Origin of the sequence: Vibrio tapetis subsp. quintayensis, from assembly GCF_030409945.1 — a bacterium.
Lineage (GTDB): Bacteria > Pseudomonadota > Gammaproteobacteria > Enterobacterales > Vibrionaceae > Vibrio > Vibrio quintayensis.
This window is the reverse complement of record NZ_JAUFQV010000028.1, coordinates 57,672-115,342: the sequence shown is the minus strand read 5'-3', so window position 1 is coordinate 115,342 and position 57,671 is coordinate 57,672. Positions and strand designations below refer to the sequence as shown.

Genomic DNA, 57,671 nt, shown 5'->3' with positions numbered 1-57,671 from the left:
GTCTGTGGTTATTGTTGGTAGCGAAGATGCTATCTCTACCATCCGAAACCTTAAAAAGCTCGGTTTTTACTATTTGTTTTGGCCTGTAAACAAAGAAGAGATGATTGATTTTGTAAAAAGCGTTTGGGATAACCGACGCAGGGCCAACGGGATAGGCAAAAGACGTAAGGCGAAAAGAATCAGCATTATTGGCAGTAAGGGGGGAATTGGTACAACTATGATTACAGCTGAAGTTAGTTTGCTGCTTACTGCGGAAAAGCACGCTTCATGTATTGTTGTGGACAATCATTACCAAGGTGGAAATCTCGATATTATGCTAGGTATCGAGAAATTTGAAAAAATGGAAGTACGCCCCGGTTCTTTAGCGAGTAGCTTAGATAACACGTCTGCACAAAGTTTATTGAAAAAGCGCAATAGCATGTTGTCGGTGCTCGCGTTAACGTCGAATGATTTGTCTGCTCAAGATCTAAAAGAGTACACAAAATCAGTGATGGACAATGTGTCTGAAGATGCCAACTTTGTCATCGAAGATTTTTCGGCCAACGCAGCGCTGAACTTCAGTTACAGTGAAATAGTGGATGTATCTGATTGTTTGGTTATTGCCTTTACTCCGACGGTTGCTTCATTAAGAGAAGCAGCGCGGATGAAAAAGCGCTTTACCGAAATTAACGAAAAAGACTCACTAAGAATGATCTTGTTGCTTAATCACGTTCAACCAGAAGCAATGGCGACGGTCACCGTCGCGGAAGCAGAGCAGTACTTAGAATCGCCTATTGACATCAAATTACCTTACATTAAAAAACTCGACTCTCGCCTATTAGAAAATAAACGCGTCGTCACTCTCAGGGGGGCGCCAGGTCGAGAAATAAGAAAGCTAGCGTCGTTGATTTTGGGCGAAGATGGCAATGTTAAAAAGAAAGGCCTTAGTTTTTCTTTTGGTAAGGGGTAGTCCTTATGTATGGTGTAAAGGAAATATACAAAAGCTTACGGCGGCAAATCTTTGATGCATTAGAGCCTGAAGCTTTAGATAACTTATCTGACGAACAGCTAGCAGCTCAGATTAGTAAAGCTGTCAATATGCTGGTTGATAGGGAGAACCTCCCCGTTCCTGCGGTTTTAAGAAGTGATTTTGTCCGAAACTTAGTTGATGAATTGAATGGATTAGGGCCACTGCAAATCCTGATGGACGATGACTCCATCACAGATATTATGATTAATGGCCATGAACAGGTGTTCATTGAGCGAAACGGCTTAGTTGAAAAAGCTGAAATTAACTTTATCGACGAGCATCAATTGATTGAAATCGCCAAACGTATTGCCTCTCGAGTAGGGCGACGTGTCGACGAATCACAACCTATGTGTGATGCTCGTTTGGCTGATGGCAGCCGTGTCAATATTGTTATCCCTCCTATTGCTCTAGACGGCACGACCGTTTCTATTCGTAAGTTCAAAAAACACGCTATCGATTTCTCAAAGTTGGTGGACTTTGGCGCAATGAGCCCTGAAATGGCACAGCTATTAATGATTGCCGCACGTTGCCGGCTTAATATTCTAATTTCAGGCGGTACGGGTTCTGGTAAAACAACCATGCTCAATGCCTTGTCTCAGTTTATATCTGAAAAAGAACGGATTATTACCATAGAAGATGCGGCGGAACTCAAGCTTCAGCAGCCTCATGTTGTCCGGTTAGAAACCAGAACATCTGGCATTGAAAATACCGGAGCTGTTCATCAGCGGGATCTTGTTATTAACGCCTTACGTATGCGTCCCGATCGAATTATTGTTGGGGAGTGTCGTGGTAGTGAAGCCTTTGAAATGCTTCAGGCAATGAACACTGGCCACGATGGCTCTATGTCTACCTTGCATGCAAATACACCAAGGGATGCACTTGCAAGGGTTGAGGCTATGGTGATGATGGCCACCAGTAATTTACCACTAGAGGCTATTAGAAGAACGATTGTTAGCGCTGTTGACATTGTCATTCAAATTAGCCGCCTGCATGATGGCAGCCGTAAAGTAATGAGTATTACTGAGGTTGTCGGCTTGGAGGGGCAAAATGTTGTACTCGAAGAGTTATATCGTTTTAAACCAGAATACAGTAACCCCAACGCGGATAAAGTTGATGGTAACTTTGTTACCGCAGGGCTAATGAAGCGCTCTATTTTGGTTGAAAAAGCGCGCTTCTTTGGCTTAGAAGCGCAGCTAGAATCAGCTTTTCAAGTTGGATCAGCACAATGATTATTTGGATGATGCTGTTATTCGGTGCACTTGTATTTCTGATAGTGGCGCTATTCAGAAAGCCTAAACACACTTATTTGCAGGAGTTTAACAAGACAGTACGAGTGGATTCGATGACCAATGACCAAGCCATCGATTTTCAATCGTTGCTGGAAAAATCACTAATGCAAAGGCTCCTTGAACATTGGCATAATTTGTTAAATCAACTCGGTAGCATGGCGCTGTTAAAAGTGATTGGTTTTGTATTGTTGTTGTTTTTTATTGGTTCTGAGCTCAATTCAAGATTCATTCGTGGTAATGATTTGTTGATTATAGGCATTGTAGAGATCGTGGGTGTTGTTTATGGACTGTCATGGTTGAGTAATCGAGCTCAAAAACAGTTTGAAGAAGCATTTCCTGATGCATTAAATATGCTCGCCAGTGCAGTTTCCGCTGGTGAAAGTATTATGCATGCCATTATGTATGTTGGAAAGTCTCTTGATAGTGATGTGGGGGCCGAATTTAAAAAAATGGGCGAGCGACTGCAGATGGGAGAAACCCCCGATGATGTATTTCGTAAAGCTTGTGAAAGATTCCCATATCCATCCTTTCAGTTTTTTGTGATCACGTTAAGAGCGAACATGCACCGAGGTGGTCAATTAAAAGATGTTATGACTCGATTAAACAGATTGATGTTTGATGCTAGAGCTATTGAAAAGAAAAAGTATGCCTTGACCGCTGAGGCCAGAACGTCCGCAAAAATTGTCGCCGCGATCCCATTTACCTTTTTATTTATGCTTCAGTACTTAAGTCCAGAAAACTATGAATTTGTCATGTTTCACGAAGAAGGCCGACCTATTCTCTATTACATGTTGATAAGTGAGTTTATTGGCATAAGTATCATCTGGATGTTGATGAAAGGGGTTAAATAGATGAACTCAATAATCGATATGCTAGCCCGACCTGATGTTCAAGTTACGTTACTACTGTGGTTATTCGTTATCTTGATCGCTACAACTGTTTATTTTGTCGTAGAGTATTTGAGGAGAAAACGTAAATTAAGGCGATTTGGTTTAGTGACCAAGGAAACTCAAAAGCACATTCAACTTATTGATCAAACGACAGAACAATTTAATGAAATGTTCACATCATCCTCTGCTGATATGTCTGAAAAATTTGTGGCCGCTGGATTTTATGATACGCGTTATGCCGCGTTGGTGACGCCATTTAAGTATATTTTTGTTGTTATAGGTGGTCTATCGATTGGGTATTTTGGCTATATTTCAGGATGGGAATTTAAAAATTATGTCATAGCCGAATTGGTTTGGTTGGTATTACTGATTGTTTTACCTGATATTTATTTAGCTGCAAAGAAAAAAGCGTTACAAAACAAGATCTCCAGTCAACTGCCTTATCTACTAGACTTAATGGGAGTATGCGTTCAAACAGGGATGACAATCGAAGCGGCTATGGCCTACTTAGGTAAGGAAATGCAAGGTTTTGATAAGGATCTAGCTCATGTTTTGAAACGCACAAATGACAGGGCTAGGTTGGTAAGTTTAGAAGTTGCTTTGCAGGAGCTTTATCAACGAGTACCAACGTCAGAAGTAAGAAGCTTTGTGATGACCTTGAATCAGAGCCTGCAATATGGTTCTTCAATATATGACGTATTGGTTACCTTAGCGGTTGATATTAGAGAAGTGCAAATGCTTGGTTTAGAAGAAAAGATAGGCAAGCTAGCGGCAAAAATGTCGTTGCCTCTGATTATATTTATCATGTTTCCTATCGTGATTCTAATTGCGGTACCTGGAGTAATGAGGTTGATGTCTGGTGGCTAGATTAATTAAATTTTTAAGTATCATGTTGTTAGTAGGTTGCACTTCGGCACCGGCTAACCAAAGTGCTGTGGAGGAAGCTAACTTTTCATCAACTGAGCATATGTTGCTTCAAACAGATAATCACAGCAAGTTAATAGCACTTTACAAAGAGGAATTGGCGAAATCTGGTAAAACAGAGATCAGAATGAAGCTCATTAATCAGTATTTACTGGCGATGGACTATGAATCCGCTTCATTTCAACTGGCGAATCTTAGCGAGTACGAGTCTGAGGGGAGTGAAGCTTTATTCTATCAGGCAAAAGTTGATTTTTATGAACGGAAATATCGACAAGCAGAAATGAATTGTCTTGCTTCAATTCTGGTAGAGCCAGAACAATCTAGTGTTCATAACTTGCTCGGTCTTGTGTATGCGCAGACGAGTAAGACCGATGAAGCTCGTAAGCAGTTTAATTTAGCGCGACTGTATTATCACGATGATATTGTCATTAAGAACAATCTTGCCATGATCGATATTCTTGAGGGGGACTATGAGGCTGCCGTTGAAAGGCTAACGCCATTATATATCAATGAACAAGCAGACCAGCAGGTCGTTGCTAATTTGGCAATGGCACATGCTAATCTAGGGCAATTTGAACATGTAAAAATGCTACTGGAAAGTCATTACAGTACAGAGCAGATTACGATGATATATCACGGTTTACGTACGATGACTCCTGTTAACAATGTTATTTCGTTTAATGAGGAGCCCGGATGAAACGAAATAATGGCGTTGTAACCATTGAATTTGCATTAGGCTTTGGTTTTTTTTGGCTGATGGTCGTCGCTTGGGTTGAAATTAGCATGATGTCCTATGTTTCTGCTATCAGTGATTTGGCAATCTCAGAAGCTTCTAGGCAAGCCAAAAAGGAAACCAGTTCGTATATTAGTGCGTTTTACCAAGTATTAAACGAAAGTAACAGTATTTGGAAGAATTTGGTTGACGAAGAAAATTTTTCAGCCTCAGTTCGTTACGTTAATACTCTCGAAGACTTGGTCGCCGTTGCAAACACTTGCGCTGTTGCTGAAGGAAATCAGACAAATACTTGTGGTACTGAGTCAAATTCAGCCATTGCCATTTATTCGATTAGCTATAACTATCACACTGTGTTTGCTTTTTTCTTAGATACTGAGTCTGTCTTTTCTCGTGAAGTTATTGTGGTACAAGAATATGAACGCGATCAATTCCAGATATAAACAGCGCGGTACATTTATGATTGAATTTGCGATTGTCGGATTGTTCTTTAGCCTATTCTTGGTATTTTGCGGCGACATTGTGATTAAGCTTTCTACTCAAGGAAAGCTCGACCGCTTGTCATTTTCTGCAGTCAGTGTCTTAAAAGAAAGAACGCAGCTGTTTGATGCTGATTTTACGCTGACGGAAGCTGAAGCCGACTCGCTGTTTACCATCATCCAGAACTCTCTGACCAGAACCATAGGCAGTTTTGAAGCATCTCAACTGGGCGTTCGCATTGAAGAGCAGACATACGATAATGCTGATTTAGCCAATGCTTTGGCGGTTTATAACAGAGGAGCGCAACAATGCTCTGTTACTGAAACGCTCAGCGACATCGAAAGTAATTTGGCAGTGATAACAACTTGGGGACGAATGTCGAGCCTGTACCGAGTCACTATCTGCTATGAAACGGATAATTGGATCGGAGACTTGATGGATGTCGACTTTACTACCGTGTCTTCTACCTCTGTCATGGTAGGGAGGTGAGTATGGGCATTGTTAAGCGTAATAAAGGTCATGCAGCCATATTATTTGTTTTGATTATTCCTGCCTTGTTCGGCTTATTTGCTTTGGGCAGTGATGGTGCAAGAGCATTACAAGCCAGTGCACGCCTTGACGACGGCTTAGAAGCCGCAAGTTTAGCGGTCGCAGCATTTAATGATGATAATGACGATGATGGTTCTGGCGCTGGGAGTGAGATCAATCAAACGATAGCGAATGCCTATATTAGCCAATATATGGATTCAATGAACTCGGTATCCAACGTTAAGATTGAAAAGAAAAGTTGTGAAGACATTCCAGATTGCGTATCAGGCTTAGAGGATGGCGATTCTCGTTTTTTTGAATATTCCGTTACAGCCACCACAAATCATGATTTTTGGTTTCCCAACGCATTTACTGACAATGTTGAAACGTTTGATGTAAGTGGAACATCAAGTTCTCGTAAGTATCAAAATCATGCCGTAGATGTGGTTTTTGTTTCTGATTTTTCAGGTTCAATGGGGAACGGTTGGGATGGTGGAAGTAACGACAAATACGAAGATCTTATTGATGTAATTGAGCTGGTTACCACCGAGTTACAGAAGTTTAATGACTTAGAAAATATTGATGATAACTCGGTGTCGTTCGTGGCATTTAATCATATGGTTCGGCTCAATGATGGAGATGGCAGCGGTACAAATTGTTATGTCCAGCAACTTAAATACAGTGGTTCTTCAGTAAGTACTACACAGACCATAAACGCAATTTTTACAGAAAAGTCGGGATGTGCGTATAACTCTCATTCGGGTGGTAGTTTTTATGATCTTGTTCCAACCACCAATTTTACTAGTTTTAATACCGCAATTTCCAGCTTTTATCCAGGAGGTTGGACGGCTTCATATCAAGGGATTATCCGTGGGGCTCAGCTGTTAGATAAAGGAACCAACCCTCGTCGCCTGATGATTGTTTTGTCTGATGGCCAAGAATACAGCACTAGTAATAATACGATTTCTAATAACTTGGTGAACGCGGGCATGTGCAACACCATCCGAGCTCATTTTGATAGCCAAGTTATTGGCGAAGAACCGGTCAGCTCCAAAATTGCGGTCATTGGTTTTGATTACGACTTAGAAAATAATGTCGCATTAAAAAATTGTGCAGGCAGTGATAACGTTTATAAAGCCGAAGATAAGAATGAAATATTAAACCGAATACTCGAGCTCATTAGTGAAGAGATTGGGCATTTAAAATAACAGTAGAAGGAATGTAATGTGAATAGGAAAGCGTGGCTGTTTACAATGATTGCCCTATTTGGTTCTCACTCTGTTTTAGCACAAGATGTGAACCAAGAATTAAATTTTTACTGCAATGCAGCGAATACTGAGTTTGAACAGAGCGTTAAAGTGGGTAAAGCGAAAACCGTATTGGTGAATGCAGGGAGTTTCCATCAAATCGAGGTCGACAGCGAGTACAATGCCTCTGTCGAGAATTTAGTTGGCGAAATGAAGCGAGTCGGATTAACTAGTCAATGTGCTGAGTTTTTAGTCTCTCAAGGCAGCGTGAAGTCGATGAAAGAAGAATCGGATGTGTACGCCCGTGTTTATTTTGACTTTAATAAGCACCAATTGACCAGCCAATCTCGTTACGTACTGCGAACGGTCGCTGCTCAATTGAAATCGGCTCCGTCTGATTTGATCGTTGAAGGTCATGCTGATAGCGTTGGTGATCATAGTTATAACTTTACTCTAGGATTGAAACGCTCAGAAACGGTTACTCAATACTTAGTGGAAAGAGGGGTCGAAAAAGAAAGCTTAGTGACCATTTCCAAAGGGGAAACCACCCCGATCGCCAGTAATAGCAATGCACAGGGGCGCCAGAAAAATCGACGAGTGGACCTACTTACTGAGCCAGCCTCTGAAAACTAGTTCGTTTGAATATCAATTAAGGGTGCTTCAGGTAAATAGACAAATAGGCCATGAATAATTCATGGCCTATTTGTCTATTTACCTGTCTACTTTTGGGTTCTAGGAGGCATCGATTCGATAGCTGGGACTTAATGCCTAAATAAACTTTCACGTGGATCCTGCTCTGGGTACTGAGAAAGTATTTGGTTAATGTACTCTTGATGATCTCTTAACACGTTAACGCAGTGTCCATCGAGTTTGCCCATTGCCACCATTTTCTCTAACTCTAGTAATGCGGACGTGACACACCATGCTTGTTGGTAAGGCCTGTGACTGGTTAAAGCATCAAATACATTCGCGACGGCAACGATACGAGCACTGATGGGAATGTCATCACCAGATAACCCATTAGGGTAGCCAGAGCCATCCAAAAATTCATGATGATGGGTGATGATATCGATTAGTGTTTCAACACAGGCATGTTGGGGGGAGCCAAGATCAGCCAAGATCTTTTCTATTATGATTAAGCCTTTATCAATATGGCTTTGCATAATTTTACGCTCATCTGGAGTGAGACTGGTCGGCTTAAGTAAAATAGCGTCAGGTATTGTGAGTTTGCCGATGTCGTGTAAGCGAGAAAACAAATGAATGTATTCAACCATTTCGTCACCAAAGCATTGTGTGTACGCTAAATTTTTGGCGATCAGGTGAGTAAATAAGCTGACTCGAGATATGTGCTTGTCGGAATCCTGTTTGGAACCCGGATATACTTCTCTGGCGAGTTCTGCTGAGCTTAAAATGGCATTAATGATCGAGTATTCGGTGTTGATTGTACGGCTAATGTCTTCGCAAAAAGGCAGCAGTAGCTGCTGGGTTTCTGCGTTAAAGACATGAGGTTTAAAAGAGTTGAAGCTAATAAAGCCAATGAATTGTTGGTGATGATAACTTGGAACAAAGTAGGTTGACTGGTAGCCTTGATCCAGCAACCATTTAGTATGCTGAGGCTGTGGGGCTAATGTTAATTCAGCCATGCTTTCGATGACATGGCTTGTATTTAGCTCTGCAGCCTCTTTTAATTGTGCGCATTCAGAAAAATAGTATTGCTGGTGATCATCGGTACTGACTTCAGTAATCTCACTGGCGGCATAGGTTCTCAACATGTCTAAATGTGTATCGTACAAGATGAATGAAATACGATCGATCTGGGGAATGGCCTCTCGAATCTGAGTATGAAGATCTCTTATTTGGTGGTTCAGTGAGTGGAGTTTTGTATTGAGATCGGGTGATACTTGCTGCGATTGAGTGAACATGATCGGATCCTCGGCCATAACCTACTAATTTGTTTTGCCTCGCTCCCTGTACAAGGAACGATATTCAGAGCGAATTTATACTTAGTAAGTGTAGGCAATAAAATGCATTTCTGCTTAAAAAGTATGCACAAATATGTAAGGAATTATGGCCGAAGATAAACTGTTATATATGGCTCATGGTGTACCCTGTCGTTAACCCAATTGTGATGAATACTGCCACCAATCCAACAATAGGCATCTTTTTATTTTTCAGCAGATAGAACCCGAATAGAACCGCTGCCATATCCACCCCTGATAGTACAGCGCTGACAAAAACTGGTTGGTAAAGTGCCGAAACCAAAAGCCCTACAACTGCAGCGTTAACACCGCTTATTGCTCCTGACAATCTATGGTGTTTAGCTAGATTTTGCCAATTCTGAAGTACCCCCATGAGCAAGAGAAATCCCGGAATAAAGACGGCGATAGTGGCTATGCCTGCACCTAACAATGGAGCCGACGGCATAAGGTGGTAGCCAATATACGTGGCAAAGGTAAACATTGGTCCAGGAACCGCTTGAGCAGCTGCATACCCAGTTAAAAAAGCATCTTGGCTGAGTTGATCGCCGACGATGTTTTGCAGGAGGGGAAGCACCACGTGACCCCCACCAAAAACCAAACTACCGGCTTGAAAGAACTCACTAAACAATGACACGACAGGTGACAGGTCAGCAATGAGTGGCAAGCCAAACACTAGTAATGCAAATATCAATAATGGGGCAGGGTTAAACTTCCCGATAGCTACTGTTGTTTGTAGCTCACCGGCCAGGTATTTTTGGCCAATAAGGGCGGCAATAATAAGCATTGCTATTTGCGTAAATAAGCTTGGAAGTATCAGCAACGCAACGGCGGTGCTTAAACACAAAAACCCCCCGGTTTTCTGAGTACAAAAATTACGATACATCGAGAGTGTTGCGTCAGCAACCACCACAACAGCAAGCAACTTTAACCCGTGAATGCTATGAACAAACCAACTCGAGTCAGTAATTTGGCTACTCAATAACGCCAATGCCAACATGATTAAAACAGAGGGTAAGGTGAAGCCGAGAAAAGCGGCAATGGCGCCTAGAGTGCCTGCCTTTTTGTGACCAATAGCGAAACCGACTTGGCTAGACCCCGGGCCAGGAAGAAATTGGCTCAATGCGACAATTTGAGCGTATTCGGCTTCTGTTAGCCAGTTTAGTTTTTCTACAAACGTATGACGAAAGTAACCAATGTGTGCGGCTGGGCCTCCAAAGCTAACCCAACCGAGTAGAAAGAAAGTCTTAAAAATGGAAAACATAACGAGCCTACAAAAATTATGAATAGTGGTTAGGTTAAGGTGAGGTGGTGAATGATTCAAATTGATAGTTTTGATATAGACTATGAATGAGATAGGATTGAAAGGCGGAAGGCGGAAGGCGGAAGGCGGAAGGCGGAAGGCGGAAGGCGGAAGGCGGAAGGCGGAAGGCGGAAAGCATAGAGGTTAAAGGTGGGGAGTGATATGAGTCAGGATATTAATTGGAAGAGTGTCGATCTCAATTTGCTGGTCACGTTCTCGGCGTTATATGATACTCAAAGCGTGAGTGAGGCGGCTAAAAAACTGCATGTCAGCCAGTCGGCGATGAGTCACAGTTTAGCAAGGCTTCGGGTATTGCTAGGTGACCCGTTGTTCGAGCGGCAAGGGCATAAAATGAAACCCAGCGAGCGCGCGGTTCATATCGCTCCTATCGTTGCGAGGTTACTCAATCAAATTACAAGTGAGGTGTTAGCACCTCAAGTGTTTATTGCAGCAGAGTTCAGTGGGGTATGTCGTATCGGCTTAACGGATTATGCTGAATACATTTTTTCGTCGGTGCTGTTTGATGCGATTCATGGACAATCAGCTCAATGCCAAATCAGCTTCATTAACGTGAACCGCAGTAACTACATCAAAGTAGTTGAAGAGCAAAATATTGATTTGATCATCGGAAGCTTTAACGATCTCGATAGCCGTTTTTCCAGCCAACAACTGTATACGGAACGGCACGTCTGTTTGTTTGATCCCAGCCGAGTAACTCTGTCTGACCCCATTCAATTATCAGAATATGCCAACGTACCTCACGCTCTGGTTAGCCCTGACGGAGTCCTTGATTCTGGTGTCGATAAAACGCTAGCACAACATGGGTTGAGTCGTCATGTCGCTGTCGCGTCGAGTAATTTCCTTACCGTGCGCCAACTGCTTTCCCAACGAGAATTGCTTGCTATCGTACCGGAAAAAATGGCTCAAATAACTGGATTTTCAGATGCTCTAAAAGTGGGGGAACCCCCGTTGAATGTGGGCAACTTCGATATCGTCATGGCGTGGCCAACCAGAAAAAATGGCCAAGAGAAAAGTCGTTGGTTAAGGGAAGTGATAAGCCAGATTTTAACAAGCAATGAATAGTCATTGTGGGGTGCTAGACGATCTCATCGGGGCAAGGTAAGGTAGGTGTATTAATAAACAGTCACTTAGTCATGTATTGTGGTAAATTGGCCGTTGTTCTATCGCATTAACGAGTCAAAGGAGCGCTTGTGAAAAAGCCTGTATTACAGATCGAATTGGTTTCTGACGTGTCTTGCCCATGGTGCTTTTTAGGCTACAAACGCTTAGAGCAAGCGATGTTACAAGTGGCTGATCAGATTGACTTTGAAGTGAGCTGGCATCCATTTGAGCTTAATTTAGATTTGCATCATGGTGGTGTAGAATTAAGAGAATACTTCGCTAAGCGATATGGCGCCACACCTGCGCAATATCAGGCACAGATAGACAATATGCGCAACCTTGGACAAGAAGTCGGTGTCGAATTTCATTTTGATGACAACACTAAGATTTATAATACCCGCAATGCACACAAACTCTTATGTTGGGCGGCTGAAACAGGCAAACAAACGAAGCTGAAAATGGCACTGTTTAATGCTTATTTCTGCCAAGGAAAAGCGGTTGATCAAACTGAAATTTTGCTCGAATGTGTACGTGAAGTTGGCCTTGATGAAGCAAGTGCGAAACAGGTAATTGAAAGTGAAGAGTGGAATAAGACCGTGCACGACAATGAAGTCCAGTGGCTGTCACTTGGGGTTCATGCGGTGCCTGCCTTAGTGATTAATCAGCAGCATTTAATCAATGGTGCTCAACCGGTAGAAGTGCTAGCTGAAGCATTCAGCGACATTGCATTTAACCCAGCACCGTAATTCGCTTAATTTTCTGTGTGATAAGAGCTGATGAGGCATTGGATTGATTCCCAACGCCTCAATATTTTAAATTCATTCGGATGGTATGCTAACCAGAGCTTTCTTCTCACACTCAGTCTAATCGGCTACTCAATTCTCAATCTTAACAATCTTTGATCAGCGATCTTCAAAAGCGTCTTTGATTTTTTGATCCGTTTTGTATTGGCTTAACGCGTAAACAGACCAAATCGCCGCAGGAATCCAACCAATCAATGAAATTTGCAACAATAGACATACAATGCCGCTAATGGGGCGACCGATAGTGAAAAACTGTAGCCACGGTAGCAATAAAGCAAGAAGTAAACGCATAGTAGAATTCCTTTCAATTTAGTTACTGTTAATACTATCAACTTTTCTGTCACTTCGCAGTTCCAAACTCCAATCACTGCAATTGTGCACAACTTCTATTTTTATTGTGTTGCCGAGTGCTACTATTGTAAACGTTTCCACTAGGTTGATTTATTCGTTAAGTAACGAATTCAAGACAATAAAAATGCCAGAAATATGGCCAATAATGTAGCAAAGGGAAGGCTCTATGAGATCGTTTAATCAGGTAATGTTAGCCCGAGAATGGGAAAATCAGCACATTGTGCACCATCATACGCTCGCTGCGCATTCTCCTCTTAACTCTTATCCTGATATTGAACATGCTCGCTTAGGCTATTGCTCTCCTAATCAGTTATCGCTGAATGGAGAGTGGAAATTTCAGTTATTCGAACAGCCTGAATTGGTCGAAGAAGCCATGGTATCGAGCCAATTCGATGACAGTATGTGGTCTTCGATTTGCGTGCCGAGCAACTGGCAGTGTCAGGGGTTTGATCATCCCATTTATACCAACGTAAAATACCCTTTCGTTGATAATGCGCCGAAAGTACCGGAACAAAACCCGACGGGTGTCTATCGGCTAAGCTTTGAAGCACCGAGTCACTTTTCCGGTTTAACTCAGCGCATTATTTTTGATGGTGTGAATTCTGCATTTCACTTGTGGTGCAACGGGGAATGGGTTGGTTATTCTCAAGACAGCCGTTTACCTGCTGAATTCGACTTATCTGCCTTTCTATGTTCCGGTCAAAATCAGCTAACGGTGATGGTTTTACGTTGGTCTGATGGTTCTTATTTAGAAGATCAGGACATGTGGTGGTTAAGCGGTATATTTCGTGACGTTACCTTGTTAGCCAAACCGAAAGTGGCCATTGAAGATGTGACCATAGTGACCAATTTAGATGCCTGTTACCGCGATGCTACTTTGAACGTTAAAACGAGAATCTCTAGTTTAGAGTCAGAAGGCTACCATGTTGACGTTGAGCTTTTTGAGCGTGGAGGTGATAGCGCTTTGCTAGCGGGTAAATCTGGTTTTGGAGACAAGTTTGTTGATGAGAAAGGAGCATGGCATGACATTTCTCAGATTAGCTTACCGCTGACTGACCCAAAAAAGTGGAGTGCGGAATCCCCATATTTATATCGCTGTGTGATCAGCCTACTTGATGCCAATGGCAACTGTGTGGACTGTGAAGCGTATGAGGTTGGTTTTCGTCAGGTTGAAATAAAAAATGGTCAACTGATGGTCAATGGCCAAGCTATTTTGATCCGTGGTGTTAACCGGCACGAGCATCACCCAGAGCTTGGGCATACCATGACCGAGCAAAGCATGTTGCAAGACATCAAGCTACTGAAACAGAATAATTTTAACGCGGTACGTACGGCACATTATCCTAATCACCCTCGTTGGTATGAATTGTGCGATCAGTATGGGCTTTACGTAGTGGATGAAGCAAATGTGGAAACTCACGGTCAGTTTCCAATGTGTCGCCTATCAAACGATACGAGCTGGCTTAATGCTTATATGCGACGTATGACTCGTTTAGTTGAAAGAGATAAGAATCACCCATCGATCATTATTTGGTCTTTGGGCAATGAGTCTGGCATTGGTAATAACCACGATGCGATGTATCAATGGACCAAGCAAAACGATCCGACTCGTCCGGTTCAATATGAGGGCGGGGGATCGGACACCAAAGCAACGGACATCATTTGTCCTATGTACGCTCGTATCGAAGATGATCAAGTGTATGGCCCAGACCCTAGCGTAACGCCCAAGATTGCCATTAAAAAATGGATTGGCTTGCCGAATGAAACTCGGCCTTTAATTCTTTGTGAATACGCTCATGCTATGGGTAACAGTATTGGTAACTTCCATAAATACTGGCAAGCGTTTAGACAGTACCCAAGATTGCAAGGTGGCTTTATTTGGGACTGGGTGGATCAAGGGTTGACCAAAATCGATGAAAATGGCCAAAAATACTGGGCTTATGGGGGCGATTTTGGCGATGTAATTAATGACCGACAATTTTGTATTAACGGCTTAATTTATCCGGATAGAAGCGTGCACCCTACCTTGCATGAAGTGAAAAAGGCTCAACAGTTTTATCAATTTTCGCTGGCATCACTAGAGCCACTGACGATTGAGGTTGTGAATGAAAACCTATTTGGAACAAATGATAACGAGCATCTTCAATGGTCAATCATTAAAGATGGTCATCTATTGGTCGAGGGAGACATCGCACTTGATGTTTTACCGCAAAACAAGCAAGCGATATTGCTGACCAATGAGCTACCAAACATGGCCGCAGACCACGAGTATTTTCTAAACGTTAATGTGGTGTTGGATAACGCAACACAATGGGCTGATGCCGGGCATATTACCGCAACGGAACAGCTTGCGTTGCCTATGGTAGCCTCTTTGCAGCTTCCGTCTCCCCCTCAAATTCAAGCTCCAATTCTTAATGTACAAAAAGACGAAATAACCGTGAAGGGGGACGCGTTTCAGTTGCAGTTTGATCCTAATACGGGCTACCTCTCTCAGTGGCTGGTTGGCGGCATAAACCAAATCGCTCAAGGGCCGATGGATAACTTCTATCGAGCACCGCTAGATAATGATATTGGTACCAGTGAAATAGATCGGGTTGATCCAAATTCTTGGGTGGCTCGATGGGCGGAAATAGGGCTGGATAAATTAGACGTAGAATGCATACAGTTTGACGCGCAGCAGTTAAGTAATCGCGTGCTTATAACCAGTCAGTTTGTATATCGATTCGAGCAAAGAGTGCTATTTAACACCACCTGGCGATACAGTATTGATTTAACCGGAGAAGTATCAATTGAGGTTGATACTGTGGTGGCTCAACACTTACCGTCTTTACCAAGAATCGGCATGGAATGGGCGTTACCTGCTACCTCACAGCAAAGTGTGAAAGAAGAATCAATGGCCGTGGCTTGGTATGGCCGTGGCCCGCATGAAAACTATCCGGATAGAAAAACATCAGCGCACTATGGGCGTTACGAATCGAGCATTGAACAGATGCATACGAACTATATTTTCCCAAGTGATAACGGCTTACGTTGCGATGTGAGAAATGCAAAAATAGGTGCGATGCAACTAAGTGGTGATTTTCATTTCTCGGTCAGTCGTTTTACACAACGTAATTTGGCCAATGCAAAACATACTAATGAATTGGTTGATAGCGGCTTGGTATACGTGCGCGTTGATGGCTTCCATATGGGGGTTGGTGGCGATGACTCATGGACACCAAGTGTGCATCAGGAATATCGATTAGAAAAGACGCACTATCGATATCAATTAAAAGTCAGCATGGGCGGTTAGCTTGATGGCCTAAAATTATGCAGCCTAATAAAAAATGCGCAGTGAAAGCTAGCGCATTTTTTATACGGCGTTAATCGGAGGTCAATTCAAACTTAGTCCAAGTCTTTGCTCGCCATCGACGAGCCATAATTAGCCCTCTAAACCACTCGTCCAGCGCAATGGCCATCCATGCTCCTAATACGCCATAGCCTAAGTGGATACCGAATACGTAGCTAAATCCTACACCGAGCCCCCACATGCTGAGTATGCCCATTTGTACCGGGAACTTGATGTCACCTGCGCCCTTTAATGAAGAAATAAACACCAAATTGAATACTCTCCCCGCTTCAAGAATGATAGATCCGCCAATGAGCCCAGCGGTGAGTAAGGTGATTTCGGGGTGGTCAGTAAATAGGGAGATAATGTCAAAGCGCATCAAATAAACCGAACTGGCAATCACTGTGGATACAAGAAAAGCAACGGCAAAGTACTTTTGCACGCGAATCAAGATACTGTCTATCCAGCCTTTGCCAATAAAATAGCTGGTTTGAATTTGGCTGGCTTGTCCTATGGCAAGAGAAAAAGCAAAGGACAACCGCGCAATATTTTGAGCATAAGTATAGGCGGCCAAAGAAGAGGTGCCCATTTGAACGACAAAATAGACAATCGTCATTTGAGCCATGTTATAAGACAGCATCTCACCTGCGTTCATTGAACCGATATTGATTATCTTCTTAAACATTGAAGAAGGGATGTCTTTCCGGCGGTGAAACGGCAGTTCAATGCCTTTTCGTTTAATCTCCCAACAGAGTAATAGGGTTCCTATGATCTGTCCTGTAACAGTAGCAATAGCAACGCCTTGAACGCCGTACACCGGTAGGCCAAAAGGTTGATAAAGAGCAATGTAATTACCCAATAAATTAATAATGCCTGCGACAAGGTTAATCACCATCGGAGAGCGAGAATAGCCATGGCTTCGCAGTATCGTGGCTAACACAATCCCAACAGTAACGAACAAGGTAAGGGAACCGGTGATGATCAAATACTGATAGCCAAATGCAGCCACTTGTTGGTCAAGGTTATAAAGATCGATGAAATTGCTTGCCCCGAAAAAAGCAATCAGGCTTAAAGCAGAGCCAACGGCAATAGATAAAAGAACACTAGCGACACCAACTTCAGCAGATTTGATTGGTTTGTTCGCACCATTGTATTGGGCGATTAGAATTCCGGTGCCACTGCTGACCATCATCGAAATAATAATGAGAAAGAAACTGATCTGAGAAATTACCCCGACAGCAGAAACGGCCAGATCGGAATAGCTACTGAGCATGAATACATCGCTGGTACTCAAGGCGGTACGTAGCAAAATTTCAATAAAAATTGGCCAAGTTAAGGCCACGATACTCATGCGTTTGTTGATGGTGGAGGCGGGAGACATGGTGTACTCAAAACATGAAAATAACAGCTCGTATTATAACCGCTTTTTACCTTGCGACCTATAAGGGATTAAGTGTGTGAGGTAATTAAAAAGACACCCTAGGAGCTAGGGTGTCTGGGTGCTTCACTATTGGGGGACGTTACTTATCGACTAAATAAAGCAATCTATTTTGGCAACCTCGCTTGGTTGCCAATTAGTGCTCATTATGCAACGGCTAGCTCAGCTTTAGATTTACGCATTTTCTTCAGAGTAATACAGGTCAGTGCGGTAACAACTGTACCTGCCGCCATGCAAAGAATCGCAAGCAGTGGGTAGTTCATTGCACCCAGTAGAGCAACAACAGGGCCACCATGAGCGACGCTATTGGTTACGCCAAACGAGAACGCCATCACAGCTGCAACCATAGAGCCCAATACGTTAGCAGGGATGACCGACATTGGGTCTTGCGCTGCAAATGGAATCGCACCCTCAGAAATACCCACTAAGCCCATCGCACTAGCTGCTTTACCTGCTTCAATTTCAGAGGTTTCAAACAAATCAAATTTACGACCCAGGTAAGTGGCAAGACCCATACCTAGCGGTGCCACTGGGATTGCACAGGCCATTGCGCCCATAAATTGTGTTTGACCACTTGCAATCATGCCAACAGAGAATAAGAAAGCCACTTTATTAAACGGGCCACCCATATCAAAACCAGCCATGCCGCCAAGAACTATACCTAATAGAACCACGTTACCCGTGCTCATAGAGGTTAGCATTGCGTTAAGGCCGTCCATTAAGCTTGCAATCGGCGCACCAATCACAAAGATGAACAAGCTAGAAATAAATAGAGAACCAGCAATCGGCGCAATCATGATTGGAACTAAAGGCTGAATAAACTTGTGATAGTTAATGCTCGTAATGAACTTAACAAAGTAACCAACCAGTAGGCCTGCGACTATCGCACCGATAAAGCCAGTGCCAGCTTCTGCGCCATAGAAAGATCCGTTATTCGCAATCCAACCACCAATTAAACCCGGAGCCAAACCTGGGCGGTCAGCAATGGCATAAGCAATGTAACCGGCCAAAATAGGGATCATTAATGTAAAGGCAACGACACCTACATCAAGCACTTTTTGCCACATGCTATCAGCTGGAATTGCCATGCCGGCTTCCGTTGGTTCGCCACCAATGGCCAGTGCAAGTGCAATCAAAAGACCCCCGGTTACGACGAATGGGATCATGTGTGAAACGCCGTTCATCAAGTAACGATAAAGGTCTGTGCGAGCTGAAGAGGTTTTAGATACCGATGACCCATTTGCATTATCTTCACTGACGTAGCGTGGTGCTTTCAATGCTTGGTTAATGACGTCTTGAGCATTTTTAATTGGCGCTTTTACTGGCGTTTCAATCAGCTTTTTACCAGCAAAACGAGCCATGTCGACTTGCTTGTCACTCGCTACCACAATGGCATCAGCACGTTCAATTTCTTCAGCTGTTGGGCTGTTTTTCACACCGATAGAACCATTGGTTTCTACTTTGATTTCGTACCCCATAGCGGCTGCGCCTTTTTCAAGGGCTTCGGCGGCAAGGTAAGTATGCGCAACACCAGTAGGGCAACCTGTCACACCTATGATAAAACCTTGATCGGCTTCTGGTGTATCGGGGTTGGCTTCTGTTTTAGCGAGCAATAACTCAAGTGCTTGTTTCGAGCTCGTTGCTGCCATCAAATTTTGAATAAAGCCTTCTTCGATCAATTTGGAAGAAAGCTCGGCTAATACTTCGATGTGGTGATCGGAACCGCCATCAGGGGAGGCGATCATAAAGAACAATTTTGATGGCTGGCCATCTTCAGCACCGTACTCTATGCCGCTCTTGCTAATACCAATAGCAACAGCGGGTTCAGTAACAGCAGCACTTTTCGCGTGAGGGAGAGCAACACCGTCTTCAAACCCGGTATTACCTATTTCTTCACGTGCATGAATATCGTTCAGGAATTGTTGCTTGTCGCTGATCCTGCCTTGTTGATGTAAAAGCTCAATAAGCTCAGCAAACACTTGGTCTTTGCTGGTGGCTTTTAGATCTAAGCAGATCAACTTGTCGTTGATTAAGTCCGTGATCATGTTCTTCCCCTGATGTTCCGTCGTTAAAAGTTATTTTGCTATGGGATTATTGTCGGACATCTTGGCAATAAATTTTAGAGCACCATAAATGCAATTACTGGATTATTGTAACGCATCAAATTTAGTGTGATCACTCTCAAATTATTATGGCACTTCAATTCATCGATTTTATATAACTTTAGTTGTTTAAATTCAGTTCTTTATATTGTATCGTTCTGTCAGTTGTGTTTTTAGATAGAAAAATAATCGCTGGATAATAATGATAAACTAGAGCAAAGTAACCAGTAAATCTGTCGGTTTTATTTGATTTTGGTCACATAAAATCGTCGTTTTTACCCAGTGACGTAGCATAAGAGAGCCGTGTAATGGCCAAAGTTTTTCATAACTTGTTAGAGACCTTGATTACTGAACGTGATCATTTTAATCGGATTTGGTTTGCGTCCGACCAGCTTCAGCCTCCTCCATTTAGCTATCAAGTGAACTTCCCTCGCTTAGAGTTAGTGGTGAGTGGTGAGTATCAAAACCAGCTTGAAGACCCTGAACAAGGCATCGCAGACATAAAAGTGTTGGCGGGAGATGCGCTGTACATTCCACCCAACTGTTGGAATAAACCGAATTGGGATAATGACTGCTCTGTAGTGAGTCTGCTATTTGGGCGACGACAGCTAGGGCTTAGCTTTGTGAGTAAACGAAAAGGTGAAAACGGTTTTTTTGATGTGCAAAAGCACAGTATCCAGACGAGAACGGGTCATGCCATAGACTCCATGTTAGACGCATTGAATGCATTGGCTACAGAGCCCAAAAAGGCGCCAATGGATGAACACTTGCTGCTTGCTTTACTCACTTATGCGCTTTCGATGCTTGCTGATCCTAATGCTTCTACGAAAAAGCGCAGCGATGATGTATATCAGGGGATTTGTATCTATATTCAAGAGAACTTTCATCGAGCAATCAGCCGAGGCAGTATCGCTCAGCGTTTCAGTATCTCTCCTAATCATCTTTCTCGCTTGTTTCGACAACAAGGGCACATGACACTGGCCGACTATATTACTTGGGTCAGAATTGATCGCGCCAAATTCATGTTACGCAAATATGATTTTCGCTTACAAGAAGTCGCGACACGATGTGGATTTCAAGACGTTAACTATTTTTTTAGAGTCTTCAAAACAAAGACAGGGCGAACGCCAAGTGAATATCGACGTGTTGTGTAGTGGGTGCCAGGCTTCAGGTTACGGAGGTCGGGGAATCAAGGTTAGGTAAGGGGAAGAAAAGCTTTCGATAGTTGATGTATAAGTATGGCTTTAATCGCTTCAGGCTCACGGCTTGAGGTGAGTGTTTTGCAATATTCTTCATTGAGCAAAGATTTCGTTAAATGGGTGAACGCTAAAATCATATTTCGTTCTGGCGGCTTAGGTAGCGCCAACGTCACAATGAATCGAACATTTCCCATATTAGATTGCCAATCTATATCCTCGGCTAATTGGAGTACGGCCAATGATGGTGTAGCGACGGAATCGTTCATTACGTGTGGTAGGGCAATACCATTGCCAATGGCTGTAGAAGACGTAGCTTCACGCTGATATAATGAATCAAACATGTTAACAACAGAGTCGGGTGAGAGCATTCGGCTCGCTTGAGCTAATACATCATGTTTGGTTGTTGGTTGACCTAAGCGCTTAAAGGAAAAATCCAACTTGAAAGGAAGTTCAAAAGTTGGCAACTGTTTGATCAGTTCAATGTTGGTTTTTGCATTACTTTTATGGGCGGTGTTTACTAAAGTAAATTGTTCGGCGATGAAGTCAGTTAAAACCATGCAGGCAAGTTCTGCATCAGTGCCTTCAATATGCAGCTGGCACAAATCGTGTTCTTTTCCGCCTAAGGCCATGACTTGCAATGTTTGCTCCGCATTGGATCGAACTTCACGAGTGTGATTAACCAATAGAATCACCGAGCGAAACATACTGCCTAAGGTTTTTAGCCGGTTGACCTTCCAACTAACAAAACCATCTTTGGGTAATATGAAGGTGATCCTTCGTTCAATCATAACGAGCGGCAACGCTCTAATACTGAGGTTACATCAGTCAGTACTTCTTCAATGGTCACACAGTGAATTTTGCAGCCTGTAAAGCGAGCTCGATTTTCGATTTCAATATCGGAAGCGATCAATACGACATCTGCACGAGCAATATCTTGAGAGTTGAGTTGGTTTTCAATCCCCATCGCTCCTTGGGTTTCGACTTTTATGATCGTGTTTTCTTTCGCTGCAGCTTTGGTAAGTACATCTGCCGCCATATAGGTATGAGCGATCCCAGTTGGGCAAGCAGTAACAGCGACAATTCTCATATTAGTTCTCATCAGTGGCAAATAAGCAGGCACAAGATTGTCACTGTTATGGATATAGAGTCAAGAGGAAGAGAGGTTAAAAGTGAAGTATGGGAAGTGCTAAAAGCTAAGCCCTAAATTCTAGGTATAAAAAATCCGAAGTACGAAATACTTCGGATTTGCTCTAAGTGCTAAGTGCTAAGTGCTAAGTGCTAAGTGCTAAGTGCTAAGTGCTAAGTGTAAAGTTCTAGCCCCAAGCTCAATCTTTTGCTCTTATTTCGCTTTTAGCACTTCGCTTTTAGTTATTACTATGCAGCTCGCTGTTTAGTTCCACTGCACTCTTGTTCGTCAGGCACTCGATTTGGCCTGTAACAGAGTTACGACGGAATAGAAGATCTGATTTACCGGCTAAATCACGGGCTTTAACCACTTCAACTTCTTGGCCGCTTGAATCTAACATGCGCACTTTAGAACCAGCCGTTACGTAAAGACCAGATTCAACCGTACAACGATCGCCTAGTGGGAAACCAAGGCCTGCGTTTGCGCCAAGCAGTGATTTTTCACCGATAGAAACGACCACTGAACCGCCACCAGAAAGCGTACCCATGATTGAAGCACCACCACCGATGTCGGAACCGTTACCAACCACAACACCTGCAGAAATACGGCCTTCAACCATGCTTACGCCAGTCGTACCCGCGTTGAAGTTGATGAAACCTTCGTGCATAACGGTTGTACCTTCACCAACATGTGCGCCCAGGCGTACACGAGATGTGTCAGCAATACGAATACCTGTTGGTACCACGTAATCCACCATTTTAGGGAATTTATCAACGCAATCGACAGATAGCGCACGGTCAGCTAGGCGAGCTTCAATTTGACGTTCTGCAAGCTCAGGTAGATCAATTGGACCTTCGTTAGTCCAAGCGATGTTGTGTAGTAGACCAAAGATGCCATCAAGTACTGTACCGTGTGGTTGAACCAAACGGTTTGAGATAAGTTGTAGCTTAAGGAAGCCTTCAGCAACGGACTGTGGTTTCTCGTCGGTTGCTAGAATCACTAACACTAAAGGTTGAGCTGATGCTGCCGCTTTAGTAGCAAAGCTTGCATTGGCTTGATCGTCATTGGCTGCAAATGCTTGCGCGAGAGCTTCGCATTGATCAGCTGTGATTTCGATTGCTTGGTTTTCACCTTGGTAGCCGCTAACTTTAGCAAGAGCATCTACAAGAACATCACTTGGGTTCAATACTGGATTAGGGAAGAAAGCTTCAATGATTTTGTCTTGGCTGTTTTTAGTTGCTGTGCCAAACGCCAGTGAAAAGTATGCCATGGTAAATGATCTCCTTGGGGAATTGGGGTTGCTGTTTGCTTGTATCCATACAAGAACATCGCAACAAAAATGAATCTGTTTGCATCATAATAACCCTGTTATCGATATAAAAGGGCAATTGGCTTGAAAGTCTGCCAATAGATATGAGCTGTCTGGTGAGAGATATAATATCGCTAGGAAGAAAAATAGCCAGCCAGATCTGAGATCTTGCTGGCCATTTAAAGTTTACCTGATTCTAAAACTTACGCTGCGTCGTCTTGCTTTTCAGCTTCATCCGCTTCAGTTTTCACTGCTTTTGGTTTTTTAGGTTCAGCTTTGCGCTTTTTAGCGCCCAGTGCGTAAAGCACCTCTTCTTTATTCTTAGCAAGATACATTGAAAGCTCTTCTTGCTTGGCTTCATCTTCGATTAGCTCGCTGCCTGCGAGTAATGAAAACAGCTCATCTGCCATATCGAGCATTTTGTCATAAGCGTCGGCTTCTGCCTTAGAGGTAAAAGTCATCTTTTCTTCTCCGTTGCGCTCCACCACGTACTTGACGATTACAGCCATGGTTATCCTCTTAAACTTACCAAATTAAAATTCAATTACTGTCTGTTTATACAGCCAACAGATCGCCTTGTCTAGTTGAGCTGGCGAGAGTGGGAGTTGTTTAACCAATTTGGTTGGGAAGAGAGCAAAAAATGCGGCTAATAACTTGGCCTAGGTTTGCTTTTTATCTTCTATCCAACATGAACTTCGCTTCGGCGGTTGAGCAAATCACACCCTCGGCCTCAATACGGCTTTCTAAGGCAAAGATCCGCTTGGTTCGTTTGACCATTTTAGCCGTTACGCACAGGGTGGTGTGCAATGGCACAGTTTGAATGAAGCGCACGCTTAGTGAGGCTGTGAGTGCTTGAATGTTATGAGCAAAAAGACAATGTGTCATGGCGGTATCATGCAGTGTGCTGATCAACCCTCCTTGCATCACACCTTGATAGCCTTGCATTTTCTCTGTTGCCGTTATTGTGGTTTGAACACTGCCATCAGCCAAATGAGTGAAATCGATAATTTGTTGATCTGAGAAGAAAGGTTGGCAACAAACTGCGCAATTTTGATGGTTATTTGGAAGCATAGATCCCCACTTGATGACGTAAAGAACCAATTTAGCGCTAGTTATTGTCATATGCTATAAATAAGGATGGGAAATATGGTTTCATAAATAACACCACCTATTGAATAACGCCCATTGCTTGGTGGCTAACGGCACATTTCCATTTTATCCCCTTTTTTATTCCCCATCCCACTCCAAACAAAACTGGCGAAACGCTTTAAGTAATGGGCTTTGGTAGCGTTCTTTGTGCATTAACAGCCAAAAGCGGCGCTGCATGTCTAGCGGTAGGTTAAGGGGAACTACCCGTCCATCGGCAATGGCCCACTTTGCCGAACGATGAGATAAACACGCAAGCCCTAGGTTGGCGCTGGCGGCATTAATAATGGCTTCCGTCGTGTTGAGCTGAAATGCATCAGCCCATGTATCAATACGTGGTGCGATGCGTTGTAAGAAAAACTCTCGGCTACCAGACCCTGCCTCTCGTAAAATCCAATCACTTCCTTCTAAATTCGACACTTCTAATGGTTTTTGAGTCGTCAGTGCATGGGCAACAAGCGCATGAGTAGGAGCGGCGATGATGCACATTTCGTCTAAACGCCATTGCTCTGTGGTCAGTTGGGGGTGTTGTGTTTTTCCCTCAACCAACGCAATATCTAGCTCATAATCCACGAGTTTCTGACAGATCTGAGAAGTATTTGAGATCAGCAAACTTTGGGCGTGATGACCGTGCTCAGAACGGAAATCACGAAGAAGAAAGGGGGCAACTTGATTACCAATCGTGTCACTAGCGCCCAAATGAAGTTGGCCATGCAAGGGCTGATCGTCAACAAATAGCTGGTCAATATCTTGGGCTCGGTGAAGCAGTTCATCAGCTAATGGTAAAAGCTGGTGGCCTTGCTGATTTAAAACCAAACGATTATTCACGCGATCAAAAAGATCGTGGCCGATCTGCTTTTCCATTTCAGCCAGTGCCATACTTACCGCTGCTTTAGATAAAAACAGGTTTTTCGCGGCAGCGGTGATGGTCTTGTCTTGAGTGATGGCCACGAATACACGTAGCTGTTTGAGTGAAATATTCATATGTTTAGTTTAATTGAACTCTATTTTAAATATATTCAGATATAATTAAACATAGTTCAAGTTTAAAGTGATGGCACTCAAGAAAAGCATCACACGAGGATACATCATGCTAAAAACGGCAGTGAATAAAACAGCAGCAGCTCCTACACCCATGGCCGGATTAGCATTAGGCATTGCCAGTTTGGGTTGGTGTTGGGAAAACGCGGTGACACTGAATGGCAAAGCTCAGTGGGTCGGAGCCATCCTGGCGAGTGTGCTATTGGTCATGCTATTGGTGAAGTTTGTGTTCCATAACCATTTGCTACGTGATGAGCTTGCACATCCAGTCGTTGGTAGCGTCGCACCGACGTTTGCCATGGCTTTGATGGTGGTGTCTCATTCCGTTGGGCAGTTTTCTATCTACCTTGGTGATGCTATTTGGTTAGCAGCGGTGGCGTTACACGTAGTTTTTCTCGTCAGTTTTATTTATCACCGCGCCAAAGAATTTCGATTACATCATATGGTGCCGAGTTGGTTTGTTCCGCCGGTTGGGCTTATTGTGGCCGATGTTTCTTTCTCTGGTAGCGCGGTATTAGCGCCAGTTGCTGAGGCGGCACTGTTATTTGGCTTAGTGAGCTATGGGGTTATGTTACCTGTGATGGTGTATCGTTTGGTGTTTTGCGAACAAATACCGGATACGGCTAAGCCAACGATTGCGATTATGGCCGCACCTGCGAGCCTATCAATGGCAGGTTACTTAACCATTACCGACCATCCATCTCCGATCTTGATTGCTCTGTTATTTGGTATCGCGGTATTGATGACTTTTGTTACCTATTTGTCTTTCTTGCACCTCATGCGCTTACCTTTTAGCGCCAGTTTTGCTGCATTCACATTTCCAACCGTGATAAGTGCAACGGCCTTATTTAAAATGGCAGTATGGTTGGAAAGCGTTGGCGTTGCACAACGTTATTGCGCCCAGGTGAGTCATTTAGCCTTGTTTGAATTGCTTGTTGCTACGCTTGTCGTCGGTTATGTATCCGTACGTTATATCCATCATTATCTTATCCCTGAAAACACGCACTAGCATTGATGATAACGTGATGTTTTTACCAGCAAATGCGAGCGTTCGTAAGCTTGTTTTCTCTCGAAATGGGTTCTGATGTGCTAATCTGAGGGCATTGTTAATCTTGCCCGCATGAGCCTAACGTGTTTACTGTTTATCATTCTAATCAAGTTGAATTATTAAAGTCCTTATTGGTCGAATTAGTCAGAATTAATCCTCTTGAAAATCCATTTGAAGCTGAGCAGATCTTGGTGCAAAGCCCGGGTATGTCTCAATGGCTCAAAATGGCATTGGCGAATGAATTTGGTGTTGCCGCGAACCTTGATTTCCCACTGCCTGCGACATTTATTTGGGAAATGTTCACCAAAGTGTTACCTGATGTTCCTAAGCGCAGTGCCTTTAACAAAGAAGCCATGACGTGGAAGCTCATGCTTTGTCTACCAGCCTTATTAGACGAAGATGATTTTGCGCCGTTAAAGCAGTATTTGGAAGACGATACCGACCAATCTAAGATCTACCAATTGTCCGAAAAAATAGCAGATATCTTTGATGGTTACTTGGTGTATAGACCTGAATGGATCGCGGCATGGGAAGCGGGGCAGGATGTTGCGGAACTCGAAGGAGAGTCTTCTTGGCAGCCTATTTTGTGGCAAGCGCTCTACGATCAAACCATTGCACTGGGTCAGTCGCCTTATCATCGTGCCAATCTGTATCAGCATTTCATTGATTCTCTAGAGAACTTCAACGGCAAGGTAGAAAACTTACCTAAACGCCTATTTGTGTTTGGTATTTCTTCATTGCCTCCACGTTATATGGACGCGTTAAAAGCGCTAGGTGAACACATCGATGTGCATCTGATGTTTACCAACCCTTGCCGTTATTACTGGGGAGAGGTCAGAGACAGAAAATACCTCGCTCGCTTGGCTTCACTGGCAAGGAAGCACATTGAGTGGAAAGGGGATCACTCTGAGTTGGCCGGTGAAAGCACACAGCTTAAAGGCAGTGTTGATGAGAACGTCATTGATGAATTGCACACTGATGTGGTTGGCAACGGCTTACTTGCGTCCATGGGCAAGCTTGGGCGAGATAACATGTACTTATTGTCTCAATTAGAAGCCAACGAAATAGAAGCCTTTGTTGATTTAGAAAGCGACTCAATGCTGCATCAAATCCAAACTGATATTCTTAATTTGGAAGAACATCAAGACGACAGCATTCTTGATTCTAGTGACCATAAGAAATCAATTGTATTAGGCGATAAATCATTGCAATTGCATGCCTGTCACAGCGCCATGCGAGAAGTTGAAGTATTGCACGATCAATTGCTGGCGATGTTTGAAGCCGATCCAGAACTGAAACCACGAGATATTATCGTGATGGTGGCAGACATCAACGCCTATAGCCCCGCGATTTCATCTGTATTCGGTAATGCACCCGGCGAGCGTTACATCCCTTACTCTATTTCCGACCGCAGCGCCTCTCAAGAAAGCCCAATCTTAGCGGCGTTCATGAGTTTGATGGCGCTACCAGAAAGCCGATGCCACGCCTCAGAGATGCTAGAGCTGTTAGAAGTACCAGCAATGATGGCGAGGTTTGGGCTAGATGAACAACAATTTGAAAGAGCTAAGGCCTGGATCGAAGAAATTGGCGTACGATGGGGGCTCGATGGCGACACGTCCGTTCACTTTGATTTGCCCGAGCAAACACAAAACTCCTGGTTATTTGGCATAGAGCGAATGCTATTGGGTTATGCGATGCCAGACTCTTACGGGCTGTTTTCAGGTGCAAGCGGTAATATCTCGGCTTTTAATGAAGTGCAAGGTATGGACGCAGAGTTAGCTGGCAAATTAGCGCATTTTGTTGAAATGCTCAGTTGCTACAGGCAAGCCCTATCACTGCCGCAAACCGCCAGTCAATGGCATCAAAATATTCTAGGACTGTTGGATGACTTCTTCAGCGTAGAGCTTGAAGATGAAATGGTACTGAAGTCGATTCGAGATGGCTTAACTCAACTGCAAGAACAACTGATAGACGCTGGATTTGAGCAAGAAATCAGCCCATCGGTCATGAATATCTACTTGCAAAACAGGCTTTCCGGCACTCGCGTTAGCCAGCGATTCTTAGCCGGTCAGGTAAACTTTTGTACCTTGATGCCCATGCGTTCCATTCCATTTAAAGTGGTGTGCTTATTAGGCATGAATGACGGGGCTTACCCACGGTCAATGCCAGCGGAAGGGTTTGATTTAATGACCGGTAGAACAAGGCCCGGAGATCGCTCCCGCAGAGATGATGACCGCTACTTGTTCCTTGAAGCCTTGCTCTCTGCCCAGCAAGGCTTGTACATCAGCTACATTGGCCGTTCTATTCAAGACAATACAGAAAAAGTACCTTCAATTTTGGTGTCTGAGTTACTTGAGTACTGTCACCAGAATTATTGTTTAGCGGGTGATGAAGCACTCGCGGTTGATGCGTCCGGTGATGCTTTGCTCGCTGTTTTAACCTCCCACCACGCCATGATGCCATTTAGCCCGGCGGCATTTAGTCTTGAAAGCCCTAGCTACGCGAAAGAGTGGTTGCCAACCGTCAACCGCAAGGGGCAGGCGTGTGGCGAGTTTAGCCAACCGCTTGACGACTATTTGTTGGAATTTAGTGCGCCGTATCAGATCGATTTGGTTGAATTACAACGCTTTTGGCGTTTGCCCGTGCAGTATTTCTTTAATCGCCGTTTAAAAGTGAATTTTGATTCATTGCAAGGTGTGATGGAAGACGATGAACCCTTCGTTGTGGGCGGACTTGAAGGGTATATAATGCGTGATCAGCTACTCGAAATATTACTCGAAAATCGCATGAAAGGCGGTGATGAAACCGCAGCAATCGCCTCTTTTGTTGCCGAGCAACGAGCGAAAGGTTTACTGCCAATCGGTGCTTTTGGCGAGTTAGAGTTTGTGACTAACTCGGCGCAAACCCAAGCATTGGTCGATGCGATCGCGCCTTTATGTCAAGCACAGCTCGACGATGCGGAAGTGGCGCTAACAATAGATATAGATGGTGAAAACTACCACTTAAATGGCTGGCTCACACGCTTGTATCGTTCGGGCTTAGTGCGTTATCGCTGTGGTAAATTACGCCCGCAAGATTGGTTGTCGGGGTGGATCGATCACCTATGTCTGGCGGCTAATGGCCATTCGACTCGTACTCACCTCATTGGCTACGATAAAAAAGACGGCGTACAACATTGGGTGATAGCCCCAATCGATTCTGTTCAGGATGCCAAGCAGGCATTAACGCAGCTCGTCCGCTTGTATTACCAAGGCATGAATCAACCACTGGCTTACTTTCCTAAAACCGCACTGGCAGGCATCGAAGCTTGCATTAGCAAAGCGGGCGAGTGGGTCGACGATGAAGAAAAATGTTTGAATAAAATGGCTGATGCATTCAACAGCGGTTTCTTTCCTGGAGAAGGAATAGACAGCTACATCAGTCGAATTTGGCCACAATGGAATGATGAACTTGCCCAGCAAGTTAGATTGAATGCTAGTTTAGTATTGCAAGCGGCAGTCTTATCCACCACCACAGCGGAAGAGATGGCAAGTCACTAATTAGACAAAGGTTTATAGGGTGAAAGTGTAGGGTGGTCGCCAGCAAATCATTTTTATATGTAGGGCGTCTACTGTGCGACCACAAGGTCAGAGGTGACCATAAATTCTGTGGAAGCGATACTAACGAGGCGAGCTTACTGAAACCGTGAGCCTGCTCGCAAGCTGTAATATTTTGATTCTAAAAATTTTTAATTTTGTGGTGATTTAAGTGTTTGATCACAAATCAGTAGAACTTAAAGGCAAAAAATGACAACCAATATGGATGAGCAGAACGACGCTGCAACCGTACTAACTCCCATGACTTTTCCTTTGCATGGCGCACGGCTCATTGAAGCTTCTGCCGGAACAGGAAAAACCTTTACTATCGCAGGGCTTTATTTGCGCCTGCTGCTTGGTCATGGGGATGAGCAAACTCGACATCAAGCGCCGCTTACCGTGGATCAAATATTGGTGGTGACGTTTACTGAGGCCGCTACTGCCGAGCTGCGCGATCGTATTCGCGCTCGTATTCATGATGCACGGTTGGCGTTTGCTCGTGGTGTGAGCGGTGACCCTGTTATTAAGCCCTTATTGGACGTCATTACCGATCATAAAAGCGCAGCGGATATTTTATTGCAAGCTGAGCGACAAATGGATGAAGCGGCCATTTATACCATTCATGGGTTTTGCCAACGAATGCTGACTCAAAATGCATTCGAATCCGGTAGCCGTTTTAATAATGAATTTGTCACTGATGAGAGCCAACTGAAGGCGCAAGTCGTGGCCGATTACTGGCGTCGTAATTTTTATCCATTGTCGCTGGAGCTGTCAGCAGAAGTTCGCAATATTTGGTCTTCGCCACGAGCGTTACTACAACAAGTAGGCGGTTATCTAACCGGTGTGCCGATTAATATTTCAGTGCCAGCCATGCAAGGCACATTAGCGGACCTTCATCAAGAAAACATGAAGGGCATAGACGTACTGAAAGCATTATGGGTCGAAGCTCAGAGCGACCTACATGACCTCATCGCCAATTCAGATATTAACAAGCGCAGCTACACCAAAAAATCGCTACCAAACTGGTTAAATGAGGTATCTGCTTGGGCTGCAACTCCCACAATTGATTATCAACTTCCAGACAAATTAGAGCGATTTTCTCAGCAAGTGTTAACGGAAAAAACGCCGAAAGGAGAGGCTCCTTCTCATTCTGTCTTTGTGGCAATAGAATCATTTTTGGCCCAACCCATGAGCTTGAGAGAACCTTTACTCGCTCACGCCATTGAGCAGTGCCGAGTGATGCTGGCGAAAGCCAAACAGCGTAAAAACTGGCTTTCTTTTGATGACCTGCTCACTCAATTGAGCGCCGCCATCGATAACGATGAACAACAATTGCTGGTGGAGCGAATTCGTCATCTGTATCCGGTTGCCATGATCGATGAATTCCAAGATACCGACCCAATGCAATACAGCATTTTTAGCCGAATATACGTTGGGCAACCTGAGTGCGGTTTGTTTATGATCGGCGACCCTAAACAAGCCATTTATGCATTCCGTGGTGCTGATATTTTTACCTATATTCGTGCTAGAAATGAGGTGGCGGATCACTACACGCTAGACACCAATTGGCGATCCAGTGCCGACATGGTGAATGCGGTCAATCAGGTGTTTGGTGCCTCCGATAGCCCATTTATTTATGACCGAGACATCCCTTTTCGCCCTGTGAAATCCAGCCCGAATGCAGAAAGTAAGCATTGGCAACTGAATGGTCATAAACAAGATGCCATGACACTTTGGTTGCACGAAGATGAAGAAGCCAAGCCAGTGACCAAAGGAGAATACCAGCAGGTCATGGCGCAATCGACCGCAGTGCATATTCAATCTATTTTGACCGCCGCGGATCAAGATCAAGCGTGGCTAGATACGGGCAAGCAAAAGCAAACACTGCAAGCTGGTAATATTGCGGTGTTGGTGCGTACGGGGATGGAAGGGCGGTTAATTAAAGATGCGCTCGCGCAACAAGGCATCGCCAGTGTTTATCTTTCTAATCGAGACAGTGTCTTTAACAGCACCATCGCTACTGATGTGATGCGCCTTATTCAAGCGGTATTAACCCCGGATGATGACCGTGCATTAAGGTCTTGTTTGGCTTCAAGTTTATTCGCTTTGGATGCCAAGCAGCTCGATAACTTAAATAACCACGAAGTTATGTGGGAAAACACCGTGAACGAGTTTCGAGACTACCGCGTTTTATGGCAACAACGTGGTGTGATGCCAATGATACGTTCGGTGATGAGCAAGCATCAAATTGCCGAGCGATTACTGGAAGAAGAACAAGGAGAAAGAGACTTAACCGACTTACTGCACGTTGGCGAATTGCTGCAACAAGAGAGCTTAGAAATCGACAGTGACCATGGTTTATTGCGTTGGCTTGGTGAAACAATTTCCAATATTCAATCAGGAATTTCTGGTGCCAGTGATGAGCAGATTCAACGATTGGAGTCTGAACGCAATTTAGTGCAAATTGTGACGATTCATAAATCCAAAGGCTTGGAATATGATTTGGTGTTTTTACCTTTTGTTTGTGCATATCGCGAAGCCAGTGAGGGTAAGTATTACGATGAGCAATTGGCGCAAACAGTGTTGGATATTACCAATAACAAAGCGTCACTGGCTCAAGCGGATAAAGAACGTTTAGCTGAAGATTTACGTTTGATTTATGTGGCGCTCACCCGTGCTGTATATGGTTGTGTTATTGGATTAACCCCATTGAGAAAAGGTCGTTCAAGTAAAGATCCAAGTGGTGTGCATTTAAGTGCCATGGGCAACCTATTGCAAAATGGAAAACAGTTATCAGCCGCGGAATTTGCCAGCTCTATCCAAAGCGTGTGTTCAACGGCGCAATCAATGCAATTAGCGAGTGTGCCAGAGGAACATGAAGGACCTTATCAATCACCAGCGACGGAAGAGGCAGAGCTTATTGCCAATGAGTTTAATACTCGAATCGATCGATACTGGCGTATTACCAGTTATTCTGGGTTGGTAAAGCAAGGGTCACATTCCAATCATGATGCCAGTTTTGAGCAAGCGGGGTTTGATATTGACTCTGTTGATGATAAAGAAGAGCAAGAACTAGCCGAACCTGAACGCTCGATATTCACTTTCCCTCGTGGCGCCGCTCCTGGTACGTTCTTGCACACATTATTTGAAGAAGTCGAGTTTACTGAGCCCGCAAACAGCGTTGATAACCAAGCAACCATTGAACGATTAATAGAAAGCGAAAATCTAGAGTTGGAATGGCTACCTGTATTGCAAAATATGGTAGACAAAGTGATGCATACACCATTGGATGGCAATGGTCTTCAACTGGCACAAAAAGGGCCAAGCCAGCGTTTAGTTGAAATGGAATTTTTGTTGCCAATTAAACTGTTGTCTTCCGTTGCGTTTAATCAATTGGCTCACCAACATGATGAATTATCCCAGCAAGCTGGAGAGTTAGGTTTTCATACCGTTCAAGGTATGTTGAAAGGCTTCATTGATTTAGTGTTTGAACATGAAGGTAAGTATTATGTTCTGGACTGGAAGTCTAATCATCTGGGTGATGATGTGAGTGAATATCATGGGGAGAAGCTCAAGCAAGCTATGGCCGATCACCGCTACGACTTACAGTATCAAATCTATGCACTTGCCTTACATCGATTCTTGCGTAGCCGAGTGGCGAATTATGATTACGAAACGCATTTTGGTGGCGTGTATTATCTGTTCTTAAGAGGGATGGACGGTCAATCTGGGCACGGAGTGTTTTCTGCCCGCCCGAGCCAAGATTTCTTACAGCAGTTTGATCTACTGATTGATGGTGAATTAGAACATGTTTAGTACTTTACAGCGCTTGAGTCAAAAGGGCGTATTACGTCAGCTTGATTATCAGTTTGGTCGTTTTATCGCGAATCAAGAGCCAACACAATCTGAGCGAGTCGGCTTTTTAGCCGCATTACTTAGCCATGAGCTAGGTAAGGGCCATATCTGTATTGATCTCACCAAGCTAGACATTAGCCAAATGTTAGGCCTCTATGGAGAACAAGCCGCTGAACTCAACCTTATTGTCTCTGACGTAAATTGGCTTTCATTGATGCAACGCGCAAGTGTGATTGGAAGCGGTAGCCAAGCTAAACCTTTGGTGTTAGACGGCTCACGCCTGTATTTGCATCGATATTGGCACTACGAAAGCCAATTAAGTGACGTATTAAAAAGCCTGGCTCAGTCTAGCTCCCTTGCCAGTAGTGGCTTAGGGGCAATGACTCAAACGTTGGATCACCTTTTTACTCCAAGTTTCAGTTTTCTGTTTAAAGCGTTAACAAACCTTACGGAAAGCAATCAAGTATTACGTCAGCAATTGGTGTGTGATCATCTGGATGTGGTATTGCCTGAACAATTGGATTGGAGTGGGATTGATCAAGTACTGGTTAAGGCAAGTAAAGCCGCTGATCTAGAAGATCTTCGCCTGCTTGTGCCAACATCGGCGTGTTTAAACTGGCAAAAGGTAGCGGCAGCCGTTGCCCTTACTCGGCGTTTTGCGGTGATCTCTGGCGGCCCGGGTACAGGTAAAACAACCACCGTGGCGAAATTGTTGGCAGCATTAGTGGAGCAAGGCAATCAAGCTAATCATCTACCGATCATTAAGCTGATAGCGCCTACAGGAAAAGCGGCGGCGCGTCTAACTGAGTCGATTGGTGCGGCGATAAGCCAACTCCCTGTTGATCCAGAAATCATTGCCGCTATACCGACAGAAGCCAGCACCATCCACCGATTACTCGGGGCCATACCGAACCGCGCTGAATTTCGTCATAACAAAGTCAACCCACTGCACTTAGATATTTTAGTGGTCGATGAAGCGTCCATGGTCGACTTACCCATGATGCATAAGTTAATTGATGCGCTTCCTAACCAAGCGCGGCTTATTCTGCTGGGAGACAAAGATCAATTAGCATCGGTAGAAGCAGGCGCAGTGTTGGGCGATATTTGTTCCTTCATTGATCAAGGCTTCAGTGCTCAACAAGGCCAACAACTTGCCACGTTGACCGGGTTCGATTGGCTAAAGAACGAGTCGACTAATGCAAATACGGGCCTAGCAGACAGTTTATGCATGCTGCAAAAAAGTTATCGATTTGATGCTCGCTCAGGCATAGGCCAATTGGCAAAAGCAATCAATGCAGGTAAACCATACCAAGTCGAACAAGTGTGGCTGGCTGGGTTTACTGATATTAAACGTCATGATTTAAGTAAAGAGTCGTATGCCGCGATGATAGACATGATGGTGGCAAACTATTCAGGCTATCTGTCATTCGTTCATACAAAAGATAAAACCACCACTTCGCTACCCAAGCAGGTATTGAAAGAGTTCAGTAAAAGCAGATTATTGTGCGCTATTCGTGAAGGCGATTTTGGCCTAACAGGGCTGAACTTACGGATTGAAGCAGCTTTGCGGAAAAAACGTTTAATCCCTAGTTTTGAAGAGCAATGGTACGTCGGTCGTCCAGTAATGGTGACGCGTAATGATCATGGCTTAGGTTTGTATAACGGTGATATTGGCATCTGTATGTTAGACGAATCTGAAGATGAAGCTCGCTTACGAGTGTATTTTGAATTGCCTGATGGAAGCGTAAAAGGGGTGTTACCAAGCCGAGTACCACAGCATGAAACAGCCTATGCCATGACGATACATAAATCTCAGGGCAGTGAATTTGACCATACGGTGATGGTACTGCCGAATGATTTCAGTCCTATTCTCACCCGAGAGCTTATTTACACCGGTATTACTCGTGCAAAATCGCAATTGGATTTGTTTTGTCAGCCTGCGGTGCTGTCAAAGGGAGTCAGTATTAAAACGATAAGAAGCAGTGGATTAGCGCAGCGATTGAGCTCGCTCTAATTGATAAAGAGCGCCTGATTTTTAATGAGTATTAGGGATGTGAGAGGAAGAACGACCGTCCGTGGTACGATACTAGTTGGTTAATGGAATCTAGTCAGCTAATTGAATTTCTTGTGATTTAAATCGACCTAATATGCTTGGCTTCTTTAAGGGGCCTTGCGATGGTCCGTCTTCTTCAAAGATGCTCGAGAACGAGATGTTCTTAATATTGCAGCGTGTTTGGTAAGACAAAATAAAACGTTTCATACTGGTGTTCACTGGGAATACGCAGTGTACTTCTTGGCCGTCTAAGAAATGATTATCGGCCATGTCCCAAAAGCTTTGGGCGGAGTTGCAAATGACAGTTTTCATGAATCATGCTCGCAAGTGATGAATGCTCGCATCCTAGCCGTTCACTCTAATGTTAAAGAGTGTATTACCTCCATGTGGTAATTTTTCTCTATTATTTATGATGGCGCTAATTGGAGAAGGGCGTGATTGTACCAGCAACATGCTTAAATAACAGTCAATTTAGAGTCAGTAATGTTAATTTTTAAGCAAGTGCTGATATATCAAGGTGTTATGGAACTTGATTTATATCCATCTATCTATGACTGATAGCTAAACAGTTAGCTGCAGAATCTTGGAACGACGCTGATAATTATAGAGTCCTTGTTTTTCAGTCGGCAGCGCAGACACATCGACTTCAACGAAGCCTTGCTCCCTAAACCAATGCAAACTTCGAGTTGTCAAAACAAATAGATGTTCGAGTTGCAGTTTCTTTGCTCTTAAATGGATGTGTTTAAGCAAATGCACGCCACGATTACCATCGCGATAATCAGGGTGAATCGCAACGCAGGCCATTTCCGCTTTCTTTTCACTTTCATAAGGGTAAAGCGCTGCGCAGCCAATGATCATGCCGTCTTTTTCAATGATGGTGAATTGATGGATCTCTTGCTCTAGTTGTTCACGAGAGCGACGAACGAGTATTCCTTGCGTTTCCAGTGGCTCAATTAAGTCGACGATACCACCGATGTCATCAATGTCTGCCTCTCTTACCTGCTCGGCACTGGCCATAACAACTTGGGTACCGATACCGTCGATAGAGAACAACTCTTGGATTAAAGCCCCATCTATTTTGTAACTGATCAGGTGGCTTCGCGGTACGCCTGCGCGGCAGGCATTAATTGACCCGCGCAAGAAGCGAATAGAGCCTGATCCTTGCTTTTGTTCGTTGGTTTCAAGTTGATCCAGAATCGATTTTGCTTCAGTAGGAAAGAGTTCGGCAATCACTTGACCGTTTTTATCCAGCACCCCTTGCTCAGAGCTGAAGCCGATGAGTTTGTCTGCATTCAATCTGATCGCGACTTGTGTTGCCACTTCTTCTGAGAGCAAATTGAAACTTTCACCGGTGACAGAGCTCCCGATAGGGCCGATCAGTACAATTGATCCTTGTTCTAAAATACGATCAATTGCTTGAGTATCAATGCGTCGAATGCGGCCACTGTGACAATAATCGATACCATCATCGACCCCAATTGGCTGCGCTACGACGAAATTACCGCTGACTACAGTAAGCTGAGTGCCTGCCATTGGGGTATTGTTTAAGCTCATGGACAACTTGGCGGTTATGTCGAGTTGCAGCTGCCCTGCTGACTGCATAACTAGGTTGAGTGCGTTGGCATCGGTGACACGAATACCTTTGTGGTAAGGGGTTGTTAGCCCTTGCTGCTCAAGTCTTTGGTTAATTTGTGGCCTTGCTCCATGAACCAGAACAATTTTTACACCCAAGCTGTGAAGTAGGGCAATATCATTGATTATGTTGCTAAAGTTGTTGTCTTGATAAGCTTCGCCCCCCAGCATGATCACCATGGTTTTCCCACGGTGAGCGGTAACATAGGGAGTGGATTGTCTAAACCCTTTAACTAATGCGGTGCTTCTCAATTTCACTACAGTGCACATCCTTGATTATTTATGTTTTAATAATGACTATTAATTCACTTTAATGCAAGGTTTTAACGGTTCGTTAGACGCTTATTTTCTAAATTAATACCATTATCAGCAATGTTGAATTAACCTTAATGGAATCACAATGAAACCATCCATAATCATGGCTAACTATAAAAAGACAGAATCGAATAACCGTGGCAAAAAACCGTTGCATCATTACGCAAGGGTTTGGGTGTTGCTCAGTGTGATTGTGATTGGTTTGGGTTATGGCGGAGTAAAAAGTTTCGTTGATCATCAGAAAGTGACCAAACTCTATCGACAACAAATATTTGGCACCTGGGTAGAGCAAAACGTCGCGGACTATGCTGCAGATAGCTTTGTCGTTAAAAAAAATGGGATATTCATTGATGGACGACAGGTCACCACTCAATTCACGTTTGATGGTGTGCGTTTGGAGTTTGATTTGGGCGCAGAGCATCATCGATTTGAAGTGAGAAACTCAGCGATGACCCAACTTAAACGTGTGTCTCCAGCGCATTATGAGTCCGTATTCCTCAATACCACCCCTCCTCCCCCGCTACCAGGAACAAATGAGCTATTCCGATAAATAATGCGGGTCTAAATGACTGAAATGAGTCCAAAGTTGTTTGGATTCTGAACGAACTAAAATCTTTACAATCCTTGTGTTGCTTCGAGTTGAATACTTTGTCATCCTACTTTTATCATTATAAAGGGATGCTTCTTCTGTGTTCAAAAAACTGTATTGTATCGGGGCGGTGCTTGCCCTTGCTGGTTGTGCTGGGCCAACTGAACGTGGTCAGCAATATCAAAGTGGCGAGTTTACGTCTAACCTAAATCAAGTCGAATCGATTGAGTCGAATGTGCCACGTAATTACACGGCTTTTTCAAACCAAGCTGAGCAAGTCGTCACTCTTTCTCCATCCATGGCCAAACTCTATCAACCTCTTTATGAACAACTAGAAGCGTGGAGTTTGCAAAGTGGTGAACCGAGCGAGCTGGCTAACTATGGCATTCAAATGGCCCAGTTAGGGGGGGGAGATAAAAAAGGCAACGTTCTGTTTACTGGCTACTTTTCTCCGGTGATTGAGTTGCGTCATGAAGCGGATAACGAATATCGATACCCGGTTTACCGCAAACCCGATTGTGGCGAGCAGTGCCCAACACGTGCCGAAATCAACCAAGGTGCGCTGCAAGGTCAAGATTTAGAACTCGGCTACGCTGCGAATATGATCGACCCATTTATTATGGAAGTGCAGGGCAGTGGCTTTGTACACTTTGGTGATGATGACACGTTAGAGTATTTTGCCTACGGTGGTAAAAATGGTCATGCTTACGTTAGCATCGGTAAAGTTTTGATTGAGCGAGACTTAGTTCCTCGTGAAAAAATGTCGCTGAAAGCCATTAAAGATTGGGTGTTGCAGCAAGATGAAGCAACCGTAAGAGAAGTGCTAGAGCAAAACACATCTTATGTTTTCTTTGAACCAAGAGATGCTGCGCCAGTAACGGGCAGTGCGGGAATTCCGCTAATGCCAATGGCTTCTGTTGCGGGCGATCGCAGTTTATTTCCAATGGGAACCCCAATTCTTGCAGAAGTGCCATTGCTGAATGCGGATGGAACGTGGAGCGGCGCTCATGAATTACGCATCTTGATTGTGTTAGATACTGGCGGCGCTGTTAAGCAAAACCACTTAGACTTATATCACGGCATTGGCAGCCTCGCGGGAACGCAAGCGGGTCACTATAAACATTTTGGTCGGGTATGGAAGTTAGGGCTGCAAAGCTCTCCAACTCAAGCGCCATGGGCGATGCCGCCAGAAAAGTCCAATTAGGTTTAATCTCAACTTGTATTACCTTTAAAGAGTGCGTATAAAACGCACTCTTTGTCTTTTTACCTACCTCAACGTAAGAGTTTTTTATGCGTGAATTAAACACACCTGCTTCTGAACAATATGACCAACGCTTTGGCGGTACTCGTCGCCTTTATGGCTACAGTGAGGTCGATATCTTACGTGCTAGCCATGTATGTGTTGTTGGTATAGGTGGTGTAGGTTCGTGGGCAGTAGAAGCCCTCGCTAGAACGGGCGTAGGTGAGTTGACTCTGATCGACATGGATGATGTTTGTGTGACGAACATTAACCGTCAAATTCACGCGATGAGCGGCACAGTGGGTCAGAGTAAAATCGAAGTGATGGCAGAACGTGTGAAGTTGATTAATCCTGAATGTAAAATCAATCTCATTGACGATTTTATCGGGCCAGATAACCTACAAGAGTACATCAGCAAAGAGTTTGATTATGTACTGGATGCGATTGATAGCGTAAAAGCAAAAGCGGCGCTCTTGGCTTTCTGTAAGAGTAATAAAATCAAAGTCGTGACGACCGGTGGGGCTGGTGGACAAGTCGACCCTACTCAGATCAAAGTGGCCGATTTATCTAAAACTATCCAAGATCCACTGGCAAAAAAAATCAAAGATACTTTGCGCCGTTTTCATAATTTTAGCAAAAATCCACAGCGTAAATTCGGTATTGATTGTGTGTTCTCAACGGAACAACTGAAGTACCCTCAAGCCGATGGCTCGGTTTGCGGCATGAAGTCGACGGCTGAAGGCCCAAAACGTATGGATTGTGCCAGTGGGTTTGGCGCGGCTACGGTAGTGACGGCCACGTTTGGTTTTGTCGCTGTTTCACGTGTGGTCGAAAAGCTGATCGAGCGTGGGATGAAGGTTAAGAGCTAGGTACGAAAAGCTAAGTTCTAAAAGCGAAGTGCTAAAAGCTAAGTTTTTAAGGCCAAAGGCTAAAGGCGAAGAGGGATGAGCTTGGGGGGAAGGTAGGAGTTTAACTTAGGTTGGTTTGTGCCTTTGTCTTACTGGCTTTAGTGATATAATTGTGTCAATTTCAATGGTTAAAAGTAAAGTCTCATGTCTGAATTTCCTCAATCGCCTTTTGGTAGTGATGTTACTGCTCAAGATATCGAAAGTACCATGCAAAATTTTACTAGCTGGGAAGACCGATATCGCCAAGTGATTCAATGGGGGAAGAAGCTGCCAACCATGCCTGATGAATTTAAATCAGAACAAGTAACGGTAGCGGGTTGTGAAAGCCAAGTGTGGCTTGTAAGCAAGCAAGTAGAAGGTCGTTGGTACTTTTGCGCAGACTCAGATGCACGAATAGTGCGAGGCTTGATAACGCTGGTTTTAGCTGCATATCATGGCAAAACGAGTATTGAAATTGCTCAATTTGATATCGACAGTTATTTTCAAAAAACAGGCCTAATTGAACACTTGAGCCCGTCTAGAGGCAACGGCTTAAAAGCCATCGTAGAACAAATCAAAGTGCAAGCTGCCCGCTAGTTAGCAAACAGGAAGAAGAACATCAACAATCACCTTCTTCCTTATTCTTGCTTCTATTTCATCTTTTCCTAGCAGCCCTAAGGCCTACCGGACACACTTAGCTTTTAGTACTTAGCCTTTAGCACTTCATCACAACATATCCAATGCCTTTTCCATCGCGCTAATTAAGCGCTCAACATCTTCCATCGTGTTATAAACCCCAAACGAAACGCGAACGGTACCTGAAACCCCTAAAGCATCCATTAATGGGTGGGCACAATGGTGACCAGAGCGTACAGCGATGCCCTGTTTGTCTAACAAGGTGGCGATGTCTTGATGATGAACCCCATCAACAACAAAAGTAAGCACACTACCTGAAGCTTGCGGGTGAACCAAGGTAAGGTCATCCATTTTACTTAGGGCGCTTGCAGTCGCTTCAACCAAAGCGTGAATGTGCGATTCAATAACTTTCGAATCTAAGCCTTGATACCAATTGATAGCGGTTGCAAGGGCAATCGCACCAGCCACATTTGGCGTACCAGCTTCAAATTTTCCAGGTAAATCAGAAAAGGTCGTCCCGTCAAAGCTGACTTTTTCTACCATCTTTCCACCACCGTGCCATGGTGGCATCGCTTCTAGCAGTGCGAGTTTTCCGTATAGCACGCCGATTCCGGTAGGAGCATATAGCTTGTGCCCGGAAAATACATAGAAATCGGCATCTAGCGTTTTAACATCAACGTGCTCATGCACAATGCCTTGCGCTCCATCGACGACCACGACAGCGCCAGCGTTGTGACTGCGCTCTATGATGGTTTCAATCGGTTGGCGGTAACCTGTGACATTCGTAATGTGGGCGACAGCAACCAGTTTTGTTTTGTGATTAAGTAATACGGAGAAGGCATCTAGGTCTAGTTCACCGTTATCGGTCATGGGGATCTTGATGACTTTAGCGCCAGTTTGCTGCGCAACGATTTGCCAGGGCACAATGTTGGCGTGGTGTTCCATTTCACCGACTAATATCTCATCACCAGCCTGTAGCGTATCTCGGGCATAAGTTTGGGCGATGAGGTTTAATGCTTCGGTTGCGCCTCGCGTCCAAATGATCTCTTTACTGCTAGCAGCGCCAATAAAGTCTTTTACACACTCACGCGCCGCTTCAAATTGAAAGGTCGCATTGGCAGTTAAGCTATGGCTACCGCGATGCACATTGGCATTTTGTTGACTGTAATAATGGCTGATCGCATCAATCACCACTTGGGGTTTTTGAGTGGTAGCGGCGCTATCAAGGTAAACCAGAGACTCCCCTGCGATGTTTTGTTGTAAGGCCGGGAATTGTTTGCGGATATCGTCGATGTGCATCTATTTACCCATCTCATGGTAGTGAAGTGTGGGTTGAGTGACCATAGGTTCGGCAATGCTCCACGCATGTGGTTTACCAGATAATTGGATGACGATCTCCATGGCGAACTCCAAAGCGGTTCCCGGCCCTTGGCTTGTCATTAGGTTATGAGTAATGTCATAAACCACGCGCTTAACACGCCTTAGTTCTTCTGGGATTTGCTCTTGAAAGGCTGGATGGCAAGTCATTAAGGCTTTGGTGTATAGCTGATTATGTTGCAGAACCAAAGCAGGAGCAGCGCATATTGCGCCCATCAAGCGGCTTTCATACATATGCTGTTTAATCATCTCTATGAGCACAGTGCTGTCGCGAAAAGCTTCAGAGCCACCAACGCCACCAGGCAATAAGATGGCATCAAATTCTTGATCGGCGATATCGATTAAACGGCAATCTGCAGTGAGCGTTACCCCACGAGAAGCTTTCATCGTCAGCTTACCCTCAGGATCGGCACTTGCGACGGTAACTTCGTAGCCTGCACGAACCATAATATCAATGATGGTGACCGCTTCCATCTCTTCGCTGCCTTCGGCAATAGGGACTAATATTTTATGACTCATCGTTGGCTCCAAGATTGTTCGATTTGTTTAATACTCTCAAGCAGTTGCTTATTAGCAGGAACAGAAAGTTGATGTTGTTGCGCGCATTTGACCACATAGCCAGTAATGAAGTCTATCTCTGACACACGCTGGTGCTGTATATCTTGCTGCATGGAGGAGTAATTTTCAGCCGTTGCTCCAATGACATTATAAACAGTTTGTTTCAACGTCTCTGTATCCAATTCAACCTGTTGCTGTTGCATGACTTGAGTCAGCTCATTAATGATAGTGTTGATTTGTTCGCTATAACGGTCGTTAGCCAGAGCACCGTTTTTACACTGATTGAGTGCGGTGAGCGGGTTGATAGCACAATTTATGGCGAGCTTTTGCCAGAGTGCATCGATAATATGAGAGTTCCAACTTGTTTGTGATAGCGCGTGATTAAAAACATCGGCAACAAAAGCACATTGTTGACCCTTCTTGTTCCATGCTCCGATCTGAGTGGCTCCCATGCCAGTATGGTTTACTTGATGCTTACTTGGTTTGAAGGCGGCTTGTGTGGTAGTGGCAATTAAGACTGGCCAGTTTGAAAGCGTTTCTTCTAACTCATCTAGCGCACCCATACCGTTGTGCATGAATAACAAGATAGTATCGGGGTGGATGTGAGCGAGTAATGGGGTAACCGCGCTTTCTACCTGCCAAGCTTTTACGGTGACTAGTACCAGATCGCTATTAGCCAAAAACTCAGCATCGTTGCTAGGTAAAGTGATGGTTTCTTCGTTATCGAATTGAAGGGAATAAGTGGAAATTACCTTTTTTCGCTGCCACAGAGCGATATTATGCTCAGCTTGTTGCAGTTTGTATGCCCAAAGAGAGCCAATGGCACCAGGGCCAACAATGGTGATATTCAAGATGTTTACCTAGCAGAAATCTATGCTAAAAGCATAACGCTAGCGTGTTAGATTTCCAAGGGGAAGGAGCAAGGTGGAGTTATTTAGCCATAAAAAATGGCGCTTAAAAGCGCCATTTCAAATCTTGTTGCTAACAACTCAAATTAGAATTTGTAGTTGATGCGGTAGATTACTAGGTCGTTGTAGCCTTGGATACCTAGTTTATTGTGTGTGAAGCGGTAAAGAACACCAGTAGACCAGTCTTCAGTTACGTTCCACATTGCGTTCAAGCTGCCGTTTAGGCCAGTTTTTCCGCCTTGGTTATCTGCGTAGTGCTCGTTACGACCGAATTCATACTCACCCCAGCTAGAGAAAGTAAAGCTTTGACCTGCGATGTCAGTGTTGTAGAAACCAACCCAACCAGCCATACCACCGTTTGCACCGCTGATAGCGCCGCTTACATCTTTTCCGCTCGAGTCTTTACCTACAACGCCTGATGTGTTTACTTGGTGAGCACCAATGAATGGGGTGAATGCCCAACCGTCACCAGAAAGGCCAGTGTAACCAAGACCTACTACACGGTTTTGCTCGTGGAATGCAAAAGCATCGCCGTCAGTGTTGTACACTTGAGCGTAAAGGCTAGCACCTGTTTCGCCAAGGTTGTAATGGATAGAACCTTTTAGAGATGCGCCACGCTTATCGTGTGCACGATCAACACCTTCGTAGTCGTAGAAACCGTAGATTTGGCCCCAATCAAAAGCAGCGCCACCTTCAATACCGATAACCGCTTGGTTACGATCTTCTGCTTTGTTTTCTGTTCCGTGATCCCATTTTTGGTAATCTAGGTACATGCTACCAAAACCGTATAGGTATTCTGCTTGAACGGGTGCTGTTGCAGCTGCTGCAACAAGGCTAAGAGCCAAAAGTGATTTACGCATAGGTGTCTACTCTTTCAATTTATGAATGTGTTAACCAATGATCCATGGTCGCTTCAGTCCTTTGACGGCTATCATATAGATATTTCTCTCAATTAAAAGTGTAACGAATGAGAAAAAGAAACCGTTTGCGTGACTTGGATCACATAAAATAAATGTTAGGGGAACTTTGTTGGTTCGCAGCAATAATAGTCGCTAATTGGCGATTCTCAAGTCGATTGTTAACAGGTAATCGGTTTCGTTCTAACTTTTGAGCAAAATAGTCGAGCTATATGTAAATGCTTGTGACACGGGGCTTGAGACAAAAAAACCGACCCATTCAGGTCGGTTATGTATGCGTTTTTATATAGTTGTAGTGGTTATTTTTTTATTCTCTTTTGAGTTCAACATCTTGCTCAATATCTTGATCTCGTTTTCGTGCTTTTTCGAGTAAATCGGTAAAATAGTGTCTTAATGAATAGAGCATGACTAAGCTTGGAATCACCATTAGTGCCGTAATAATGAAGAATAACGACCAGTCATTAAGGTAATCAGCTAACTCTCCACTAAACGAGGCAAGGGTTGTGCGGCCAAAGTTACCTAATGACGCGAGCAGCGCATACTGTGTGGCTGAGAATGCTTGCCCGGTTAACACGGTTAGGAAAGACACAAAAGCAACAGTAGAGAAGGCTGTCGTAAAGTTGTCAACGATGATCGTTGCTAAGAATAGGTTCTCATTCGGCCCTACGCTTGCAATCCATGCAAACATTAAGTTACTGGCTGCCATTGCTATGCCGCCGATCATTAGGCCACGCACGATACCAAATTTCACATTGAACATACTGCCCACGATGGTAAAGACAATCGTGACCCACCATCCAATCAATTTGGAGTAGTGACCAATTTGTTCGTTACTGAAGCCGACTTCTTTGTAAAAGGCAATCGACATACGGCCAAGGAATGCTTCGCCAATCTTGAACAAAAAGACAAACAACAGAAGCGTAACCGCGACGCGAACGCCATTTCGCTTAAAGAAATCCCAGAAAGGCTCAATTGCGGTTACGGTTAACCAAGCAACCAGTTTGGACCCCACCACTTCAGAGTGACGAGCTTCGGCTTGCATTTGCAAGCGTTCTCGCAGTGTTTTTGGTTCACCGACTAACAGGGTAAATAACATGAGAACGCCGACGATAACGGCCATTCCGTAATAAACGCCATTCCAACCTATCGCATCAGCATTAACAAATGCTAGATAGCCTGGCAATGAGTAACCCGTCCACCAACCGGCTACAGCCATTGCAGAGGCTTGTGGTAGTTTGCTGGATTCTGACTTAGGAAACGTATCAATACGGTAGGCATCAATGGCAATGTCTTGCGTTGCTGAAGCGATCGCAATACCCAGTGCGAGCATGGAGGTGAACATTAAGTCATTAGCGGGATTAACTCCGGCAATAAATAAGGTGCAGATCAACACAAAGCATTGGCAAAAGAATATCCAACTACGACGTTGTCCAAGTAGGCGGTGAAGCAAAGGGAGTTTGACGCGGTCGACTAACGGAGCCCAAAGAAAGTTAATGGCATAAACAGCAAATACAGAACCAAAATAGCCGATTGCAGCGCGAGTAAGACCAGCATCTTTAAGCCAGCCAGACATATTGGAACCGATGAGTACCCAAGGGAAACCACTGGAGCAACCCAGCATGAATACCCAAAGTAAGCGTCTATCAAGATAGCTGCGGAACGTTTCCATCCAAGACATTTTACTTGTCATTGAACACTCCTTGTTGCAAAGAAAAATAGCGAAGAAAAAAGGCTGACTCAGTGGTCAGCCTTGAATGGGATTTTATTTTTGTAGTGTTACTTTGTTGACGACGATTGGGGCTACCGGAACATCTCTCATGCCATTACGAGTACCCGTTGGTTGCATTGCCATGCTTTGAATGACTTCAAACCCTTGCGTTACTTTGCCAAACACGGCATAGCCGTCATTACGAGCAGAGTAATTTAAGAAATCGTTATCTTGTAAGTTAACAAAAAACTGTCGGCTAGCAGAGTGAGGATCCGACGTTCTAGCCATTGCGATAGTCGCAACGTCATTGTTTAATCCATTACTTGCTTCATTGCGAATAGGAGCGTAAGTCGCAAGGCGATTTAGATCGGCGTCAAAGCCGCCACCCTGAGCCATGAAACCAGCAATTACGCGGTGAAACTGACTGCCTTCGTAGCTACCATCTTCAACGTAGCGCAAAAAGTTTGCGACGGTGATTGGGGCTTTTTCTTCATTAAGTTCAACAGTGAAGTTACCTTGTGTGGTTTCAAACACCACATTGGCTGCCAGTGTTGGCCATGCGATGCAGCAAAGCATCGCGACAAATAATTTACGCATTTAGAAGCGCTCCTTCATGTAATCAGAAAGCTCTTGGTCATTGGCAATTTCAGCCAACGTTAAATTGATCACATCATTAAGCACTGTCGCGATTTCTTCATCAGAAGCGGCCATTGTGCCTGTCTTTTTACCCGTTCCGTTGTAGGTCTTAACGAATTTACCTTGTGGTGTTTCAGCGGTCAGTTGCAGAGTGACAACTGCATCCATTTCGTTCTCCATTAGGGTATTAGCAACATTAACAAGCACTTGCTGAACTTCTAGCGTGAGTGTGTTGTTACTGTTTACAACCATTTGGAAGCCTTGAGAGATTAACTGCTCGTAAAGAGCGGTTTCAATAGCAACACGAAGGTTTTGACGCGCATGAATTGGTTGAGTGCTCTTACGGCCACTTTTCACGAGAGCAACATATTGGGCTGTACGTAAATCTTTGCTCGATAAAGTGAACGTCACGTTATCAACCATTTTTTGATTGCTTAACGTTGGTTGCGGGTTAATGCTGATTTGCTCTTCTTTTTGTGGAGAAGCGCAGGCCGCAAGTAGTACGATTGAGGCAGCAACAATCAGTTTTCTCATGCTGTATTCCTTTATTAGTGTGCTGTCGATAGGGACGGCATTAGTAGTCAGTATGAAGATAATAGTGAATTACTTAGTGGCTTGTAAAATAACAAATTTATTGTTTGATGCAACCACGTCTACATTTGACTGACCAAATAAGCGTTTAAGCTTAACATCGTAGCCTAGGTGGCGGTTGCCAATAACAATTAATTGACCGCCAGTATTAAGAACATGCTTTGCATCACAGAACATTTGCCAAGCAATATGATCAGTAATGGCTTGTTGTTGATGAAATGGAGGGTTACACAAGACTAAATAGGTACTGTCTGGTGTAAACCCATCTAAACAGTTATTAGCAATGCACTGAATATCGCGATCTTCGCCCAAGTTGTCGATTAAATTCCGCTTGGCTGATTCAACCGCCATAAAACTCTCGTCAACACAGGTGATGCGAGCTTGAGGGTTTAGTTGAGCAGCTTTGATAGCTAATACTCCGTTACCGCAGCCTAAGTCAATGATATGACACAGTTCAGGGTCTTGTGGAATATGCTCTAGCATCAGGCGAGCGCCAAGATCTAAGCTTTCTCCTGAATAGACGTTCGCATAGTTTTTCAATGTGATGTCATGACCGTCTACAGGCCAGTCAGTTGTGTTATTAACATCAGGAGCATCCTGACAGGTTGGTGTAGAGAAAACCAAGCGATGTTTTTTCCACGCTAAAGACGTGGTGGTTTCCCCTAAGTGCTTTTCGAACAGATTCAAAGTAGACGTATGAATGTCTTTCACTTTGTTAACGCCGATTACCTTACAATGGTCGGGTAAGTGTTTTCGCAATTGTGATAGTTGCCAAGTGAGTAGGCGATTGCTTTTTGGCAACTGCATGAGCACAAGATCAATATCGGCAGGGATGTTCTCTAAGCAAGAAAGCAGTTCAATACTGTTACACTGGTTTTGCTGCAAGTTCTTAAGCGTGCCACGGTGGCTAATAAATGAGTCACTCATCATAAATACGTGATGATTTTCTGAAAACCAGCAAGATAACGCGCCAAAATGGTCATTTAGAATTAAGATTCGCTGTTGCGGTTCTAAATTCAGCTCCTGTTCAACATGGTTAATGAGGTACTCATCTCCAGCGTTCCATGCCTGTAAGGTGTCATTATTGCGTTTTGGGTAGCGATTCAGAGTCAAGCTGCGCTCGAAAAGGTTCAGTTCAGTATTCATTTTTAATAACTATGCCAGTTTCAGTTGTTCTATTGTCTCAAAAGGGTTTCCAACAGGAAACAAAAAAATTCAAACGATTTTGAAACAGAACAAGAACCTCAAAACAGTAAATAACCTGATACAATTACCCCTAAAAGATAATAGATAGCTTATAGTTAATACGATTATAATATTGCCCGTCAGTTACGTTAAGGAAGGACTATGATTCAAGAAATCATTGAAACTAAACTGCATTTTGCGTTTGAACCCGAACATCTCGATGTGAACAACGAAAGCTACATGCACAATGTTCCCGCTGGTTCGGAAAGCCATTTTAAAGTTATCATTGTGAGTGATGCGTTTGAATCTCAACGCTTGATTGCTCGCCATCGACAAGTCAATGTCGCTTTAGCCGAAGAGCTAGAAAACAACATTCATGCATTGTCGATTCATACCTATACATCTAAAGAATGGAAAGAACTTAGAGATGGCGCGCCAGAAAGCCCGATGTGCATGGGTGGCAGCAATACCCCCTCTAACTAGTAATGAATTGTTGCAGAAACATTCTGTTTCACTCATTTAGCCCGTGAATGGATGTTAATGCCATAAAAGAATAAGTAATGTTGTGTTGTTTTATGAATAAACAGTGCAATTGCAACTCAAGAAATTTAACATTTGTGCGACAGCTCAAACTTATTTGATTTGATGAGCTAATCTTTAACCAATAAGCATTAATTAACTGATTATTCGAGCGAGAGGTCATGGCATCAATGGTTGAAATGATGCTAGACTTACGCCCTGAAAGCGGCCTTTCTCCTTACATTGTGAAAGGTTGATTAATGGATTGTTGCGATTTTGGCCAAGGTGTAGGCCGAAACTCGACACAAAAATGTCGTGTCTAAATGTTACGCAAATAACAGAATCTTTTTCCCGATAAAATAGTGCAAGTGCGTATGATTACAATAAAAAAGGGTTTGGATCTTCCTATTGCAGGTGGACCATCCCAGGTGATAAGTGATGGCAAAGCCATTAACAAAGTCGCCTTGCTTGGCGAAGAATACGTGGGTATGCGTCCAACGATGCATGTTCGCGTGGGTGATGATGTGATAAAAGGCCAAGTTCTTTTTGTAGATAAAAAGAACGAAGGCGTTAAATTCACAGCTCCAGCAAGTGGTAAAGTCATTGAAGTTAACCGAGGCGCTAAACGCGTTCTTCAGTCCGTTGTGATTGAAGTATCTGGTAACGAACAAGTGACTTTTGAAAGCTACAAAGCAGACCAACTAGCAAGTCTTGATCGCGATGTGATCAAAACTCAACTGGTTGATTCTGGTTCGTGGACTGCTTTGCGTACCCGTCCTTTTAGCAAGGTTCCTTCAATTTCGTCGTCTACCCAGGCGATTTTTGTGACTGCAATGGATACTAATCCGTTAGCAGCTGACCCTGAAGTGATAATCGGTGAGCAAGCAGAAGCGTTTTCTGCTGGTCTAGATTTGCTGTCTAAGTTAACTGACGGCAAAGTTTACGTATGTAAAAAAGGCCACAGCTTACCTCGCTCAACTCAAAGCAATGTCGAAGAACATGTATTTGATGGTCCACACCCTGCAGGGTTGGTGGGCACTCACATGCATCATCTGTATCCGGTCAATGCTGAACATGTAGCGTGGGGCATTAACTACCAAGATGTGATTGCATTTGGTCAGTTATTCCTAACAGGTGAGCTTTACACAGATCGCGTGGTTTCTCTCGCTGGTCCTGTTGTTAACAAACCTCGCTTAGTTCGTACACAAATAGGTGCTCATTTAGGTGACTTAGCGGATAGCGAGTTAATGCCTGGTGATGTACGTATTGTTTCCGGCTCAGTATTAACTGGCACACATGCAACTGGCCCTCATGCATATCTTGGCCGTTATCATCTGCAAGTGTCGGCATTACGTGAAGGTTACGAGAAAGAGCTGTTTGGTTGGGCTATGCCTGGCAAAAACAAGTTCTCGGTAACGAAAGCTTTCTTAAGTCACTTCTTCCCAAGTCAAGTGTTCAACATGACCACAACGACGAACGGCAGTGATCGTGCAATGGTTCCAATTGGTAACTACGAAAAAGTAATGCCACTTGATATGGAACCTACTTTGCTTCTTCGCGATCTTTGCGCGGGTGACATTGATAGTGCTCAAGCACTAGGTGCGTTAGAGCTGGACGAAGAAGATGTGGCTTTATGCTCTTTTGTTTGTCCGGGCAAATATGATTACGCTGAAATGCTGCGTGATTGTCTAGACGCCATCGAGAAGGAAGGGTAAGTCATGGCTTTGAAGAAGTTCATTGAAGACATAGAACATCATTTTGAGCCGGGTGGTAAACACGAAAAATGGTTTGCCCTTTATGAAGCAGCAGCAACGTTGTTTTATACGCCTGGTTTAGTAACAAAAAAAGGCACTCACGTACGTGATAGTGTCGATCTAAAACGCATCATGATCATGGTGTGGTTTGCGGTATTCCCTGCCATGTTTTGGGGTATGTACAACACTGGCCATCAGGCTATCGTTGCACTTAACCACTTATATTCAGGTGCAGAGCTTGCTTCAGTTATCGCAGGTAACTGGCACTATTGGGCAACCGAGTTAATCGGAGGCACATTAGGAGCAGAGGCCGGATGGGGCACCAAAATGCTTCTCGGGGCCACGTATTTCCTACCTATCTACGCGACAGTGTTCATCGTCGGTGGTTTCTGGGAAGTGCTGTTCTGTATGGTGCGCAAGCACGAAGTTAACGAAGGTTTCTTTGTTACTTCGATTTTATTTGCCTTAATCGTTCCGCCAACATTGCCTCTTTGGCAAGCAGCACTAGGTATTACCTTTGGTGTTGTTGTCGCTAAAGAAATCTTTGGTGGTACTGGCCGTAACTTCCTTAACCCAGCGCTTGCCGGTCGTGCATTCCTGTTCTTTGCATACCCTGCACAGATTTCAGGTGATGTTGTTTGGACTGCAGCTGATGGCTTCTCTGGTGCTACGGCACTTAGCCAGTGGGCGCAAGGTGGTAACGGTGCACTTATCAATGGTGTAACGGGCGAAGCAATTACTTGGATGGATGCCTTTATTGGTAATATTCCGGGTTCAATTGGTGAAGTATCTACATTGGCACTGATGATCGGTGCGGCAATGATTGTGTACATGGGCATTGCTTCATGGCGCATTATCATTGGTGTAATGCTTGGCATGGTTGCGACTTCGTTCTTGTTCAATGTGATCGGTTCTGACACCAACGCAATGTTTGCGATGCCTTGGCACTGGCACTTAGTGCTTGGTGGTTTTGCATTCGGCATGTTCTTCATGGCGACAGACCCTGTATCGGCTTCATTTACCGACAACGGTAAGTGGGTATACGGTGCATTGATTGGTGCAATGTGTGTAATGATTCGTGTGGCTAACCCTGCATACCCTGAGGGTATGATGCTAGCTATCTTATTCGCGAACTTGTTTGCACCTCTATTCGACCACGTTGTGGTTGAGAAGAACATCAAGCGGAGAAACGCACGCTATGGCAAATAATAACGATAGCATTAAAAAGACGCTGTTTGTTGTTATCGCATTGAGCTTAGTGTGCTCAATTGTGGTGTCGGCTTCAGCAGTACTCTTACGTGGTCTACAGCAAGAGAATGCTCTACTTGATAAGCAATCAAAAATTGTTCAAGTAGCTGGATTTGTAGCTGAGTCCAATGACAAGGTTAAATCTCTTTATGCAGAGAAGATTGAACCTCGTTTGGTTGATTTTGCAACCGGCGACTTCGTTGATGCAGACGCAACTGTATTCGACCAACGTCAAGCAGCTAAAGATCCTGCTCAGTCAATCAAACTGACGGGCGAACAAGATAAAGCTAAGATCATTCGTCGTGCCAATACAGGTATTGTTTACCTTGTAAAAGACGGTGCGGAGACGACTAAAGTGATCATTCCTGTTCACGGTAATGGTCTTTGGTCGATGATGTACGCATTTGTTGCGGTAGAAACTGATGGCAACACGGTTTCTGGTCTTACTTACTACGAGCAAGGTGAAACTCCTGGGCTTGGTGGCGAGATCGAAAACCCAGCTTGGCGTGCACAGTTCGTTGGCAAAAAACTGTTCGATGAGAACCACAAACCTGCGATTGAAGTCGTTAAAGGTGGCGCTCCGGAAGGTTCTGAGCACGGTGTTGATGGCCTTTCTGGTGCAACATTAACAGCGACTGGCGTTCAACACACTTTCGATTTTTGGTTAGGTGACATGGGCTTTGGTCCTTTCCTAGCAAAAGTACGTGACGGAGGCCTGAACTAATGTCAAATGCAAAAGACATGAAGAAGAACCTTCTTTCGCCAGTACTAGACAACAACCCGATTGCCTTACAGGTACTGGGTGTTTGTTCTGCTCTGGCGGTAACGACAAAACTTGAAACTGCGTTTGTTATGACCCTAGCTGTTATCTTTGTAACGGCATTGTCTAACTTCTTCGTTTCAGTTATTCGTAATCACATTCCAAACAGCGTTCGTATCATCGTACAGATGGCCATTATCGCATCTTTGGTAATCGTGGTAGACCAAGTATTAAAGGCATTCCTATACGATATCTCTAAACAGTTATCTGTATTCGTTGGTCTTATCATTACAAACTGTATCGTAATGGGTCGTGCGGAAGCATACGCAATGAAGTCGAAGCCACTGCCATCATTAATTGATGGTATCGGTAATGGCTTAGGTTACGGTTTTGTATTGATTACCGTTGCTTTCTTCCGTGAACTGTTTGGTAGCGGTAAGCTATTTGGTTTGGAAGTACTTCCATTGGTTAGCAATGGTGGTTGGTATCAACCAAACGGTTTGATGCTGCTAGCACCTTCTGCGTTCTTCTTAATTGGTTTCATGATTTGGGCTATCCGTATCATTAAGCCAGAACAAATAGAACCGAAGGAGTAGGGACGTTATGGAACATTATATTAGTCTGCTTGTTAAATCGATCTTCATCGAAAACTTGGCACTGTCGTTCTTCCTAGGTATGTGTACTTTCTTGGCCGTGTCTAAGAAAGTGAAAACATCGTTTGGCTTGGGTGTTGCGGTAATCGTGGTGTTGACCATCGCGGTCCCTGTTAACAACCTACTGTACAACCTAGTACTAAAAGACAGCGCATTGGTTGCTGGTGTTGATCTGAGTTTCCTAAACTTCATCACCTTCATCGGTGTAATCGCCGCATTGGTACAGATCCTAGAAATGGTCTTAGACCGCTTCTTCCCACCTTTGTATAACGCGTTAGGTATTTTCCTCCCGCTTATCACAGTGAACTGTGCAATCTTTGGTGGCGTATCATTCATGGTACAGCGCGATTACAACTTCGTAGAATCGGTCGTTTACGGCTTTGGTTCTGGTGTGGGTTGGATGCTAGCTATCGTAGCACTTGCAGGTATCCGTGAGAAAATGAAGTACTCAGACGTACCTCCGGGTCTACGTGGTTTAGGTATTACCTTTATCTCTGTAGGTTTGATGGCGTTGGGCTTTATGTCTTTCTCTGGTGTTCAACTGTAAGTCGGGTAAACCGCACAATTTATAAGGAATAGTCAATGGACATTATTCTTGGTGTCGTGATGTTTACTCTGATTGTACTGGCATTGGTTCTAGTGATCTTATTCGCTAAATCTAAGCTGGTACCAACAGGTGACGTTACAATCACAGTTAATGGTGACCCAGAGAAGAGCTTTGTAACTTCTCCGGGTGACAAATTACTCGGCGCTATGGCGGGTAAAGGTATCTTCGTTTCATCTGCTTGTGGTGGCGGTGGCTCTTGTGGTCAGTGTCGCGTAAAAGTAAAAGCGGGTGGTGGTGATATTCTTCCAACTGAACGTGATCACATCTCTAAAGGTGAAGCACGTGAAGGTGAGCGTCTAGCTTGCCAGGTTGCTGTGAAAACAGACATGGATATCGAGCTTCCTGAAGAAATCTTCGGTGTTAAAAAGTGGGAATGTACTGTTCTTTCTAATGACAACGAAGCGACCTTCATCAAAGAGCTTGTGCTTAAGATCCCTGATGGCGAAGAAGTGCCGTTCCGAGCGGGTGGTTACATCCAAATCGAAGCAGAACCTCATCACATTAAATACGCTGATTTCGATATTCCTGAAGAGTATCGTGGTGACTGGGATAAGTTTAACTTGTTCCGTTACGAGTCTGTGGTTAACGAACCGTCAATCCGTGCTTACTCTATGGCGTCATACCCAGAAGAAGAAGGCCTGATTAAGCTTAACGTTCGTATCGCAACTCCGCCGCCTAATAATCCAGACGTGGCTCCAGGTGTGATGTCTTCATACATCTGGTCACTGAAAGAAGGCGATAGCTGTACTATTTCAGGTCCATTTGGTGAGTTCTTCGCTAAAGATACTGACAACGAAATGGTATTCATCGGTGGTGGTGCTGGTATGGCTCCGATGCGTTCACACATCTTTGATCAGTTACTTCGCCTTAAGTCTTCTCGTAAGATGACTTACTGGTACGGTGCTCGTTCTAAGCGTGAGATGTTCTACATTGAAGATTTCGATACTTTGCAAAAAGATAACGAAAACTTCTCATGGCATGTCGCTTTGTCTGATCCGTCACCAGAAGATAACTGGGATGGTTACACCGGCTTCATTCACAACGTGATTTATGAAAACTACTTGAAAGATCATGACGCACCAGAAGATTGTGAATACTACATGTGTGGTCCACCTATGATGAACGCAGCCGTAATCGGTATGCTGAAAGACCTAGGTGTAGAAGACGAAAACATCTTGCTTGATGACTTCGGTGGCTAAACCCATCTAAGTGTTTGAATCTATGGCTGGCTCTTTTGAGTCAGCCATTTGTTTTTTAGCAAGGCATAAGGCAAAAGGCTTAAAGGGAACCTCCTTTTGTTTTTCGCCTTCTGCCTTCACCCTATATATTGGAGTACGCAAGTGAGAATTTGGCTTGTAGCATTAACTTCTTTTTTACTGCTTTCTGGTTGTACTGATGCGCCTAAACAGGTGCATTTAACGGGCCCGACAATGGGAACGACTTACAACGTAAAATACCTTCCTACTGAAAACTCACCAACGGGTGAAGAGCTTCAGGTTGAAATTGACAAGTTACTTGAGTTGGTTAACGACCAAATGTCGACTTACCGTAAAGACTCAGAGCTGAGCCGCTTTAACCAATTCAAAGGAGATACTCGTTTCGAGGTTTCAAGTGAGACCGCTCTTGTAGTGAAAGAAGCCATTCGCCTGAATAAGCTTACTGAAGGTGCTCTGGATGTCACGGTTGGCCCGCTTGTTAATTTATGGGGGTTTGGCCCGGAAGCACGTCCTGACGTCGTCCCTTCTGATGAAGAACTTGCACAACGCAAGGCGATGACAGGTATAAAATACTTAAGCGTTGAAGGGAACACTCTGACTAAAACATTGCCTAACTTATATGTCGATCTTTCTACTATCGCAAAAGGTTGGGGCGTAGATGTTGTAGCGGAATATGTAGCGTCACAAGGCATAGCCAACTATATGGTTGAAGTTGGTGGTGAAATGCGAGTCAAGGGCGTTAATGGTGAGCAAGTACCGTGGCGCATCGCGATAGAAAAGCCGTCTGTTGAGGAGCGAGCAATTCAAGACATAATCGAGCCGGGTAATATGGCTATCGCGACTTCTGGTGACTATCGTAACTATTTTGAAAGTAACGGTGTGCGCTATTCTCACATTATTAATCCTCAAACTGGCAAGCCAATAAACCATAAAGTGGTTTCTGTGACAGTACTGCATCCGTCAAGCATGACGGCAGATGGCCTAGCAACAGGCTTAATGGTATTGGGCGAAGAAAAAGGGTTAGCGGTTGCCAATCAAAATGATATTGCAGCGATGATCATTACTAAATCACAAGATGGCTTCAAAGAATTTTATTCAGATGCCTTTTTACCATTTATTAAGAAATAGGAGAGAGCGATGACCACCTTTTTAGTCACTTTCGGTGTTTTCCTTGCTGTGATTGCAGCGATGGCTGTGGGTTATATCTTCCAGAAAAAAGTCGTGAAAGGAAGTTGTGGTGGCCTTGGCGCAATGGGCATAGACAAAGTGTGTAATTGCCCAGAACCTTGTGATGCTCGTAAAAAGAGAGAAGCAAGAGAAGCACGAGCAGCTGAGTGGAAGAAAAACCAAATTCTGTAGCTGGTGTGTACTGTTTGCTGTTAGATAGGTACAAGTACAGCAGTAAGCAGAATAAATTGAGATAGAAAAACAAAAAGGAGAGCTTAAGCTCTCCTTTTTAATGTCAGGGGTTAACTGGTTTTGGCGATGAGTCGGTTTCTACCATCGTCTTTGGCTTTATAAAGCAGTTCATCGGCTTCTCGCAGATGCTCGTTAAGGTCAACCTCAGAGGCGCCGGACGTTACCCCAATACTAACCGTAACTCGAATATCTTGCCCATCAAACGACATTTCATACTGTTCGATGTCTTTGCGAGTATTTTCCAAACGAGTGATGAAATCGATATAGCTAGATCTACTGACCACACAAAACTCTTCACCGCCAAATCGAATCGCCATATCGTCTTTGAAGTTCTTTTGCAGCAATTTCGCGACTTTTGCGAGAACCAAGTCACCGCATTCATGACCGTAGTTGTCGTTTACTTTTTTAAAGAAATCGATATCGATCATAGCAACATTTCT

General features: G+C 44.1%; 52 protein-coding genes (2 of these 52 cut by a window edge). 30 read left to right on the top strand and 22 right to left on the bottom strand.

Features of this window, described 5'->3' with window-relative positions; all coding sequences use genetic code 11:
• The 9 genes in view from QWZ04_RS13965 to QWZ04_RS13925 are tightly spaced (at most 18 nt apart) and all read left to right on the top strand, a layout consistent with a single transcriptional unit that may run on beyond the window.
• Positions 1-949: the 3' portion of a CpaE/TadZ family protein gene (locus tag QWZ04_RS13965; protein ID WP_290328891.1), read on the top strand. It extends 287 nt beyond the left edge of the window; the window shows 949 of its 1,236 coding nt (coding positions 288-1,236); the start codon falls outside the window, past its left edge; its stop codon occupies positions 947-949.
• 5 nt (positions 950-954) lie between these two features.
• Positions 955-2,238: a TadA family conjugal transfer-associated ATPase gene (locus QWZ04_RS13960; RefSeq protein ID WP_290328890.1), complete on the top strand. Its 1,284-nt coding sequence runs from the start codon at positions 955-957 to the stop codon at positions 2,236-2,238.
• Positions 2,235-3,149, top strand: coding sequence for a type II secretion system F family protein (locus QWZ04_RS13955; protein WP_290328889.1), 915 nt, complete (start codon positions 2,235-2,237; stop codon positions 3,147-3,149). The genes QWZ04_RS13960 and QWZ04_RS13955 overlap by 4 nt, the downstream gene beginning before the upstream one ends.
• Positions 3,150-4,055 (top strand): type II secretion system F family protein, encoded by a 906-nt coding sequence (locus QWZ04_RS13950; protein ID WP_290328888.1) that lies wholly within the window; start codon positions 3,150-3,152, stop codon positions 4,053-4,055.
• Positions 4,048-4,809 carry a tetratricopeptide repeat protein gene (locus tag QWZ04_RS13945; protein ID WP_290328887.1) on the top strand — a complete coding sequence of 254 codons (762 nt, stop codon included), beginning with the start codon at positions 4,048-4,050 and terminating at the stop codon, positions 4,807-4,809. Before QWZ04_RS13950 ends, QWZ04_RS13945 begins: the two co-directional genes overlap by 8 nt.
• Positions 4,806-5,288, top strand: coding sequence for a TadE/TadG family type IV pilus assembly protein (locus tag QWZ04_RS13940; RefSeq protein WP_290328886.1), 483 nt, complete (start codon positions 4,806-4,808; stop codon positions 5,286-5,288). The genes QWZ04_RS13945 and QWZ04_RS13940 overlap by 4 nt, the downstream gene beginning before the upstream one ends.
• 16 nt (positions 5,289-5,304) lie before the next feature.
• The gene (tadF, locus tag QWZ04_RS13935; RefSeq protein ID WP_435433618.1) at positions 5,305-5,814 is read left to right on the top strand and encodes a tight adherence pilus pseudopilin TadF; all 510 of its coding nucleotides are present in this window, start codon (positions 5,305-5,307) and stop codon (positions 5,812-5,814) included.
• A 2-nt stretch (positions 5,815-5,816) separates the two neighbouring features.
• Entirely contained in the window at positions 5,817-7,061 is a 1,245-nt protein-coding gene (locus tag QWZ04_RS13930) for a TadE/TadG family type IV pilus assembly protein (RefSeq protein WP_290328884.1), read from the top strand.
• An 18-nt stretch (positions 7,062-7,079) separates the two neighbouring features.
• Positions 7,080-7,733, top strand: coding sequence for an OmpA family protein (locus tag QWZ04_RS13925; RefSeq protein WP_290328883.1), 654 nt, complete (start codon positions 7,080-7,082; stop codon positions 7,731-7,733).
• A 128-nt stretch (positions 7,734-7,861) separates the two neighbouring features.
• Here the strand turns inward: QWZ04_RS13925 and QWZ04_RS13920 are convergent, their stop codons facing one another.
• On the bottom strand, positions 7,862-9,022 hold the full coding sequence (locus QWZ04_RS13920) for an HD-GYP domain-containing protein (protein WP_290328882.1): 1,161 nt from the start codon (positions 9,020-9,022) through the stop codon (positions 7,862-7,864).
• Positions 9,023-9,185: 163 nt separating this feature from the next.
• Positions 9,186-10,340 carry a chromate efflux transporter gene (gene chrA, locus QWZ04_RS13915; RefSeq protein ID WP_290328881.1) on the bottom strand — a complete coding sequence of 385 codons (1,155 nt, stop codon included), beginning with the start codon at positions 10,338-10,340 and terminating at the stop codon, positions 9,186-9,188.
• A gap of 201 nt (positions 10,341-10,541) precedes the next feature.
• Here chrA and QWZ04_RS13910 point away from each other — a divergent pair, with 201 nt between their 5' ends.
• Both QWZ04_RS13910 and QWZ04_RS13905 read left to right on the top strand, forming a co-directional pair.
• A complete protein-coding gene (locus tag QWZ04_RS13910; RefSeq protein ID WP_290328880.1) occupies positions 10,542-11,462 on the top strand; it encodes a LysR family transcriptional regulator in 921 nt (306 codons plus the stop codon).
• 128 nt (positions 11,463-11,590) lie between these two features.
• Positions 11,591-12,247 (top strand): DsbA family oxidoreductase, encoded by a 657-nt coding sequence (locus tag QWZ04_RS13905; RefSeq protein ID WP_290328879.1) that lies wholly within the window; start codon positions 11,591-11,593, stop codon positions 12,245-12,247.
• Positions 12,248-12,403: 156 nt separating this feature from the next.
• On the opposite strand, the gene QWZ04_RS13900 is transcribed toward QWZ04_RS13905, so the two are convergent.
• Positions 12,404-12,595, bottom strand: a complete 192-nt coding sequence (locus QWZ04_RS13900) for a YqaE/Pmp3 family membrane protein (RefSeq protein WP_102522156.1) — start codon at positions 12,593-12,595, stop codon at positions 12,404-12,406.
• Between the two features lie 226 nt (positions 12,596-12,821).
• Between QWZ04_RS13900 and QWZ04_RS13895 the strand changes: the two genes are divergently transcribed.
• Complete coding sequence (locus QWZ04_RS13895) at positions 12,822-15,947, top strand: beta-galactosidase (protein WP_290328877.1); 3,126 nt, start codon at positions 12,822-12,824, stop codon at positions 15,945-15,947.
• A gap of 70 nt (positions 15,948-16,017) precedes the next feature.
• Here the strand turns inward: QWZ04_RS13895 and QWZ04_RS13890 are convergent, their stop codons facing one another.
• The gene (locus QWZ04_RS13890; protein ID WP_290328876.1) at positions 16,018-17,364 is read right to left on the bottom strand and encodes an MATE family efflux transporter; all 1,347 of its coding nucleotides are present in this window, start codon (positions 17,362-17,364) and stop codon (positions 16,018-16,020) included.
• 203 nt (positions 17,365-17,567) lie between these two features.
• A complete protein-coding gene (locus QWZ04_RS13885; protein WP_290328875.1) occupies positions 17,568-19,466 on the bottom strand; it encodes a PTS fructose transporter subunit IIABC in 1,899 nt (632 codons plus the stop codon).
• Between the two features lie 365 nt (positions 19,467-19,831).
• Here QWZ04_RS13885 and QWZ04_RS13880 point away from each other — a divergent pair, with 365 nt between their 5' ends.
• Positions 19,832-20,677: a helix-turn-helix transcriptional regulator gene (locus tag QWZ04_RS13880; RefSeq protein WP_290328874.1), complete on the top strand. Its 846-nt coding sequence runs from the start codon at positions 19,832-19,834 to the stop codon at positions 20,675-20,677.
• A gap of 41 nt (positions 20,678-20,718) precedes the next feature.
• Here QWZ04_RS13880 and QWZ04_RS13875 read toward each other — a convergent pair whose 3' ends face one another.
• From QWZ04_RS13875 to QWZ04_RS13850, 6 genes are all read right to left on the bottom strand, one after another.
• Positions 20,719-21,510: a PTS sugar transporter subunit IIA gene (locus tag QWZ04_RS13875; protein WP_290328873.1), complete on the bottom strand. Its 792-nt coding sequence runs from the start codon at positions 21,508-21,510 to the stop codon at positions 20,719-20,721.
• Positions 21,507-21,809: a PTS fructose transporter subunit IIB gene (locus tag QWZ04_RS13870; protein ID WP_290328872.1), complete on the bottom strand. Its 303-nt coding sequence runs from the start codon at positions 21,807-21,809 to the stop codon at positions 21,507-21,509. Before QWZ04_RS13870 ends, QWZ04_RS13875 begins: the two co-directional genes overlap by 4 nt.
• 277 nt (positions 21,810-22,086) lie before the next feature.
• Positions 22,087-23,118, bottom strand: a complete 1,032-nt coding sequence (dapD, locus tag QWZ04_RS13865; protein ID WP_290328871.1) for a 2,3,4,5-tetrahydropyridine-2,6-dicarboxylate N-succinyltransferase — start codon at positions 23,116-23,118, stop codon at positions 22,087-22,089.
• A 242-nt stretch (positions 23,119-23,360) separates the two neighbouring features.
• Positions 23,361-23,666, bottom strand: coding sequence for a YebG family protein (locus tag QWZ04_RS13860; protein ID WP_290328870.1), 306 nt, complete (start codon positions 23,664-23,666; stop codon positions 23,361-23,363).
• A gap of 163 nt (positions 23,667-23,829) precedes the next feature.
• Positions 23,830-24,228, bottom strand: a complete 399-nt coding sequence (locus QWZ04_RS13855; RefSeq protein WP_290328869.1) for a PaaI family thioesterase — start codon at positions 24,226-24,228, stop codon at positions 23,830-23,832.
• 156 nt (positions 24,229-24,384) lie between these two features.
• Positions 24,385-25,287, bottom strand: a complete 903-nt coding sequence (locus QWZ04_RS13850) for a LysR substrate-binding domain-containing protein (RefSeq protein ID WP_290328868.1) — start codon at positions 25,285-25,287, stop codon at positions 24,385-24,387.
• Between the two features lie 106 nt (positions 25,288-25,393).
• On the opposite strand from QWZ04_RS13850, the gene QWZ04_RS13845 reads away from it, so the two are divergent.
• From QWZ04_RS13845 to recD, 4 genes are all read left to right on the top strand, one after another.
• Positions 25,394-26,353 carry a TDT family transporter gene (locus tag QWZ04_RS13845; protein WP_290328867.1) on the top strand — a complete coding sequence of 320 codons (960 nt, stop codon included), beginning with the start codon at positions 25,394-25,396 and terminating at the stop codon, positions 26,351-26,353.
• Positions 26,354-26,475: 122 nt separating this feature from the next.
• Positions 26,476-29,931, top strand: coding sequence for an exodeoxyribonuclease V subunit gamma (recC, locus tag QWZ04_RS13840; RefSeq protein WP_290328866.1), 3,456 nt, complete (start codon positions 26,476-26,478; stop codon positions 29,929-29,931).
• A 246-nt stretch (positions 29,932-30,177) separates the two neighbouring features.
• A complete protein-coding gene (recB, locus tag QWZ04_RS13835; protein ID WP_290328865.1) occupies positions 30,178-33,783 on the top strand; it encodes an exodeoxyribonuclease V subunit beta in 3,606 nt (1,201 codons plus the stop codon).
• Entirely contained in the window at positions 33,776-35,836 is a 2,061-nt protein-coding gene (gene recD / locus QWZ04_RS13830; RefSeq protein ID WP_290328864.1) for an exodeoxyribonuclease V subunit alpha, read from the top strand. The genes recB and recD overlap by 8 nt, the downstream gene beginning before the upstream one ends.
• A gap of 90 nt (positions 35,837-35,926) precedes the next feature.
• Here the strand turns inward: recD and QWZ04_RS13825 are convergent, their stop codons facing one another.
• Complete coding sequence (locus QWZ04_RS13825) at positions 35,927-36,187, bottom strand: hypothetical protein (protein WP_290329189.1); 261 nt, start codon at positions 36,185-36,187, stop codon at positions 35,927-35,929.
• 249 nt (positions 36,188-36,436) lie between these two features.
• Positions 36,437-37,765 carry an amino-acid N-acetyltransferase gene (gene argA / locus QWZ04_RS13820; protein WP_290328863.1) on the bottom strand — a complete coding sequence of 443 codons (1,329 nt, stop codon included), beginning with the start codon at positions 37,763-37,765 and terminating at the stop codon, positions 36,437-36,439.
• A gap of 142 nt (positions 37,766-37,907) precedes the next feature.
• Between argA and QWZ04_RS13815 the strand changes: the two genes are divergently transcribed.
• The 4 genes from QWZ04_RS13815 to csdE all read left to right on the top strand — a co-directional run bounded on the left by QWZ04_RS13815 (position 37,908) and on the right by csdE (position 41,135).
• Positions 37,908-38,372, top strand: a complete 465-nt coding sequence (locus QWZ04_RS13815; protein ID WP_290328862.1) for a DUF2850 domain-containing protein — start codon at positions 37,908-37,910, stop codon at positions 38,370-38,372.
• 139 nt (positions 38,373-38,511) lie between these two features.
• Positions 38,512-39,615, top strand: coding sequence for a murein transglycosylase A (mltA, locus tag QWZ04_RS13810; RefSeq protein ID WP_290328861.1), 1,104 nt, complete (start codon positions 38,512-38,514; stop codon positions 39,613-39,615).
• Positions 39,616-39,701: 86 nt separating this feature from the next.
• Positions 39,702-40,520, top strand: coding sequence for a tRNA cyclic N6-threonylcarbamoyladenosine(37) synthase TcdA (gene tcdA, locus QWZ04_RS13805; RefSeq protein ID WP_290328860.1), 819 nt, complete (start codon positions 39,702-39,704; stop codon positions 40,518-40,520).
• Positions 40,521-40,703: 183 nt separating this feature from the next.
• Positions 40,704-41,135 carry a cysteine desulfurase sulfur acceptor subunit CsdE gene (gene csdE, locus QWZ04_RS13800; protein ID WP_290328859.1) on the top strand — a complete coding sequence of 144 codons (432 nt, stop codon included), beginning with the start codon at positions 40,704-40,706 and terminating at the stop codon, positions 41,133-41,135.
• 129 nt (positions 41,136-41,264) lie between these two features.
• Here the strand turns inward: csdE and csdA are convergent, their stop codons facing one another.
• The 8 genes from csdA to QWZ04_RS13760 all read right to left on the bottom strand — a co-directional run bounded on the left by csdA (position 41,265) and on the right by QWZ04_RS13760 (position 49,015).
• A complete protein-coding gene (gene csdA / locus QWZ04_RS13795; RefSeq protein WP_290328858.1) occupies positions 41,265-42,473 on the bottom strand; it encodes a cysteine desulfurase CsdA in 1,209 nt (402 codons plus the stop codon).
• Positions 42,474-43,070, bottom strand: a complete 597-nt coding sequence (locus QWZ04_RS13790) for a DJ-1 family glyoxalase III (protein ID WP_290328857.1) — start codon at positions 43,068-43,070, stop codon at positions 42,474-42,476.
• The gene (panE, locus tag QWZ04_RS13785) at positions 43,067-43,960 is read right to left on the bottom strand and encodes a 2-dehydropantoate 2-reductase (RefSeq protein ID WP_290328856.1); all 894 of its coding nucleotides are present in this window, start codon (positions 43,958-43,960) and stop codon (positions 43,067-43,069) included. Before panE ends, QWZ04_RS13790 begins: the two co-directional genes overlap by 4 nt.
• A gap of 143 nt (positions 43,961-44,103) precedes the next feature.
• A complete protein-coding gene (locus QWZ04_RS13780; RefSeq protein ID WP_290328855.1) occupies positions 44,104-44,877 on the bottom strand; it encodes an outer membrane protein OmpK in 774 nt (257 codons plus the stop codon).
• Between the two features lie 364 nt (positions 44,878-45,241).
• The gene (locus QWZ04_RS13775; protein WP_290328854.1) at positions 45,242-46,624 is read right to left on the bottom strand and encodes an AmpG family muropeptide MFS transporter; all 1,383 of its coding nucleotides are present in this window, start codon (positions 46,622-46,624) and stop codon (positions 45,242-45,244) included.
• Between the two features lie 72 nt (positions 46,625-46,696).
• The gene (locus QWZ04_RS13770; RefSeq protein ID WP_435433617.1) at positions 46,697-47,239 is read right to left on the bottom strand and encodes a peptidylprolyl isomerase; all 543 of its coding nucleotides are present in this window, start codon (positions 47,237-47,239) and stop codon (positions 46,697-46,699) included.
• On the bottom strand, positions 47,240-47,812 hold the full coding sequence (locus QWZ04_RS13765; protein WP_102522131.1) for a YajG family lipoprotein: 573 nt from the start codon (positions 47,810-47,812) through the stop codon (positions 47,240-47,242).
• Between the two features lie 69 nt (positions 47,813-47,881).
• Entirely contained in the window at positions 47,882-49,015 is a 1,134-nt protein-coding gene (locus tag QWZ04_RS13760) for a methyltransferase (RefSeq protein WP_290328853.1), read from the bottom strand.
• Positions 49,016-49,216: 201 nt separating this feature from the next.
• Here QWZ04_RS13760 and bolA point away from each other — a divergent pair, with 201 nt between their 5' ends.
• From bolA to nqrM, 9 genes are all read left to right on the top strand, one after another.
• Complete coding sequence (gene bolA / locus QWZ04_RS13755) at positions 49,217-49,537, top strand: transcriptional regulator BolA (RefSeq protein ID WP_102522129.1); 321 nt, start codon at positions 49,217-49,219, stop codon at positions 49,535-49,537.
• A 410-nt stretch (positions 49,538-49,947) separates the two neighbouring features.
• Positions 49,948-51,288 (top strand): Na(+)-translocating NADH-quinone reductase subunit A, encoded by a 1,341-nt coding sequence (locus tag QWZ04_RS13750; protein ID WP_290328852.1) that lies wholly within the window; start codon positions 49,948-49,950, stop codon positions 51,286-51,288.
• Positions 51,289-51,291: 3 nt separating this feature from the next.
• Positions 51,292-52,536 carry an NADH:ubiquinone reductase (Na(+)-transporting) subunit B gene (locus QWZ04_RS13745; RefSeq protein WP_290328851.1) on the top strand — a complete coding sequence of 415 codons (1,245 nt, stop codon included), beginning with the start codon at positions 51,292-51,294 and terminating at the stop codon, positions 52,534-52,536.
• Positions 52,526-53,299: a Na(+)-translocating NADH-quinone reductase subunit C gene (locus tag QWZ04_RS13740; RefSeq protein ID WP_290328850.1), complete on the top strand. Its 774-nt coding sequence runs from the start codon at positions 52,526-52,528 to the stop codon at positions 53,297-53,299. The genes QWZ04_RS13745 and QWZ04_RS13740 overlap by 11 nt, the downstream gene beginning before the upstream one ends.
• Complete coding sequence (locus QWZ04_RS13735) at positions 53,299-53,931, top strand: NADH:ubiquinone reductase (Na(+)-transporting) subunit D (protein WP_102522125.1); 633 nt, start codon at positions 53,299-53,301, stop codon at positions 53,929-53,931. The genes QWZ04_RS13740 and QWZ04_RS13735 overlap by 1 nt, the downstream gene beginning before the upstream one ends.
• Before the next feature lie 7 nt (positions 53,932-53,938).
• Complete coding sequence (gene nqrE / locus QWZ04_RS13730; RefSeq protein ID WP_102522124.1) at positions 53,939-54,535, top strand: NADH:ubiquinone reductase (Na(+)-transporting) subunit E; 597 nt, start codon at positions 53,939-53,941, stop codon at positions 54,533-54,535.
• A 35-nt stretch (positions 54,536-54,570) separates the two neighbouring features.
• The gene (nqrF, locus tag QWZ04_RS13725) at positions 54,571-55,794 is read left to right on the top strand and encodes an NADH:ubiquinone reductase (Na(+)-transporting) subunit F (protein WP_290328849.1); all 1,224 of its coding nucleotides are present in this window, start codon (positions 54,571-54,573) and stop codon (positions 55,792-55,794) included.
• 141 nt (positions 55,795-55,935) lie between these two features.
• The gene (locus QWZ04_RS13720) at positions 55,936-56,940 is read left to right on the top strand and encodes an FAD:protein FMN transferase (RefSeq protein WP_290328848.1); all 1,005 of its coding nucleotides are present in this window, start codon (positions 55,936-55,938) and stop codon (positions 56,938-56,940) included.
• A 9-nt stretch (positions 56,941-56,949) separates the two neighbouring features.
• Positions 56,950-57,171, top strand: a complete 222-nt coding sequence (nqrM, locus tag QWZ04_RS13715; RefSeq protein WP_290328847.1) for a (Na+)-NQR maturation NqrM — start codon at positions 56,950-56,952, stop codon at positions 57,169-57,171.
• Between the two features lie 110 nt (positions 57,172-57,281).
• On the opposite strand, the gene QWZ04_RS13710 is transcribed toward nqrM, so the two are convergent.
• Positions 57,282-57,671, bottom strand: the end of a protein-coding gene (locus QWZ04_RS13710; RefSeq protein WP_290328846.1) for a diguanylate cyclase. The gene runs 840 nt beyond the window's last position; 390 of the gene's 1,230 nt are visible here — the last part of the coding sequence; the start codon falls outside the window, past its right edge; its stop codon occupies positions 57,282-57,284.

Bases quoted from the DNA above. Each gene is read 5' to 3' on its own strand.
- QWZ04_RS13960 (WP_290328890.1), top strand. From the start codon at position 955: ATGTATGGTGTAAAGGAAATATACAAAAGCTTACGGCGGCAAATCTTT.
- QWZ04_RS13955 (WP_290328889.1), top strand. From the start codon at position 2,235: ATGATTATTTGGATGATGCTGTTATTCGGTGCACTTGTATTTCTGATA.
- QWZ04_RS13950 (WP_290328888.1), top strand. From the start codon at position 3,150: ATGAACTCAATAATCGATATGCTAGCCCGACCTGATGTTCAAGTTACG.
- QWZ04_RS13940 (WP_290328886.1), top strand. From the start codon at position 4,806: ATGAAACGAAATAATGGCGTTGTAACCATTGAATTTGCATTAGGCTTT.
- tadF (WP_435433618.1), top strand. From the start codon at position 5,305: ATGATTGAATTTGCGATTGTCGGATTGTTCTTTAGCCTATTCTTGGTA.
- QWZ04_RS13930 (WP_290328884.1), top strand. From the start codon at position 5,817: ATGGGCATTGTTAAGCGTAATAAAGGTCATGCAGCCATATTATTTGTT.
- QWZ04_RS13920 (WP_290328882.1), bottom strand. From the start codon at position 9,022: ATGTTCACTCAATCGCAGCAAGTATCACCCGATCTCAATACAAAACTC.
- chrA (WP_290328881.1), bottom strand. From the start codon at position 10,340: ATGTTTTCCATTTTTAAGACTTTCTTTCTACTCGGTTGGGTTAGCTTT.
- QWZ04_RS13910 (WP_290328880.1), top strand. From the start codon at position 10,542: ATGAGTCAGGATATTAATTGGAAGAGTGTCGATCTCAATTTGCTGGTC.
- QWZ04_RS13900 (WP_102522156.1), bottom strand. From the start codon at position 12,595: ATGCGTTTACTTCTTGCTTTATTGCTACCGTGGCTACAGTTTTTCACT.
- QWZ04_RS13895 (WP_290328877.1), top strand. From the start codon at position 12,822: ATGAGATCGTTTAATCAGGTAATGTTAGCCCGAGAATGGGAAAATCAG.
- QWZ04_RS13890 (WP_290328876.1), bottom strand. From the start codon at position 17,364: ATGTCTCCCGCCTCCACCATCAACAAACGCATGAGTATCGTGGCCTTA.
- QWZ04_RS13885 (WP_290328875.1), bottom strand. From the start codon at position 19,466: ATGATCACGGACTTAATCAACGACAAGTTGATCTGCTTAGATCTAAAA.
- QWZ04_RS13880 (WP_290328874.1), top strand. From the start codon at position 19,832: ATGGCCAAAGTTTTTCATAACTTGTTAGAGACCTTGATTACTGAACGT.
- QWZ04_RS13875 (WP_290328873.1), bottom strand. From the start codon at position 21,510: ATGATTGAACGAAGGATCACCTTCATATTACCCAAAGATGGTTTTGTT.
- QWZ04_RS13870 (WP_290328872.1), bottom strand. From the start codon at position 21,809: ATGAGAATTGTCGCTGTTACTGCTTGCCCAACTGGGATCGCTCATACC.
- dapD (WP_290328871.1), bottom strand. From the start codon at position 23,118: ATGGCATACTTTTCACTGGCGTTTGGCACAGCAACTAAAAACAGCCAA.
- QWZ04_RS13860 (WP_290328870.1), bottom strand. From the start codon at position 23,666: ATGGCTGTAATCGTCAAGTACGTGGTGGAGCGCAACGGAGAAGAAAAG.
- QWZ04_RS13855 (WP_290328869.1), bottom strand. From the start codon at position 24,228: ATGCTTCCAAATAACCATCAAAATTGCGCAGTTTGTTGCCAACCTTTC.
- QWZ04_RS13850 (WP_290328868.1), bottom strand. From the start codon at position 25,287: ATGAATATTTCACTCAAACAGCTACGTGTATTCGTGGCCATCACTCAA.
- QWZ04_RS13845 (WP_290328867.1), top strand. From the start codon at position 25,394: ATGCTAAAAACGGCAGTGAATAAAACAGCAGCAGCTCCTACACCCATG.
- recB (WP_290328865.1), top strand. From the start codon at position 30,178: ATGACAACCAATATGGATGAGCAGAACGACGCTGCAACCGTACTAACT.
- recD (WP_290328864.1), top strand. From the start codon at position 33,776: ATGTTTAGTACTTTACAGCGCTTGAGTCAAAAGGGCGTATTACGTCAG.
- QWZ04_RS13825 (WP_290329189.1), bottom strand. From the start codon at position 36,187: ATGAAAACTGTCATTTGCAACTCCGCCCAAAGCTTTTGGGACATGGCC.
- QWZ04_RS13815 (WP_290328862.1), top strand. From the start codon at position 37,908: ATGAAACCATCCATAATCATGGCTAACTATAAAAAGACAGAATCGAAT.
- tcdA (WP_290328860.1), top strand. From the start codon at position 39,702: ATGCGTGAATTAAACACACCTGCTTCTGAACAATATGACCAACGCTTT.
- csdE (WP_290328859.1), top strand. From the start codon at position 40,704: ATGTCTGAATTTCCTCAATCGCCTTTTGGTAGTGATGTTACTGCTCAA.
- csdA (WP_290328858.1), bottom strand. From the start codon at position 42,473: ATGCACATCGACGATATCCGCAAACAATTCCCGGCCTTACAACAAAAC.
- QWZ04_RS13790 (WP_290328857.1), bottom strand. From the start codon at position 43,070: ATGAGTCATAAAATATTAGTCCCTATTGCCGAAGGCAGCGAAGAGATG.
- QWZ04_RS13780 (WP_290328855.1), bottom strand. From the start codon at position 44,877: ATGCGTAAATCACTTTTGGCTCTTAGCCTTGTTGCAGCAGCTGCAACA.
- QWZ04_RS13775 (WP_290328854.1), bottom strand. From the start codon at position 46,624: ATGACAAGTAAAATGTCTTGGATGGAAACGTTCCGCAGCTATCTTGAT.
- QWZ04_RS13770 (WP_435433617.1), bottom strand. From the start codon at position 47,239: ATGCGTAAATTATTTGTCGCGATGCTTTGCTGCATCGCATGGCCAACA.
- QWZ04_RS13765 (WP_102522131.1), bottom strand. From the start codon at position 47,812: ATGAGAAAACTGATTGTTGCTGCCTCAATCGTACTACTTGCGGCCTGC.
- QWZ04_RS13760 (WP_290328853.1), bottom strand. From the start codon at position 49,015: ATGAATACTGAACTGAACCTTTTCGAGCGCAGCTTGACTCTGAATCGC.
- bolA (WP_102522129.1), top strand. From the start codon at position 49,217: ATGATTCAAGAAATCATTGAAACTAAACTGCATTTTGCGTTTGAACCC.
- QWZ04_RS13750 (WP_290328852.1), top strand. From the start codon at position 49,948: ATGATTACAATAAAAAAGGGTTTGGATCTTCCTATTGCAGGTGGACCA.
- QWZ04_RS13745 (WP_290328851.1), top strand. From the start codon at position 51,292: ATGGCTTTGAAGAAGTTCATTGAAGACATAGAACATCATTTTGAGCCG.
- QWZ04_RS13740 (WP_290328850.1), top strand. From the start codon at position 52,526: ATGGCAAATAATAACGATAGCATTAAAAAGACGCTGTTTGTTGTTATC.
- QWZ04_RS13735 (WP_102522125.1), top strand. From the start codon at position 53,299: ATGTCAAATGCAAAAGACATGAAGAAGAACCTTCTTTCGCCAGTACTA.
- nqrE (WP_102522124.1), top strand. From the start codon at position 53,939: ATGGAACATTATATTAGTCTGCTTGTTAAATCGATCTTCATCGAAAAC.
- nqrF (WP_290328849.1), top strand. From the start codon at position 54,571: ATGGACATTATTCTTGGTGTCGTGATGTTTACTCTGATTGTACTGGCA.
- nqrM (WP_290328847.1), top strand. From the start codon at position 56,950: ATGACCACCTTTTTAGTCACTTTCGGTGTTTTCCTTGCTGTGATTGCA.